Below are 57487 nucleotides of genomic sequence, written 5' to 3'. Positions count from 1 at the left end.
GTCATCGTGCTGATCACGCGCCAGCCGGGTGCCAACGTCATCGCCACGGTCGACGGCGTGCGCGCGCTGCTGCCGCAACTGCAGGCGCAGCTGCCGGGTGACATCAAGCTGCAGGTGGCGTCCGACAGCACCAATTCCATCCGCTCGTCCCTGCACGAGATCGAGTTCACCCTGATCCTGTCCATCGTGCTCGTCGTGCTGGTGGTCAGCGCCTTTTTGCGCAGCGTGCGCGCCACCATCATCCCGGCTGTCGCTACCATCGTCTCGCTCTTGGGCACCTTCGGCGTGATGTACATGCTGGGCTTCAGCCTGAACAACCTGTCGCTGATGGCGCTGACGGTGGCCACGGGCTTTGTCGTCGACGACGCCATCGTGGTGCTGGAAAACACGCAGCGCCACATCGAGGCGGGCATGGACCGCTTCAAGGCGGCCCTGCTGGGCGCGCGCGAAGTGGGCTTTACCGTGCTGTCGATCAGCCTGTCCTTGGTCGCCGTCTTCATCCCGCTGCTGTTCATGGGCGGGCAGGTGGGGCGGCTGTTCCGCGAATTCGCCGTGACCCTGTCGGCAGCCGTGATGATTTCGCTGGTCATCTCGCTGACCACCACGCCAATGATGTGCGCCTGGCTGCTGAAAAGCGGCGAGCAGCACAAGCCGCCCGGCCTTGTCGCGCGCTGGTTCGAACGCGGTTTCGAGCGCATGCTGAAAGTCTACGAGCACTGCCTGGACTGGGCCTTGTCCAGCGCCGCGCTGGTGATGACCATCCTCGTGTTCGTCGTCGGCCTGAACGTGTACCTGTTCGCGGCCGCGCCCAAGGGCTTCTTCCCGCAGCAGGATACGGGCCAGATCAATGGCGGCATGCGCGCCGACCAGAGCATCTCGTTCCAGGCCATGCAAAGCAAATTGCGCCAGCTGGTCGACATCATCAAGGACGATCCGGCCGTCGCCACCGTCGTCGGGTTTACGGGCGGTGGACGGGCAGGGGGCGGCTTCATGTTCATCGACTTGAAACCGGCGTCGCAGCGCACGGACAAGGGCCAGGCCGTGATCGCCCGCTTGCGTCCGCAGCTGGCCAAGGTGACGGGTATTTCGCTGTTCCTCAATCCCGTGCAGGATTTGCGCATGGGCGGGCGTTCCAGCAATTCGACCTACCAGTACACCCTGATCAGCGACAACCAGGCGGACTTGAAGAAATGGGCGGCGAAGCTGGCCGACCAGATGAAGCTGCAGCCGGCCCTGATCGACGTGGATACGGACCAGGCGGAAAACGGCGTGGAAACCTTTGTCAGCATCGACAAGGACCGCGCCACGCAGCTGGGCGTGCAAGTCAAGGATATCGACAATGCGCTGTACAACAGCTTCGGCCAGCGCCAGGTGGCGACCATCTACGATGAGCTGAACCAGTACCACGTGATCATGGAAGTGGCGCCGCGCTATGCGCAAAGCCCGGAAGCGCTGCGCTCAGTGTACGTGCCGGCGTCGAATGCGGCGGCCGTCGCCGCCAGCGGCACGACGGTCACCACCAGTACCACCACCAGCGCGGCGCCGTCGAACACGACGGCCGCTCGCGACCCGTCCAGCGGCTCGGCCCTGTCCACGACCCTGGCGCATATGGTGCCGCTGTCCTCGTTCAGCAGCTTTGCGGAAAGCTCGACGGCGACCTCCATCAACCACCAGGGCGGCGAACTGGCCACCACCGTGTCGTTCAACCTGGCCGACGGCTATCCGCTCAGCGACGGGCAGGCCGCCGTAGCCCAGGCGGAGTCGGAAATCGGCATGCCCGTGAACGTGCGCGGCAGCTTCCAGGGTTCGGCCAAGAGCGCGCAGGACAGCAACAAGGAGCAGCCGCTGTTGATCCTGGCGGCCATCGTGGTGATCTACATCGTGCTGGGCATCCTGTACGAAAGCCTGATCCACCCCGTCACCGTGCTGTCGACCTTGCCGTCGGCAGGGGTGGGTGCCGTGCTGGCCTTGCTGCTGTTCCGCATGGAGTTTTCCATCATCGCGCTGATCGGCGTGTTCCTGTTGATCGGTATCGTCAAGAAAAATGCTATATTGATCATCGACTTCGCGCTGGAGGCCGAGCGTTCGCGCGGCTTGAGTGCGGTGGAGGCGGTGCGCGAGGCATGTTTGCTGCGTTTCCGCCCCATTCTGATGACCACCCTCGCGGCGGCGCTCGGCGCCTTGCCGCTGGCGATCGGTTTCGGCGAGGGGTCGGAGCTACGCCAGCCCTTGGGGGTCGCCATCATCGGCGGCCTGATTGCCAGCCAGTTACTCACATTGCTGACCACCCCGGTGGTCTACATCCTGCTCGACAAGCTGCGCACGCGCAGCGCCGACGAGCAGCAATTGAGCCGCATTCCTGGGCCAGATAACCCGAGCACACAATCATGAAGCAAGTAAAACCTATTCCATCCGCCGTCCCCGCACGCCATTTGCCGGCACTGGCCGCCGCTACCGCTTTCCTGTTGCTGGCCGGCTGCGCCGTCAGCCCCGCCTATGAAACGCCGACGGCCGCCGCGCCGCAAACGTTCAAGGAGGCGGCCGGCTGGCAGCCTGCCGTGCCGGCCGACACCCTGGAACGGGGTCCCTGGTGGACCCTGTTCGGCGACGCGCAGCTGAACCAGCTGGCCGACAGCATTGAAATCTCGAACCAGAACGTGGCGGCCGCCATCGCTTCCTACGAGCAGGCGCGCGCGCTGGTGCGCGAACAGCGCGCCTCGCTGTTCCCCACCGTGAACCTGACGGGCAGCGGCGCCCGCTCTGGTGGCGGGGGCGAGCAGCAGACGAACAACAACTTCAAGGCGGCCATCGGCGCGTCGTGGGAGCCGGATATCTGGGGCCGCTTGCGTGCGGGCGTGACGGGCGCGGACGCGAGCGCGGCCGCCAGCGCGGCCGACCTGGCCGCGGCGCGCCTGTCGGCGCAGGGCGAACTGGCCACCAATTATTTTTCGCTGCGCCAGAGCGATGCGCAGATCGCGCTGCTCAATGCCACCATCGACGGCTACAAGCGCGTGCTCGAGATCACCAGCAACCGCTTCAACTCGGGCATCGCCGCCAAGTCCGACCTGCTGCAGGCGCAGACGCAGCTGGCCAATGCGCAGATCGATTTGTCGAGCCAGACGCGTGCGCGCGCCCAGCTCGAACACGCGATCGCCATCCTGCTGGGCAAGGCCCCATCGGACTTCAGCCTGGCCGTGGCGCCGTGGACCCTGACCGTGCCCGAGGTGCCGCTGGGCGTGCCATCGACCCTGCTGCAGCGCCGTCCCGACATCGCGGCCGCCGAGCGCCGGGTGGCCGTGGCCAACGAGCAGATCGGCATCGCCCGCTCGGCCTACTATCCGAGCCTGAACCTGACGGGTTCCTACGGTTCCGGCGCCAGCCGTGTGGGCGACCTGTTCAATGCATCGTCGAGCCTGTGGTCCTTGGGCGTGTCGGCCGCGCAGACCCTGTTCAACGCGGGCGCCACGACGGCCAGCGTGGACGCGGCGAAGGCGGGGCATGAGGCGGCCGTAGCGCGCTACCGCCAGACGGTATTGAGTGCCTTTGGCGCCGTGGAAGACCAGTTGTCGGCCACGCGCGCGCTGGCCGAACAGCTGGCCTTGCGCCAGCAGGCGTCGTCCGCCGCCGACCAGGTCGAGCAGCAGATGCTGAACCGCTACAACGCGGGCCAGGTAGGCTATACGGACGTGGTGACGGCGCAAGTGACGGCCCTGTCGGCGCGCCGCTCACTGGTGCAGGCGCAGGCGGACCGCCAGACCACGGCCGTGGCCCTGATCCAGTCGCTGGGCGGCGGTTGGCACGTGCCATAGGTGCAGTAGAGGAAAGGGCAGGCTGGCGCAGGGTAGAAAAACCTGCGCCAAATTCGCGTTTTCATGCGCGCCTTGAGTGCTAGAATGCAAGATTATCAATTGCCGGCCATGGCAAGGTTTGCCGAGGCTGGTTTCTAGCAGACGATGATAACCCGCAAACGCAGCAAAATCAGTCTGGCCAGCCTGCCTGCCGAAGCGCCCACCATCGGTTTTCCCGTGGTGGCCATTGGCGCTTCCGCTGGCGGACTCGACCCTATTGTCGCTTTCCTGACCCATGTGCCGCCGGAAAGCGGCATCGCCTATGTGGTGATCCAGCACCTTGATCCCACGCAAAAAGCCCTGTTGCCGGAACTGTTGCAGCGGGCCACCAGCATGCCTGTCACGGAAATCACGCACCATGCGGCATTGCGGCCCAACCATATCTATGTGATTCCGTCGAATGCCGACCTGGGCCTGTCGAAGGGACGGTTCCTGCTCAGCGAACCGCTGCAGCTACGCGGACACCGCTTGCCCATCAATGCTTTCTTCGAAAGCCTGGCGGCCGAGCTGGGCGAACTGGCCGTGGGCGTGATTCTGTCCGGCATGGGCAGCGACGGGACGCGCGGCTTGCAGGCCATCAAGCAGGCGGGCGGCCTGACCCTGGCGCAGCATCCCGATACGGCCAGGTTCGACATGATGCCGCAAAGCGCCATCGCCGCCGACGCGGTGGACCTTGTCGATTTTCCCGACAAGATGCCCGAAAAGATCGTCAGTTACCTGTTTCGCAGCAGCTTTCTGGAGTTGCCGGGCAAGGCGCCGAGTGGACGCAATTCCTTGCAGGAAATTGTCGCCTTGCTGTCCGAACATACGGGCAACAGCTTCTCGGACTACAAGATCAATACGATCCTGCGCCGCATCGAGCGCCGCATGAGCTTGTACCAGATGATATCGATGGAAGAGTACATTCCCTATCTGCGCAACAATCCTGCGGAAATCGACCTGTTGTTCAAGGAGTTGCTGATCGGCGTGACGAATTTTTTCCGCGACCCCAAGGTGTGGGAATACCTGAAGATGGTGGTCTTGCCGCAAATGCTGGCGGCTAACCCTGACGGGCGCGCGTTCAAGGCCTGGATTCCTGCCTGTTCCACGGGAGAGGAAGCGTATTCGCTGGCCATGGTGTTCCAAGAGGTGGTAGCCGGCAGCAACCCGCCGTCGAAGTACAGCCTGCAGATTTTTGCCACCGACCTGTCGGCCGACGCCATCGATCGCGCGCGCCAGGGCCGGTTTCCGACAACGATCAGCAGCGATGTGTCGACCGAGCGCCTGGAACGGTTTTTCTTGCAGGACAAGAACGATTACCTGGTCAGGAAAGAGGTCCGCAACATGATCATCTTTGCCCAGCAAAACATTATTTCGGACCCGCCGTTCACCAAGCTCGATATCCTGTGTTGCCGTAACCTCTTGATTTACCTCAATGCCAAGTTGCAGCAGCGTTTAATTCCCCTGTTTCATTACGCCTTGAACCGCGATGGCGTTTTGCTGTTGGGCAGCGCCGACACGCCCGGTCATTTTTCCGAGCTGTTCGCGCCGCTGACGACATCGACCCGGCTGTACCGCCGTCTCGACAACATGGCGCGCCAGCGCTTGCTGACGTACTTTCCCACGAAAGTGTCGTCGGCCACTCCTCCTCCCCCCAGCGACACGAGAGAAGTCAGCATGCCCGGAAAAATTCAATCCCATGTCGAGCAATTATTGCTCCAAAAATATTCGCCTGCGGCCGTGCTGCTGAACCAGGATGGGGACATCCTGTATATCAACGGGCGCACGGGTTCCTTCCTGGAACCGGCGGCAGGCAAGGCCAACTGGAATATCCACGCGATGGCGCGCGATGGCTTGCGTTACGAGCTGGCGGGCCTGATCAAGCAGGCGCTGCAAAGCGACAGCCTGGTACGCCTGAATGGCCTGGTGCTCAAGGATCATGCAGGACAGGGGCATGGCGTGGATTTGACAGCGGAAGCCTTGCTTCAGCCCGAAGAGCTGCGCGGCATGGTCTTCGTCACGTTTGCCAGCGTACCGCTGGCGGCTATCCCGCGCCGGGGCCGCTCGCCGAGCCCCAAGGTGCTGGAACTGGAGCAGCAGCTGATCCAGGCACGCAATGAAATCCAGGCCGTGCGCGACGAAATGCAGACCTCGCGCGAAGAATTGAAATCGGCCAACGAGGAATTGCAGTCGACCAATGAAGAGTTGCAATCTGCGAACGAAGAGCTGACCACTTCGAAGGAAGAGATGCAGTCGCTTAATGAAGAGTTGTACACGGTCAATGCCGAGTTGCAATCGAAGGTCGACGATTTGTCGCTGGTCAACAGTGACATGAAAAACCTGCTCAATAGTACCGATATCGCCACCATCTTCCTCGACAGCGAGCTGCGCATCCGCCGCTTCACGGCGCCGGCCACGCAAATCTACAAGCTGATCCAGACGGACTTGCGCCGCCCGCTCAGCGACATCGTCAACGACCTGGCCTACCCGAACCTGGAGGCGGACGCACTGGAAGTCATCCGCAGCCTGGTGTTTTGCGAACGGCAGGTGCAGACCAAGAACGGGCGCTGGTACAACGTGCGCATCATGCCGTACCGCACGGTGGAAAATGTTATCGATGGCGTAGTGGTGACCTTTATTAACATTACCGAGTCAAAGGTATTGGAAGCCCAGTTACGCCAGATTCAGTCCGGCGCCGCGGCGGACGGGAAAGCAGGAGAGAGCGCGTCATGAGCGAACCATTCGACGACGGTAGCGGGCCGGCCAGGCTGAGAGAGCAGGCCGAGCAATTGGCGGCGCAGCAGCGCCAGTCCGTGGTGGCGCCGCAGTCGAATGAAGAGGTGATACGCCAGCTGCATGAGTTGCAGGTCAGCCAGATCGAGCTGGAAATGCAGAGCGCGGCCCTGGCCGAGCTGGAACAGCTGAAGAATGAATATGAAAGCAGCCGCGACCGTTATGCGCAGCTGTATGAACAGGCGCCCGTCAGCTACTTTTCGCTGGCGCCCGAGGGTGTCGTCACGCGTGTCAACGTGGCGGCCTGCGGCTTGCTGCAGCGCGACAAGAACCAGCTGCTTGGGCGGCGTTTCGAGCAATTCGTCGCGCCCCAGGCGCAAGGCAGCTTCCGCCGCTTCCTCGACGCCGTCTTTACGAGCGGCGCGCGCCAAGTACTTGAGGCGCAACTGTTCGAAGGCGAGGCGGGCGGCATGGGCGGCATGGTGCGCATCGAAGCCAATTTCGACGCGGACAGCGCCACGGCGCGCATGCTGGTGACGGACCTGGGCGACGAGCACGCGCGCGAATCGGCCTTGCGGCGCGCCTTCGTCATCCTCGACAGCATCCGCGAAGGCGTGCTGGTGACGGACAGCGACAACCGCATCATTTCCGTCAACCCCGCCTTCACCACCATCACCGGCTACCAGGCCGAGGAAGCCATCGGGCGCGATCCATCCTTCCTCGGCGGCGGCACGCATTTGCCGCATTTCTATGAAGCCATGTGGCGCAGCCTGCACCGGGATGGCAGCTGGTATGGCGAACTGGTGAACCGGCGCAAGAATGGCGAGCGCTTCGTGGAATCGCTGTCGATCACGCCCATGCGCATGGCGGACGGCACCATCAGTCATTTTGTCGGCGTGTTTTCCGATATCACCGAGCGCAAGCTGGCCGAGGCGGACTTGCGCGAACTGCACCGCGAGCTGGACCAGCGGGTCATCGACCGCACGGCCGAATTGCTGCACGCCAACCAGCATCTGCAGCTGGAAGTGCAGCAGCGTGAGCGGGCCCAGGAAGCCTTGCGCGATGCCGAGCGTTTCTTTCATGCCACCATCGATTCGCTGACGGACCGGGTGCTGGTGCTGGACCAGGCGGGCAGCGTCGCGCATGCCAACCAGGCGTGCCTGGATTTTGTCGGGCAGATGCAAAAACCGCTGCATTACCTGGAGTTTTGCGAGACGGACCCGCGCTGGCAGCGCAGCGCCGGACGCGAGCTGGCCGCCGGCATCCGCTCCGTCATTGCCGGCCGTGCCGACACGTTTGCGCTCGAATATGAATTTATCACGCGCTCAGGCCCCCGCTGGTCGCAGGCCAGGGTCAGCCGTTTCCTCGGCGAAGGGCCGCTGCGCGTGGTGGTGGCGCACACGGACATTACCGAACGCAAGTTGATGGATGGCGCCCTGCGCCAGTCGCACGCGCAGCTGCGCCAGCTGGCGCTGCACCTGGAAACGGCCAAGGAAGACGAGCGCAAGCGCATTTCGCGCGATATCCACGATGAACTGGGGCAAAACCTGCTGGCGCTGCGCATCGATATTTCCATGCTCAGCGCGCGCACCGAAGGTTCCCATCCGCGCCTGCACCGCCGGGTCGGCGCCGTGCTCAGCAATGTCGATACCACCATCAAGAGCGTGCGCGGCATCATCAACGAGCTGCGTCCGATGGCGCTGGACCTGGGCTTGCAGGCCGCCATCGAATGGCAGGTGGGCGACTTCCGCAAGCGCAGCGGTGTTGCTTGCCGCCTGCTGATCCGCGACGAGGCGCTGTTTGCCGCCATCGGCAGCCAGGCCGAGATCGTGCTGTTCCGCATCGTGCAGGAAGCGCTGAGCAACGTCATGCGCCATGCCGAGGCCAGCCAGGTCGAGATCGAACTCAGTTCGGATGCCTGCGCCGTGTACGTAGCCATCAGCGACAACGGCATCGGCATCACGCCGCAGCAGCAACGCAAGAAACAGTGTTTTGGCCTGATCGGCATCGCCGAACGGGTGACGGCGCTGGGCGGCCACTTCGAGGTGGGCTTGCCGGCATCGGGCGCCGGCTGCCGCTTGGCCTTGCAGATTCCCCTGCAGGGAGTGGGGCGGCCGGCCGCCTGATACAGAAATTGTAATCGGTTAATTTTTGCCGACTCAGCTCGCCTGGACAGGCTATACTTTCGCCTGCTTTTATGGAGGGGCATATCTTGTTCAAAACAATCGTTTTACCAGTCGCCTTGTTGGGCGCGTTCGCCGGCGCACACGCCGACGAAGGGCAATGGCAACCACACCAACTGCCACAGCTGAAAGCCGAACTGAAACGGGTCGGTATCGAAATTCCTGCAGAAAAACTGGCTGACCTGAGCAAACACCCGATGAGCGCCATCGTGTCGCTCGGTGGCTGCTCGGCCGCTTTCGTCTCCGACGCCGGCCTGGTGGTGACGAACCACCACTGCGCGTATGGCGCCGTGCAGCGCAATTCCACACCGGAACACAATTACATCACCAACGGCTTCCTGGCCAAGACGCGCGCCGCAGAGCTGCCGGGCGGTCCGAACAGCCTCGTGTATGTGACGGACAAGGTGGAGAACGTCAGCGACCGCGTGCTGAAAGGCTTGACGGCCGACATGAGCGGCCGCGCGCGCCACGAAGCCGTGGAAAAGCGCGTCAAGGACTTGATCGCCGAATGCGAAACGGACAAGATGTACCGCTGCTCCGTGCCCGCCTTCCACCGCGGCCTCGAGTACTACCGCATCCGCCAGATGATGATACGCGACGTGCGCCTGGTGTACGCGCCATCGGACAAGATCGGCAACTTTGGCGGCGATATCGACAACTACGAATGGCCGCGCCACACGGGCGACTACTCGTTCCTGCGCGCCTACGTGGGCAAGGATGGCCGTCCGGCCGACCCGTCGCCCGACAACGTGCCGTACAAATCGAAGGATTTCCTGGTGGTCTCGGCCGAGGGCTTGAAGGCCGGTGACGGCATCTTGCTGGCGGGTTATCCAGGCCGCACCAGCCGCTACAAGCTGCCGGCGGAAATCCGTTTTGCGCGCGATACGGCTTTCCCGCTGAAAGTATCGGAACTGCAAGCGGACCTGGCCGTGATGGCCGATGCCACCAATGGTGACGCGGCCGCTGCCGTGCGCTATGCGAGCGTGGTGAAAAGCATCAACAACGTGCTGAAGAAAACCCAGGGCTTGCTCGACGGTTTCGCGCGCAAGGACATCGCCGCCATCAAGGACGTGCAGGATGCCGAGTTCCGCGCCTGGTACGCGAAACAGCCGAACGTCTCGCCGACCCTGCTGGCCGAACTGGACGCGGCGATCGCCAGCGACATGGCCTTGAGCGAAGAAGAGTTCGCCTGGAGCGTGGCCACCAACAGCGATTTGCTGAAAAGCGCGCGCACCATCTACCGTTTGTCGCTGGAGCGCCAGAAAGCGGATGCCGAGCGCGAATCGGGCTTCCAGCAGCGCGACCTGGCCTTCATCAAGGCCCGTCTGGCCCGCTTGGAGCAGTCGTACGTCAACAAGGTCGACCAGGCGCGTTTTGAAGCTGGCCTGAAGCGTTACGCGCAACTGGCGGCGAAGAGCCATCCGCAAGGCCTGGACGCGCTGCTGCCGGCCCCAGGCGCCGTGGCGGCCATGTACCAGCAGACGCAACTGGCTGACACGGCCAAGCGCCTGGCCTGGCTGGAAAAGGACCAGGCCGCCGTTGCCCAGTCCGACGATGCCTTCATGCAACTGGCTATCAAGCTGCATCCGGTGGACGTGGCGCTGGAAGAGCGCCGCAAGGAAATCGACGGCAACCTGGAACGCGTGATTCCGCAATACATGCAAGCCGTGATCGCGTGGAAGAAGTCGCAAGGCAAACCTGTCTATCCTGACGCCAACTCGACCTTGCGCGTGACGTACGGCACCGTCTCGCCATACTCGCCGCGCGACGGCCTGACCAAGGGACCGTTCACGACCGTGGAAGGTATCGTCGAGAAAGTCACTGGCAAGGCCCCGTTCGAAGCGCCGCAAGGACTGATCGACGCCGTCAAGCAAAAGCGCTACGGGCAGTTCCGCGACCCGGTACTGGGCACGGTTCCCGTCAACTTCCTCACCAGCGCCGACACCACGGGCGGCAATTCCGGCTCGGCCGTGATGAACAAGCGCGGCGAGCTGATCGGCCTGAACTTCGATTCGACGTATGAATCGATCACCAAGGACTGGTACTTCGACACGGCCATCACGCGCGCCATCCACCTCGACATCCGCTACATGCTGTGGGTGATGAAGGAAGTGGACCACGCGGATAACCTGTTGCAGGAAATGAGCATCAAGTATCCGAAAGCCGCCAAGAAATAATCTTTCTTGGTTGAAATGAAAGCCGCATCCGCCGCAGGGCTGATGCGGCTTTTTTGCGTATGGGCAACTAGTTTGAGTTCCATCAATATGCCAGCGTTCACCATGGTTAGCATGGGTTAGGGGAACTATCCGACGGAGGAAAAATGGATGATGGCGAGCTGGCAGCCGATCTGGCGCGCCTTTTCGGAGCGAGCTGGCGAGTCCAGGACAGCCGCTTGCTGCGCATGGATTTTCCGCGCAACGATGGTCCGCCCGATACCGCGCTGCTGGTCAACAGCTTGCGGGCACACGAGGAAATGTCACGCGACTTCTGGTTCGAGGCCGAACTGCTGTCCGACAATCTCCACGTCCCCTTGACAGCGATGATGGGCCGGATGGTCACGATTTCGATGGTGCGCGATGACGGCAGCTTGCGCTATTTTAATGGTTATGTCGGCGAATTTCGCTTGTTGCGCAGCGATGGCGGTTTCGCGTTCTACCAGATGGTGCTGCAACCCTGGCTGGCGTTGTCCAGGCTGCGCATGGACAACGTCTCGTTCCACGAACGCACGGTCATCGACATCAGCGAAACGACCTTCGATCACTATTTGCAGCGCGACTGGCAAAACCGGCTGCATGAGGAAAAAGCGATACTAAGTTGCGCCAACCAGCATAATGAAACCGATTACAACCATCTGCACCGGCGCTGGGAAGACCAGGGTATCCACTATTGGTATGAACATCGCGCCGACGGTCATACGCTCTGTTTGGGCGACAATACCTGGCTGAGCGACAGCATCGACCCAGGCGACCACGATGCCAGCGAAGCCGACGAAATGATGTTTCGCGGCGACGCGGGCTCGCTGGAGCGCGACGGCATACGCGATTGGCAGGCAATACGGAAGATCGCTTCAGGCTCGCTCACGTTGGCCAGCTTCAACTACAAGCAGCCGTATGCCAGCCGCGCCAGCGGCCATGCGCTGCACCAGCAGGGCGACGTGTTTGCCCATGAACTGTATCAGGACACCGGCTATGGCTATACCGACATGGGCGACGGCGAAGCGCTGGCGCAACGCCGCCTGGAGGAGAATAACTGCCGGGTGCAATACTTCGACGCTGGCGGCAATCACCGCTGCGTCCAGGCCGGACGCAGTTTCACGTTGGGCGGACACTTCAGCGGCAAGCAATCCATGCCGGCCAGAGGTGAACCGGCGTGCCCGGACATCGGCTCGCGCGAATACCTGATCCTGTCGGTCGATCATATCGCCAGTAACAATTACCAGGCAGGCACGGGCGCGAAGTCGCATTATGAAAACCGTTTTAGCTGCATCCGCAAGAGCGTCCGCTGGTATCCGGGGCGACAGTTCAACAGCACGCCTTGCACGTTGCCCGGCGTGCAGACGGCGATTGTCACCGGGCCGGCAGGCGAAACCATCCATACCGACGGTCTGGGCCGGGTGAAGGTGCAATTTCACTGGGACCGGCTGGGCAAGTTCGACGCGGGCAGTTCGCCATGGATCAGGGTCATGACGCCATGGGCGGGCCAGGCATTCGGTCAGATCGCGTTGCCGCGCATTGGCCAGGAAGTGCTGATCCAGTTTCTCGACGGCAATATCGACCGTCCCGTCATTGTCGGCGCGGTGTACAACGGCAAGCATGCGCCGCCGTGGAATTTGCCGGGGCAACGCATGCTTGGGGGCTGGCGCAGCGCCGAGCTGATGCCTGGCGGCGGCTACGGCGTGCGCGGCAACCAGTTGGTGCTCGACGACACGCACCAGCGCATCCAGGTGCAACTGAAAAGCGATCATCAGCACAGCCAATTGTCGCTCGGCTGCATCAGCCGCATCGAAGACGCCAACGGGCGCAAGGATGCGCGTGGCGAGGGCTGGGAACTGGCGTCAGACGCCTGGGGCGTGGCGCGCGCCGGCCGCGGCATGTTGCTGACCACCGAAGCGCGCCCCGGTGCCGGCTCTCATATCAAGAGCATGGATGAAACCTTGCGCCGGTTGGCTGAGGCTGCTGAGCGGCACAAGGCGCTTGCCGCCTTGGCGCAGCATTACGGTGCGCAAGAAAGCGCCGCCCAGCAGGGCGCCGCCGCCGATGTGCTGAACGCTCAGCATGCCGGGATCAAGGGTGGTGGCGGCAATGGCGAAAACGCGTTTCCCGAATTATCTAAGCCGCATCTGGTGCTGGCCAGTCCGGCCGGTATCGAAACGACGACCGCGCAATCGACGCACATCGCCAGCGCCGAGCACACCGCGCTGACGACCGGGTGCGACCTGTCGCTGGCGGCCGGCGGCGGCCTGTTCGCCAGCATCGGCGCGGCGTTCCGCCTGTTCGTCCACAAGGCTGGCATGAAACTGATCGCCGCAGCTGGCCCGGTGCAGATCGCGGCGCAAACCGATGCGGTCGATATCGTCGCCAACAAGGTTCTGGAATTGATCAGCCAGACCGACTGGGTGGATATTCGCGGCCGCAAAGGCGTGCGCCTGCATGGTGCCAATTGCATGCTTGAAATTAGCGACAAGGTGCAGTTTTTTACCGCGTCGCCGACGCTGTTCCATGGAAACCTGGAAACGCTGGCACCCAAGAACCGGCCGCAACCGGAGCTGGAACCGCCCATCGCGCCGGTAGCGGGGCAATTGCAGCATACGATCCAGGCCCATGCGGATGGTGGTCAATACGCGCACGTGCCGTACACGCTGTACAAGGGAGACGCCGAAGTCGAACGCGGCTTGACCGACGAATTCGGCCGCATCCTGATCGCGCATCAGGACGGCACGCCGCGCTACCGTGTCGTCCTTGGCAATGGTGAAGAGTTTTCATTGCAGGCCAGCGCACGCTTCGCCCCGAACGCGGCGGTGGATGGTGAACAGAAGCTGTCGAACCGCGGTTTGCGCGCGTTCGACGACACCGCCGATGGCCGCTGGGTTCAATGATGCACGACACTGACTGGAGAGCGCCATGCCGGAATCGAGCGGCCGCATCGAAACGACCCATATCGACGAAGTCGGCCGCAGCGCGACCAGTTCGCTCCAGTGGCTGCTGGAAAACCGCAACCTGAAGGACAAGGCCACTCATCCGATTACGCACAACAACAAGTTGGCGCTGTTCATTTGCGGACAGGAAGCGTTTGCCGACATCGCCGCGGAGATCGCCAAGGCTAAACATTCGGTCGACCTGTGCTGCTGGGGCTTCGACCCGGGCATGGAACTGGTGCGCGGCAACGGCGCGACCTGGCCGCGTGGCGAAACTTTTGGCGACTTGCTGATCGCCGCCGCACGGCGTCACGTCAGGGTGCGCCTGCTGATCTGGCATGACCGGATCGGTTCGCCGATGGTGCACAATATGCCGGGCCATTCGCACGGCACCTCGCCATGGAAAACCGATGGACAGCGCGCCGACGACATCAGCGCCAAAGCCAGCCTGGCGATGTTGCAGGACGCGGTCGCCAGGAAAGCGATGTTCAGCGGCGGTTTCAGGGGCGATAGAGTCCGCCCCGAGGATATTCCGATGCTGGCGCGTGAAGAATATTGCTACAACTGGTATGTGGCGGCGTTTAAGGGCATGCTGAGTGGTATCACGATTCGTTTGCGCCACGGCGACAGCGGCGCAATCAGCAAGAGTATCTCGACCGAAATCAACCAGCCGCGCGGCTTGACGATGGGGGAAATCGAGAAGCCCGGCATGCAATACCTGGGCACGCACCACCAGAAGCCGGTCCTGATCGATTTCGACCACGAAGAGGGGGGCAAGGCCGTCGGTTACGTGATGGGCCTGAACTCTGTGACCGATTATTGGGACACGACGGCCCATCTGCTCGACGATACGCGCCGCGAACAGGGCGGCGTCAACGAGCGGCGCGAGTGTTTGCAGGGAATGGCCGCGGACGGCGGGTTCGCCACCTTGAAGCCCTATCAGGATTACGCCTGCCGCATCGACGGCGGCAAGGCGCTCATCGCGCTCTATAACAATTTCGTGAAGGCATGGGATCGCGCTATCGACGACCGCACGCGTTCGGCTTCCACCGAATGTGTTAGCCAGGAGTTGCCATGTGGCAGCCCACCGGCGCGGCTGTTGCGCGAGGCCGGGCCGGACGACTCTACCGTGCAGATCGTCCTGACGCAGCCCGAGGAGCAGGACAAAACCATCAAGGAAACCTACTTTCGCGCCGTGACCCAGGCCAGCCTGGCGGCCGGCTACCTGTATGTGGAAAACCAGTATTTCCAGTATGAAGATTGGGCCGCGCACTTGCTTGCCGAGCGCAAGAAGGTGGTTGCCGCCTGGAAGGCCGGCAGCGTGAAAGCGGGCAAGACCATGCGTGATATGCCCGTCATGCACGTATTCATCGTCATCCCGGTGCCGGAGCGGGCGCAGATGGTGCCGCGCACCCACGACACGCTGGCGGCGCTGGGGCAGCACGATGGCATGACAGGGCAAAATACCATGATCGACGACTACAACAAGCGACCGAAAACCCGGCGTGTCAGGGCAGGGTTCGGCATTTCCACCGAGGCGGAAGTCAAGTTGCCCGACGTGGTGCGGCATTCCAACGGCATCAACAAACCCGGCGTGATGACGCTTGAAAGCGAATTCGGGCTGAAGGTGTCGGTGGCCATGCTCAATGTCAGCGCGTTCGATAACGACCGCTGGCGCTACCGTGAAATCTACATCCATTCCAAACTGATGCTGGTCGACGACGTGTTCATGACCTTGGGCAGCGCCAACCTGAATCAGCGCAGCATGGCCGTCGACAGCGAAATCAATATCGCCACCGTCGATCATCGCGTGGCTCGGGACTTGCGCAAGCGGGTGTGGCGCATGCTTAGCGGCGGACTGGTCGATGGCGGGGGTGGGACGAAGGGGGAGATTGTGGATGCCTTTGAAAAGTGGGGAAACTTAATGAAAGCCAATCGAACGAAAAAGCTGGCAAAACAAGGCGGAGCAAAATTAAAAAAAATGATTGGTTTTTTGTTGCCATTAGAAGATAGCCGAAGTTCTACTATACGTCTGGGGTGAGCATGAAACAGTATCAAAATATATTCATTCGTCTGCCATGTTCCGTATTGGTAGTTCTCCTGTATATCCCTTTATTCGCCTGCAAAATGCCAAACGACAAAGAAGAAGTCTTGCCACGCAACCAAAGCCTGCCCCTCTTCAATCCGCATGTCCCTGATTTCATTTGTGAAATCGAATCGAACAAGGTGCCGCCCATCGATGCGCAAGCCGAGGACTGGTTTCTCGAAGCACGCGCCTTGGAAGATCCTGAAATTTTTGTGGAAGACCGCGATTATAAAAAAATCATCGATCTGACGCGTCAGGCGGCGCAGCGTTTGCACTGGAAGGCGATGCTCAATCTGGCCAGCCTGTATGTGGAAGGACGCGATCCTTTAAATGGTGAGGAAGAAGCGGTGCAACTGGTGGAAAAGGCGATGCGGCTGGGCATACCGGCGGCCTACGACCGGATGGGAACGTATTATGCGAACAGTACGGGTGTGACAGGCGATACCACCCGGGCTTATGCCTTCTGGCAAAAGGCGGCTGTCATGGGAAATCCTCAGGCGATGGCATTTTTAGGAGAAAAATTAAGAGCGGGAACAGACGGTGCTATTCCTGGATATTGGGCCAATATTCCTGTAGCGATAAAAATGATGGCGTGTGCGCTTTCTCAAGGATATGGGCCTGCTGCGTTTAACCTGCACTATTTGTATGCAATACCAAGAGCTGCAAATGGCGATGAGATTGGCGATCGAACTCCTGCAACCAAACAGCGTGCTCTAAATGTATTGCATGAGGGAGTCAAGTTTGGCTGCGCAGAATGTGCGAGCGCATTGGCAATTGAATTCGGTTCTCCTTTTGATCTTGCCGATATGCTGGCGCCATACGTGGACAAAGCTCGCGGCGAACGTTATGCCGTACTTAATCGTGAACTGGGATTCAATCCCAATGCGCGCTTTCCTAATCTGGACAAGGTATTGCCACTGCCCCCCGCCGACCTGCCACCCTGGAATGGCGACAGGGATACCTTGCTGCATGAAGCCAAGGGTGTGCGCCCACCGCCAGTCATCCCGAAGCCAAGCGCCGCCTCGCTGTTGCAAAAACCATATTTCCTGGCCGCCGGCTATGCCCTGCGTCCCACCGGCTTGCACAGCGACGCGCCGACCGCGCCATTTTCCGCATATTGGCAACCTGTCGCTGGGCAGGGTTTGACGGAACCGGCCTGGCTGTTCGGTGAAGGCGAAGAGTTCCGCCATTTCAGCGTGCTCGATACCGATGGCAAGAGCCGTTACGGCCCCGTGATATGGGAACAGTGTCTGACGATACGGCACAACCATGGGGCAGTGGAACCGCGCGCGGTGCACGGCTTGCTGCGCGAGGTGGCGCGGCCCGAGCCATGGTTGAGCTGCGCTTGCGACCAGGCCTGTCCGGTCAGCGGCGTCTGGCAACCGTGGGTGGCGGCCGACCATCCGCTGCAGGCGATCGTCAACCAGTACTGGCGCCAGGCGTGGCTGACCCAAGGCGCGCCGTTCCCGCGACCGCGCCGCGACTGGCTGCTCGATTTGCCAGACGACGATGTGACGTGGCATTTGATGGATGCGTCCCTTGCAGATCTCGGCTAAGGCTGAACGTTAGCGATATCTCTCATAGGCGACCCTGTCCCAGCCTAAGAAATAGTTTCTATCTGCATATCCGACCTGGCCCCGGCTCCCTAGGCGGGTGCGGTCTTTTTTTTCGCCGCGCTGACGATGAAGGGCCGCTCTGAGTCACCGGTTTGTGCTCCCGGCATCGTCCGCACTGTTCACGCACCACCGCCTGCCGCCTTGGCTGTGCCACGTATAATTCCTCGCACTATCCACCGCTATTCTTTTTCGACAGGCCCGCCATGTCCCTGACTCCCGATTCGCTGCCAGATTGGCAAACGTTTGAAACGGCCTATGACGTTGAAGCAACCTGGCTCAGGCTGGCCACTGCATCGTTGGCACTGCTCGGTGCGTCCCCATTCAAGGACCAGGCATTTTCAGCCTTTGCCTTCAACGCCGTATCGTTCCCGTCCCTTTCGCTGAGTTTTGACACCGCCCCCGATAACCGGGAGCGTGGTGATTACCCGCCGGACTGGTCGAACGAGTGCATGGAAGTCGATGTGCCGGAAATCGGCCAACTATGGGAAGAGGGGCATGCAACGATAGAAGGCGCGCTGCTCGATCTGATCGACGCTGCCGATGACGCCTTGCTCGAGTCCATCGAGGAAGGCTATCTGCACAGCTTGAGAAAAACCATGGTGCGGCTTGAGACGCGCCATGCTTTCGAGCAGATCAGGACCTGCGCGCGATTCTGGACCGTGGTCACGCAAATCGATGCCGATACGGATGAAGAGGAACGGCTGCTCGACCAGGTGCGGCTGGTGGCATTGGCCAGCCATGCATGAGGGGCTGACTGCTATATCAGGGCTTTCCAGGCCCTGACTTCTTCGTTCGTGAGCATCGGCCCCCAGCCGCCGCGCGGCGCCGCATCGTGCTGCGCATAGTGCGCCAGCTGCGGTACCGCCACATCATGCCGGACACAGATGTCAAGCACGGCTTCCAGCTGGCGCCGGCTTGCCGGAAGGTCGTCGCCATGCCAGGTACAGGCGCTCGTTTCCAGCACATGCTGAACAAGCTGCTCCAGCGCGCCGAGCAGGTGCCCGGGTATCGCCGTGCGGATGTCGTCCGGCCAGGGATCGCCCATGCCCGTCACGGCCAGGGAAGCAAAGCCGCGCTCCCAGGCCGCAAAATCTCCGGGCGCGACCTGCGTTATTTTCCATATGTGGCCGGCGAACGCGGACAGCGCCGGATGGTGAATGTCGAAGCGCAGGCAAAAGCGCTGCAGGCACGTCACGGCAATGCATTGCCTGGCGATCACGGAGAGAGTGTCTATCGATATATTGTGCATAAATTGACGGCGTTTCAAAAATAATGGCTGGTCTCGGCTGAGTGCCTGCTTTGTCAGCTCCCTGGTGCATGCTGCTTCAGCTTGAATCATTTCTCAAGGACAAGCCAGGACCAGCTCACCCCCGCCTGGCGATTCTGCGGCTGGACGGATGGCGCCTGCGTGCTCAGCATGACCTTGAGCCCATGCCGCATTGCCAGGTCTGCCGTTTCACTGGCGGATACGTCAAAGATGCGGCGGCCTTTCGGGGGCGGACCATGCCTCAGGGAAATGACGAGTACTGCGCCGGGCTTGAGCAATGTGCTGATATTGCCCATCGCCTCCATCCTTTCTTCCGCCGCCAGATGCATCCAGACGGCAGCGACGACAATCAAGTCATACCTGGTGTGGCGCGCGCCTATCGTGGACAGGGCGGGCAGGCTATCGTTGATCCATTCGAGGTTGGCCAGGGCATGCGCCTGCATGCCCGCCGCGCGGAAGGCGGCAACGGGCTCAAGCGCGATCACCGTGTGTCCCAGGCTTGCCAGCCACGCCGCGTCGCCGCCGGTTCCCGCGCCGATGTCGAGCACGGCGCCTGGCCGCGTCGGCAAGAGATGGGCAACGGGGCGGTATTTATCCAGGAAGGCAACGCTTTCATATCGGGCGATGAGCCCTCCTGCATTTTCCGCATAGCCCTCGGTGCCGGGGACAGTGGATGAGTCCATGGGATCCTGCATGATCAGCGGGCGCATCTGGCGATGGTCATCATGGCTGTTCTCCCGCTTGCTGACGCGCCTGCCGCAAGGCCTCTACCGGCAACTGGAAAAAGCGCGGCACCATGGCTGGCGACAGGTCGTCGCCACCGTCCGCCATGGCCAGCCGGCCACTGAGCAGCAGCATCACGTAGCCGTGGCCCAGCGACCAGCCGGCGCTGGCGGCGGCCTTGTCCCAGCGCGGATCGAGACCCGCTTCGCGCACGGCGGCGCCGGCCGTTTGCAGCACGTACTGGAAGCACGCTTGCGCCGCTTCCAGCAGGGCGGGGAACTGGCGCACGTCCTGGTGCTCGAACATCAGCCGGTAGTGGGCCGGCGAAGCCAGGGCGAATTCGATGTATTGCTTGCCCAGCAGCTGAAAACGCTGCTCGGAGGGCAGGCTGCCCTGCGGCGGCAGTTCCGCCTCCCATTTGGCGATCAGGCTGGCGAAACCGGCCGCCGCCACCTCGGCCAGCAAGGCTTCCTTGCTGGGGAAGTGGCGGTACACGGCGGCGATCGATACGCCCACCGTGCGGGCCAGTTCGCGCAGCGAGAGGGTGGCGTCGTGCTGCTGCGCCAGTTGCGCGATGGTGGCGGCGACCAGGGTGTCGCGCAGGTTGCCGTGATGATAGGTAGTCGTTATCGTCATTCTATGTTATCGCTGTTCACATTGTCGTGTATGATGGCCATGTTATCACTGAACACATGGAGAGCACATGCAAGAGATGAGCAACGTGGTACGCGCCGTGGCCATGCCGCCCGGCGCCAGCATCGCCCCTTTGTACCAGGGCAGCAACCTGGCCGACGCGTATGCCGTCGGCCTGCCCAGCGCTGGCGTGCGGCAGATGGATATGCAGGCCCTGGCGCGCGTGGTGCTGTGCAGCCAGCCGCGCTGGGCGCAGTGGCTGCTGGCGCTGCGCGACATTATTGTCACGCCCTTCGGCATCAAGACGGCGAAACAGCTGGCGGCCAAGCCTGATGGACGCATCGGCATCTTTCGCATCTACGCTGTCAGCGATGACGAAATCATCGTGGGCGAGGACGACAGCCACCTGGACTTCCGTTTGTCCGTGCTGCGCAACCGGGATGCGGGGCTGCATGGCAGCATCACCTTTTCCACCGTCGTGCATTGCCATAACTGGATAGGGCGCAGCTACATCCTGCTGATCCGGCCATTTCACAAGCTGGTTGTGCGGCGTACGCTGGCGCGCGCCGTCAAGGGAGGCTTTGCCTGAGCCGGTTGAACAAGGCAGGGGCGGGGCTGACGCTGCGGGCAATCTTGCTTATTCATGGCCGGTATTGCATACTGCACCACCAGCCTCATCACGATTCCCATGAACGATACGCTTCTCCTGCTGGGTTTTGCCACCACGCCGCTTGAACTGATTTCCTTTGTCCTGGCACTGACAACCGTTGCGCTGAACATCCGCCAGAATCACTGGGCGTGGCTGTTCGCCATCATTTCCTCGGCCGCCTACGGTTTCGTGTTTTTCGAGTCGCGCCTGTATGGCGACATGGCTTTGCAACTGCTGTTCATCAGCGTCTCGTTCTGGGGCTGGTACCAGTGGCTGCATCCGGCCAGCGGCGGCAAGACCCTGCCCGTCACGCGCCTGAATGGCCGCGGCTGGCTGGCCTGCGCCGCGGGCTGGCTGGTCGGCTTCCTGTTGATCGCCTGGCTGCTGACGACGACGGATACGGACGTGCCCCATGCGGATGGTTTCCTCACGGCAGGCAGCCTGGTGGGCCAATTCCTGCTGTCGCGCAAAAAGCTGGAAAACTGGATCGCCTGGATCATCGTCGACGTGCTGTACGTGTGGCTGTACCTGCACAAGGGCCTGACCCTGACGGCCGTGCTGTATGCGTTCTTCGTCGTGATGGCCATCATTGGCTTGCTGGCGTGGAGGAAGTCGGCGCCGGCCGCTCCGAGCGCGATGGTCCTCAAGTGATGGATCGTTGCGTGCGCGTGGCCATCCTGGGCGCGGAATCGTCAGGCAAGTCGACCTTGGCGGCCGCCCTGGCCGAGCGCTACGGCACCGTCTGGGTGCCTGAGTATTTACGTGAATTTGTCGAGGCGCAGGGCAGGGTGCCCGTCTCGGCCGACCAGTTTGGCATTGCGCGCACGCAAGTCGAACGCGAGGCGGCAGCCGCCGCGCAAGCGCGCAACTTCCTGTTTTGCGACACGACGCCGTTGATGACGGTCGTCTACAGCCGCCATTATTTCCATGGGGCCGATGCACAGCTGGCGACGCTGGCCGATGCCACGCAGTACGATTTGACCTTGGTGACGGCGCCCGACAGCCCGTGGGTGGCCGATGGCTTGCAGCGTGAGTCGGAAGCCGTGCGCCAGCTGATCTACCGCTACCTGCTCGACGAGCTCGACGCGCGCGGCATTGTGTACCACGTGCTGCACGACAGCCTGGAGGCGCGCCTGGAACAGGCGGCGCCTTTGCTGCAGCAGGCGCTAGCTGCAGCGCCTGCCATTTCCCTCAATTAAAAGTCGAACTGCGCCGACACCTTGAACGTGCGGCTGGCGCCCGGATACAGATAGCCGTCCGATTCCGGCGTCACGTCGCGCCAGTAGAACTTGTCTGCCACGTTGTTGACGCTGGCGCGCAGCACGGTGCGCGTGCCGGCGATGCGCGTGGCCCAGGCGGCGCCCAGGTTGAACACGTTGTACGACGGCACGAAGGTCGTGTTGTTGTACTCAAACGCTTTCTTGCTAGCAAACTCCCAGCTGCCATTGACGCTCAAGCCCGCCACCTGTTGTACGGCGTAGTCCGCATGCACGGCTGCCTTGAAGGCCGGCACGTTGGGCACGCGCTTGCCATCGAGGGCGGCGTTGCCCGTGCCCGACTGCTGGCTGTTCAGGGCCGTCACGGAGGCGCCCAGGCTCAGCTTGGACGATGTCTTGCCCTGGGCCGACAATTCCAGGCCACGGTGCTGTGCCTGGCCTTCGCGCACGAAGTAGCCTGCGGCATTCTGGAATTCCAGGCCCTTGCGGATCTGGAACAGGCTGGCCGCGACCATGAAGTCCGGCGTCACATCCATCTTCGCGCCAAGCTCGATCTGCTTGGAGCGGCTGGGCGTGAGTTCTTCGTTGGCATTCATCGCCTTGCGGTCGGCCGTGCCGCCATGTTCCATGCCTTGCGAATAGGCCGCATACACGGAGACATTGTCGAGCGGGGTGTAGACGAGCGAGACGTTCGGCAGCAGGAAATCGTGCTTGGCGCGGATTTCCTTGTCGGCCTTCAGTACATACTGGTAGCCGTCGACGTCGATATGGCGCAAGCCGCCATGCAGCTTCCAGTTCGGTGCCAGGCTGACGATATCCTGCACGAAGACGGAGTTTTCCGTGTCCTTGCGCACCAGGCGTACGGGGCCTTGCACACCGGTCGACATGGCGACGATCTGCGGGTGGTAGATGTTGCTTACGCCAGCCCAGTCATACACGTACAGGCCCGCGCGGTCCTTGCGGCGGAAGGTCGAGACGCCGGCCGTGAATTCATGGCGCAGGGAGCCGGTGGCGAACTTGCCCTGGATCATGGCTTGCGCGCTCAGCGGCTTTTTCGTCTCGCCCAGGCTGCGGTAGTCATACACGTCGTAGTCGCCATTGCCGCAGAAGCCAGGGTACAGCTCCTGTCCGCTGCAGCCGTACGGGAAGGCCGTGTAGTCGTCGCGCTTGAACGAGTGCTGGTTGGCCGACAGGGTGGCGCGCCAGTCGTCATTGAACGCGTACTGGAAGCGCAGGCCGATATTGCTCGTGACGGTTTCCACAGGGCGCGTCCACGGCTGCAGGTTGAGCATGGCGTCGGCGCTGATGCCGGTCGGCAAGGTCGTGTTATTCAGCAGCTGGAAGCCGGGCGCCGTCGCCTGCGCCTTGTCCTGGTAGTCGGCATCGAGTTGCAGCAGGGCTTGCGGCGAAATCTGCCAGTCGAAGGCGCCGGAAATGAATTTGCGGTTGCCGTCCGCGCCCTTGATGTAGGAGCGCAGGCGCTCGGCCGCCACGTTGACCCGGTAGCCGAAGCGCGTGTCTTCCAGGCGGCCGCCCAGGTCGATGGCGCCGTACAGGGTGCCGCGCTCGCGCGTTTCCACGGTGACGGTGCGCAGCGGTGCGGCGGTGGGGCGCTTGACGATGAAGTCGATCACGCCGCCCGGCGCGGCCACGCCAGCCTGCAAGCCTGCCAGGCCCTTCAGTACTTCGATGCGTTCTTTGTTTTCCAGCGGAATTTGCGTGTCGCCAGGAATGGCCACGCCATCCTTGCGGTAGCTGGAATTGTTGTCGAGCTTGAAGCCGCGGATGGAAAACTGTTCTGCATAGCCGACAGCGTTGTAGGCGTCGTTGATGCTGGCGTCGAGCTTGACGGCATCGCTGAGATTGCGGATCTGCAAGTCCTGCATGTCTTTCTGCGAAATGACGGTGACGGAAGCCGGCGTCTGCAGCAGCGGCGCGTCGGAAAAACCACCGACGGAGGCGCGCTTGACGGCGGGCGCCTTGCTGGCCGTGACGACGACTTCGGCCATGCTCTGGGCCTGCGGGTCGGCGGCTTCGGCGGCGTCATTCGCGGCAAAGGCCGGTGCGGCAAACGCGTGCAGGATCGCCAGGGTCAAAACAGAAACGGATAAATTCGGTGTGGACATAGATTGCTCGTGGTTCAAGCCGTCTCTGTAAGGAGCACGGCAGGCTGCTTGTTCGGCTGGCGCCAACGCAGGAGCTATCAAAGGAGGGAGGTACTTTGCGCTTTCCTTCGCTGGCATTATCCAGATCAGGTACGAAGGGTATCTCTCACCCGGATGACTGCTCCAGGACCCCTAGCGAAACGACAGCTTAGCATGAAGCACGGCCAGCTGTCCCACCCTGCTGACCGTTTTACAACAGTGTGGTGCGATCTACAGGCTCAGTTCCAGCACCTTGCGGCTGATGGCGGGCGTGATTTCACGCTGTTCGCCCAGCGCCGTCATGCCGTGCGCTTCCAGGGCGGACACGACGGCGTCCACGCTGGCGTGGTTCAGGCCATAGTCGGCCAGGCGCGTCTTGACGCCCATGTGGCGGAAGAAGAATTCCGTGCGCGCGATGGCCGCCTCGATGCGGCCATCTTCGTCGCCGCCGTCCAGGCCCCAGACGCGGGCCGCGTACTGCAGCAGCTTGGCGCGCTTGGCTTGCTTGCGCACGCGCAGCATGCTGGGCAGGATGATGGCCAAGGTTTGCGCATGATCGAGCTCGTACAAGGCCGTCAATTCGTGGCCGATGGCGTGCGTGGACCAGTCCTGCGGCACGCCCACGCCGATCAGGCCGTTCAAGGCCAGGGTGGCGCTCCACATCACGTTGGCGCGCACGTCGTAGTCATCCGGATGCGACAGCGCCTTCGGGCCTTCCTCGATCAGGGTCAGCAGGATGCCTTCGGCAAAGCGGTCCTGCACGGAGGCGTTCACAGGGTAGGTCAGGTATTGCTCCATCACATGCGCGAACGCGTCGACGACGCCATTGCCTACCTGGCGCAGCGGCAAGGTGAACGTTTTCGACGGGTCCAGCACGGAGAATTTCGGATACACCTTGCGGCTCATGAACGAGCGCTTTTCCTGCGTGGCCTTGCGCGTGATCACGGCCGAGCCATTCATTTCGGACCCCGTGGCCGGCAAAGTCAATACGGTGCCGAAGGGCAGGGCGGCCTCGACGATCTTGCCGCCCTTGGCCAGGATGTCCCACGCCTCACCCTCATGCAGGGCAGCCGCGGCGATGAACTTGGTGCCATCGACCACAGAGCCGCCGCCGACGGCCAGCAGGAAATCGATGCGCTCGCTTTTCACGAGGGCCACGGCCTGCATCAGGGTTTCATAGCTGGGATTGGGTTCGATGCCGGCAAACTCCATCATCGTATGCCCGGCCAGCGCCGCCTTGACTTCATCATAGACGCCGTTCTGCTTGATGCTGCCGCCGCCATACGTCATGAGCACTCTGGCCTGGGGCGGGATCAGTGCCGTGATGGCGGCGATCTGGCCCTGGCCGAAGAGGATTTGCGTCGGATTGTAAAAGTCGAAATTGAACATGGGGCTCCTGCCGCTGAGGTTTAGGCTGTTGCTGAGCCATGATTATGGCCGAACGGGTGGAAACGTGTCGTGGACGCTTGAGCTTTTCGCCCGCGCGGTGGAGAATGCAGCCGATGTCACCACCACGCGAAAAGGAATGCGCATGACCACCGTCCCACTGGAAGAATCCGGCCTGCCGGCCACCGCGCTCGACATGCACCGCGCCATCGGCGCCACCATCGCCGCGCTGCAGGCGCTGGACTTGAATAGCCAGCGTTTCGAGGCGTGCACGGACCCGGAACTGCGCCGCGTGCTCGCGCATGCGGGCGACACGAGCCGCAAGGAAGCGGCCATGCTGCTCGAATGGATGCGCCGCCGCGATGCGCGCCTGGACACGGCCATGAAGGAAGCGCTGTTCAAGGCGGGGCCGATTGTTGCCCAGTATCACTATGACGAGAAAATATTGTAACTATTGGTTTGTTGTTGTGGCGTACCATGCGCCACTTTCGCATCGCTTCGCGTAGACTGTGCCCCTAATTAAATTTAACGCCGGACAGCAGCGGCTGTCCGGTGTATTACAGGGGGCTTTTAGAAATGAAATCATTACCATACCGAGAAGGCAGCTGGTTTGCCGTGCCCCTGCCGGGCGGCGGTTATGCCGTCGGCGTGGTGGCGCGCAGGGCGCCTGCCGGGCGCATCATGCTGGCGTATATGTTCGGGCCGAAGCGCGACAGCTTGCCCACGCTGGGCGAGCTGGAAGGCTTGCGGCCGGAACAGGCCGTGCGCCGCCTGCGCACGGGCGACATGGCCCTGCTCAACGAGCGCTGGCCCCTGCTGGGCGACAGTCCCCACTGGAACCGTGACGACTGGCCCATGCCGGCCTTTATCCGCCGCAACGAATCCTTGCAGCGCGCCTGGCGCGCCAGCTATGCGGATGCCGATCCTGCCAAGCTGAACCGCGAGGAATCGATTCCCTTCGATACGCCGGGCATGGAAAGCGATTCCCTGTACGGCTATGGGGCGACGGAATTGTTGATGAGTAAATTGCTGGCGCAGGAGCAGGCGTCGGCTTGATTGCTGCTGGGTGGCGGTGATGTTGGCGCAGCGTAGGTCGGATTACGCGGTTCCCGCTAATCCGACCTACCTCGCCCGCACCGCTGGCGCGATTATTTTTACGCCGCTGGCAAGCTGATTTGAAACGCCAGGCCGCCGCCTTCGCGGTTGCGCACCTGTAATTCAGCGCCGTGGCGCAGCAGCACGCGGTCGACGATGGCCAGGCCCAGGCCGGCGCCGTTGGCCTGCCCGCGCGCCGTGTCGAGGCGGGTGAACGGTTTCATCAGCTGCTCGATCTTTTCCGCCGGCACGCCCGTGCCGTGATCCTGCACCTCGATGATCACCTTTTTCGCGCCGTGGCTGGTGCGCACGTGGCAGGCGATGTCGATTTCCGTCATCTCGCTGCCAGGCGTCTTGCCATAGCGGCGCGCATTCTCGATCAGGTTGTTCAGCACGCGGCGCAAGTCGGTGGGGTTGCCCATCGCATGTGCGCCATCGGCGATGGTGGCGTTGATCTTCACGTCCGGCAGGCGCATCGCTTCGCGCGTCATGTCGTTGAGCAAGCCGCTGAGGTCGACGTCCGTAAAACTCGACGCTTCCGTCGGCTTGGCATAGTCGAGGAACTGGCCGATGATGGCGTCCATTTGCCCGATATCGGACTGGATGCCTTCGCGTGCCTCGTCCGACAGATTGGCCATTTCCACTTCCAGCTGCATGCGCGCCAGCGGCGTGCGCAAGTCATGCGAAATGCCGGCCAGAATCACGGCGCGGTCCGATTCCACCTGTTTCAAATCATCGACCATCTGGTTGAAGCTGCGGTTCGCCTCGATGATTTCGATCGGCCCCTTTTCTGGCAGCGGCGCCGGCTGCTTGCCCTTGGCGATGTCGCGCGCGGCCGCCGTCAGACGCGACAGCGGCAGGTTGATCAGGCTGGAAATGATGGCCGCGCCCAGCAGGGACAGCAGGGATACCAGGCTGGCCCAGCCCAGCCACTGGAAGCCCGTCAGGCCGCGCAGGCGCTCGCGGTCCAGCATCAGCCAGTATTCGTCGTCGTCGATCTTGAAGCTGACCCAGAAGCCGGCCACGCCATTGACACGCGCGGAAAAGCGCGTGTCCTTGCCCAGCTTGGCCTTCACCAGCGCCTCGATGTCGGGCATCAGGTAATTGTCGGGCGGCGGCTCGATGCGGTCGTCCTCTTCCAGCGAGAAGATGCGGATGCCTTCATTGCTGACGAGGTCGAACAGCAGCTCGCGCCGCAGCTCGGGAGCCGAGTGCGTCAATGCCGCATGCGTGATGGTGACGACGGAAATGATCTGGGCGGAAATCTGCTGCGCCTGCGGCTCGCGCTGGATGACGGAAATCATGCCGATCCAGGTGATCATGCTGACGGTGGTCAAGGTGCCGAGCAGCAAAAAGGTGCGCCAGAACAGGCCGCTTTTCAGCCGCGCCAGGCTGATATCGGGAACAAGCTTCATCATGCCTCGCCTGCGATCAGCGCGGCTGTCCGTCCGGGATGAAGACGTAGCCGAGACCCCACACGGTCTGGATGAACAGCGGGCTCGACGGGTCGGGTTCGATCAGTTTGCGCAAGCGCGAAATCTGCACGTCTAGGCTGCGGTCGAACACTTCATATTCGCGGCCGCGCGCCAGTTCCATCAGTTTTTCGCGCGACAGCGGTTGGCGCGCATGGCGGGCAAACACTTTCAGCACGGAAAATTCACCGGTCGTCAGCGGCACCGTTTCGCCATTCTTTTTCAGGGTACGCGTGCCCAGGTCCAGCACGAAGTCGCCGAACTCGAAGGTTTGCGGCGTTTCCGACGGCGCGCCCGGGATTTCATCGGGACCCTTGCGGCGCAGCACGGCGCCAATGCGGGCCACCAGTTCGCGCGGATTGAATGGTTTCGGCAGGTAGTCGTCGGCACCCATTTCCAGGCCCACGATGCGGTCCACGTCCTCGCCCTTGGCCGTCAGCATGATGATCGGCGTCTGGTCGCCCGCGCCGCGCAGGCGGCGGCAGATCGACAGGCCATCTTCACCGGGCAGCATCAGGTCGAGCACCAGCAAGTCGTAGCGTTCGCGCAGCCACAGCTTGTTCATGGCCGTCGCGCTCTCTGCCGTGAAGACATTGAAGCCCTGTTCGGTCAGGTAGCGCCGCAGCAGGTCGCGCAGGCGCACATCGTCATCGACCACCATGATTTTTGCCTGGTGGCCGTGGATCGATTGCGTTGTTGTATTGCTGCCGGTAGTGGAGGTTGTGGTCATTTAAGGTGTCGTGTTATCTTATATTAGTTGCTATAGTAACGCCTCGCGCGGCGTCGGCAAGGGGCTGTGGCGACCCATTACAAAGTGTTACAAACTTTACCCAATTACTCTTACTGCACCGTGTAAAGCATCATACACTGGGGCCACAGTGGAAATCAGCTTTAGTTTATACGGCATCGCGGAAGAGGAACTCAATGAATATCTTTACTAAAAAAATTCACGCCGCTCCCAGCGCAGCTATTGCCGCACGTACATCTGTGCTGTCCGCATTTGCCGTGTGTTCCGTGTTTGCCGCCAGCCTGGCGTCGGCACAAAACCAGCCGCCACCGCGCCGTGACGACCAGCAGCAAATGCAGGCCCAGCGGTATGAACAGGTACAGCGCAGCAACAGTAATGATACGCGACTGCGCGAGCAGCGTGACGCACGCAGTTTCGACACGCGCGCCGAAGAGCAGCGCCGCGCCAACGAAGGCGCCGACGCTTCGCGCCGCACGGGCCGCATGACGCCAGACGAACGCCGCGACCTGCGCCGCCAGATCAACGAAGTGGGCCAGGACATCTACTCGAATCCGCCGCGCCGCTAGGCACCATGCACCCCATCCGACAGGGCCATCTCGCAAGACATGGCCCTGTCTGCATTTGGCCGCCAACATTATTGCTGAGCCAGGCACACGGCGCCGCCCCGTGATATTGTTCTAACGCAATGAGGTAATTCTCTGACATTGTTGCTGGGGGAGGCAAGTGGTGAGCGACGACGACACACCGGTTCCGGATGCGGCCCCCGCAGGCGGCTTGCCGCTCGGCCTGCTCCAGCGCGACGAGGGAGTGTTCCTGGACCTGTCGCTGGCGCCGGCGCAGCTGCGCGCCGCCGTCGACCAGCTGTTCCAGTCGGGCCAGTTGCTGGCCGGCCTCGATTACGGTTTGTTCCTGCTGACCCTGTTTCACGCCCCTGTCCCCCGTGCCGCGCCCAAGGGCGATGCCTTGCTGCGCATTGCCGTGCGCGTGGCGCCGTTCCCGCCTCCGCGCCGCGCGCTGTACCAACAGGTCAAGATCCGTGGCGACAGCGCCGAGTTTTACTTTGAAACCTTGCTTGCGGACGCGGATGGCCAGGTGGCGGCGCGCCGCGAGTTTGACGAGCTGGTGGCCGATCTGTGGTGCAAGGGCGTGCACTACGGTATCGATAGCGTGGCCGTGCGCGCCATGCTCGCCAGCGGCAAGGCCGAGCGCATCACGGTGGCGCGGGTACTGCCGCCGCAGCCGGGCCGGGACGCCCAGCTGGTTGAAGTGTCGCAAGGCATCCACCGTGACGATGCGCCGCGCGAACGCTCCGATGGCCGCCTGGATTTGCTCAGCTTCAAGAACCGCTTTCCGCAGGTGAAAAAACATGCGCGCCTGCTGCGTCTGCTGCCCGGTACGGCCGGCTTGCCTGGCTACGACCTGGCCGGCAAGGCGCTGCCGCCGCCCGCGCCGCAGGAACTGGACCTGGCCACAGTGGCGGGGCCAGGCACGGCGGTCGAGCATTTCAGCGATGGCAATTTCCTCGTTGCCACCCAGGATGGCTATGTGAATGTCGATGAGCACGGCAAGATGGCGATCGAAAACAAGATCGTCAGCCGCGAAGGCGTCAGCAGCCGCACCACGGGCAATCTGAAGCTGCGCGCCGCCTACGAGGAGTACGGCGAAGTGCAGGAGCAGCGCCAGCTCGACGGCAGCGACATCACCATCCATGGCGACGTGTATGGCCATTTGCACTCGCATGGCGGGTTAATATGGTTGCACCGTAACCTGGTGGGTGGCACGGCCTTCAATGCGGATGGCGACGTGCGCGTCGAGGGCGTCGCTTCCGGTTCCGTGCTGCAGGCGCTGAGCGGCGAAGTACACGTGAAGCGCGCGGAAAGCTGCGTCATCGCCGGCACGCGCGTGGTGATCGACAGCGCCAGCAATTGCGAGATCATCGCCGACGAGGTCGTCATCGAGCTGGCCGAAGGCTGCGCCGTGGCGGCGCGCACCATCCGCATCGGCAGCGCAGGTCCCCGCAAGCAGGTGGAGATGCTGCTCTTTCCCCTCGTACCTGATTTGAGCGCCCTGGAACAAAAGATTGCGGAAAGCCAGGCGAAGGCGGCGCACTACCTGCAGGTGCAGCACAAGCGCCAGCAGGAAATCGATGCCATCGCGCAATTGCCCGAGGTGCGCAATTACCTGACCCTGGCGGGCCAGCTGCGGCGCGGCGAATTGCAGTTGCAGCCAGCGCAACAGCTGCAGTACGACAAACTGGCCGCGCGCATCGCTCCCGTCCTGAAAGAGGTGGCGCGGCTGCGCGTGGAGGTAAAACAGTCGGAAATCCTGCACGCGCAGATGCTGGCGCTGGTGGAACAAATGCGCCAGGAGCGGCAAGCGACGGCGGGCCAGTCGCGCTGCAGCCTGGGCCTGATCGATGGCGAGACGACGGTGCGCGCCCTAGTCGTGCCGCCAGGGCCGGCCAAGGTCTACGACCGGCCGCCGAAGGAGATCAAGGCCTTGCTGCGCAGCGCCACGCCGGCCACGCAGCCCGTATTCGCGGACAGCACGGGCAGCCTGGACTGGACTTACCAGCCACCACCGTAGCGTTTAATCCGTCACCTTGCCGCGTGATTGCTTGAGCACGCTGTGCGTGCTCTTGCTGTCGAGGCGGCGCCGTTGCGAACTGCGCGTGGGCTTGGTGGCGCGGCGCACGGCGGGCAGGAAGGTCACGCTGTCGATGATTTCCTGCAAGCGCCGCAACGCTTCTTCCTTGTTCTGCTCCTGGCTGCGCGATTGCTGCGCCTTGAGTACCAGCACGCCATCCTTGCTGATGCGGCTGTCGCGCAGGGCCAGCAGCCGTTCCTTGTACGCTTCCGGCAGCGACGAGGCGGCGATCGGAAAGCGCAAATGGATGGCGCTGGACACCTTGTTGACGTTCTGGCCGCCCGGGCCCTGGGCGCGGATGGCGGAAAATTCAACTTCAGCGGGGTTGACGAGGTGTTGCATGGCCTGCCTGTGGGGGAATGATGTGGGTATTGTAAGGGAAGATGGCTGCGCCGGCGCAATGCCGGGCGGCCAGCCGATGATGTCTTCCGGGAAAGTTGATGTTTCTCAACGCCGCTTGCGGCGATGCTGGTTAGCATGGGGCCAACGTTGCGCCACTGCGCATCCTGGCAGCGCTTACCGGATGAAAGGAACACCATGCAGCCCACGATCACGCCTGGCGCCGCAACCGCGCAATCCCTGACGCAGTACCTGAGCTTTCGGCTGGGCGGCCTGGAATACGGCCTCGATTACCGCCGCGTGCGGGAATTGCGTCCGCTGAAGGAACTCGACCGTTTTTCCTCGGAAGGGGAAGTGCTGCACAGCGTGGCCGTCTCGCGCGGCGTGATCATCCCCATCGTCGACATGCGCGCCGCGTTCGGCAGCGCCCACGGTGCGCCCGATCCGGCCACCGACGTGATCATCCTGCAGCTAAGCAATGGCGTGATGGGCATGGTGGTCGATGGCGTCACCGATATCGTCAGCCTGGCACCCGGCGACATCGCCGCCGTGCCTGGCCTAGGCGAGGCGGAAGCCGATTACCTGCTGGGCCTGGGCACGGTGGCGGGGCGCCGATTGATCCTCGTCGACATCGACCGCCTGATGGCGATCCGCAGCCCCAGCCCCATGCAGGCGGCATAAAAAAAGACGACCCTGGGGTCGTCTTTGTGTTTGGTGTTAGCCAAGTTTCTCTAACTGATCCTGCAAGTCCAGCCATTCCGCTTCCAGCTGCGCCAGGTCCTTGGTGAAGAAGGTCTGGTCGGCCAGCAGTTGCTTCAATTTCGCCTTGTTGGCCGCGTCATAGATGGTCGGCTCGCCCAGCTTGGCATCGGTTTCCGCCTTTTGCGCATTGCGCTTGGCGATCTGCTCTTCCTGGCGCTTGATCTTGTTTTCGATCGGCTTGCGCAAAGCGGCGGCTTTCTGGCGCTCTTCCGCTTCCTTGCGCTTGTCGCGCACGGGCGCGGCAGGGGCTGCTGCGGCAACGACGGGCGAGACCACGGGGAAGTCGGTCTTGTTGGCCTTGCCGGCGGCCGGCAGCACGTCCGTGCCTTTGCCCAGCTTGGTCTTGAACAGCCAGTCCTTGTAGTCATCGAGGTCGCCGTCGAACGGCTGCAGCTTGCCGTCGGCAACGATGATGAATTCGTCCGTGGTGGCGCGCAGCAAGTGGCGATCATGGGATACGACGACCAGCGTGCCTTCGAACTGGGCCAGCGCTTCCGTCAGCGCTTCGCGCGTTTCCAGATCCAGGTGATTGGTCGGTTCATCGAGCAGTAGCAGGTTAGGACGCTGCCAGACGATCAGGGCCAGCGCCAGACGGGCTTTTTCGCCGCCCGAGAACGGCGCGATCGAGGCGGTCACCATGTTGCCGGGGAAGTTGAAGCCGCCGAGGAAGTTGCGCAGTTCCTGCTCGCGCACGGTCGGGGCGATCTTCGCCAGATGCCACAGCGGCGATTCGTCATGGCGCAGCATTTCCACCTGGTGCTGGGCGAAGTAGCCGATGTTGAGGCCCTTGCCCATGGTGGCGTCGCCCGTCAACGGCATCAGTTCGCCGGCGATGGTCTTGATCAGGGTCGATTTGCCGGCGCCGTTCTGGCCCAGCAAGCCGATACGCTGGCCGATCTGCAGCGAAAACTTGATGCCGTTGACGATGGTTTTATGCGTGATCTCGCCCGTCGCTTCGTTTTCGATCTTGTAGCCCGCATCGACGTCTTCCATCACCAGCAGCGGGTTCGGCGCGCTCAGCGGCTCGCGGAATTCGAACGAGAATTCGGCGGCGGCGCGCAGCGGCGCCAGCTCTTCCATCTTCGCCAGCGCCTTCATGCGGCTTTGCGCCTGGCGGGCTTTCGACGCTTGCGCCTTGAAGCGGTTCACGAACGATTCCAGGTGGGCGCGCTTGCGCTGCTGCTTTTCCAGCGCGCCGGCGGCCAGGATCATCTGTGCCGCGCGTTGACGCTCGAAGCTCGAATAGTTGCCCGAATAGCGTTTCAGCTTGCGTTCATCGATATGCACAACGACGTTGACCACTTCGTCGAGGAAGTCGCGGTCATGGGAAATGATCAGCAAGGTGCCGGCGTAGCGCTTGAGCCAGTCTTCCAGCCAGATGATGGCGTCCAGATCCAAGTGATTGGTCGGTTCATCGAGCAGCAGCAGGTCGGACGGGCACATCAGCGCTTGCGCCAGGTTCAAGCGCATGCGCCAGCCGCCCGAGAAACTGGCCACCGGTTGCTGCATCTGGTCCAGGGTAAAGCCCAGGCCCAGCAGCAATTGCTCGCCGCGCGACTGCACGGTATACGCGTCGGCATCGGCCAGCGCGCTGTAGATTTCGCCGATGGCGATGCCGTTTTCCGACGTGGCCGGTTCCGATTCCAGGCGCGTCAGTTCCGCTTCCAGTTTGCGCAGGGTGATGTCGCCATCGATCGCATAGTCGAGCGCGGCACGGTCCAGCGGCGGCGTTTCCTGCGCCACGTAAGCCACGCGCCATTTGGCCGGGAAATCGATCTCGCCCTGGTCAGGGTGCAATTCGCCACGCATCATGGCGAACAGGCTCGATTTGCCCGCGCCATTGGCGCCGATCAGGCCGATCTTGTCGCCCGGATTGAGGGTGACGTCGACTTGTTCGAGCAACGGTTTGATGCCGCGCATCAGGCTTACTTGTAGGAAACGTATCATTTTTTTCTTTGTAAAGGCTGGGGTTTAACCCTCGCCGTAAAATTCAGGTAGGTCGGATTAGCGTAGCGTAATCCGACAAGTGGCGCCGTGCCCGTCGGATTACGCCCTTCGGGCTAATCCGACCTACCAAGTCGATCAACCCAGCTTCAGCTGCTCGGCCGTCAGCAGGAATACCATGTCGTCGCCGGCGCTCGTCGTCAGCCAGGTCAGGCCCAGCTCGCCGAAGGCCGCTTCCGCGTATGCGCGTTCATTGCCGATTTCAATCATCAGGATGCCGTCGTCCGTCAGGCGCTCGGCCGCGCCGGCGATGATCTTGCGCACCAGGTCCATGCCGTCGCTGCCGCCGTCGAGGGCGATTTGCGGTTCGGCCAGGTATTCCTGGGGCAGGGCGCCCATCGACGCGGAATTCACGTACGGCGGGTTGCTGATGATCAAATCATATTTCTTGGCCGGCACGTTCGTGTACAGGTCCGATTCGATCAGGTTCACGCGGTCCTGCAACTTGTACGTGTCGACGTTGCGCTTGGCCACGGCCAGCGCGTCGGCGGAAATGTCCACGGCATCGACCGTGGCGTTCGGGAAGGCGTCGGCCATCATGATCGACAGGCAGCCCGAACCGGTGCACAGTTCCAGGATGTTTTCCACGGCTTCCGGTTCCGCCACCCATGGCGAGAAGTATTCAGGGATCAGCTCGGCGATGAAGGAACGGGGCACGATCACGCGCTCGTCCACGTAGAAGTTATACGTACCCAGCCAGCCTTCCTTGGTGATGTAGGCGGCTGGCACGCGGTCAATGCTGCGACGGTCGATGACGCTCATCACGCTGGCCACTTCCGATGGCAGCAGCTTGGCGTCGAGAAACGGTTCGAGCTTGTCGAGCGGCAACTTCAAGGTGTGCAGGATCAAATAGGCCGCCTCGTCGAACGCTTCGGCGCTGCCGTGGCCGAAAAACAGCTTGGCGGTATTGAAACGGGTAACGGCGTAGCGCAGCAGGTCGCGTGGCGTGGAAAACGGGTTCGGGGTCATGGCATTCTCGAAAAGACGGTGTTCTGGCCCGCCGTGACGGGCCTCGGTATTCTGGTTCAGACGGGCAGCAAATGCTCCAGCGTGCGCCGGTAAATATTCTTCAGGGGATCGATGTGGCGCAGTTCGATGTGCTCGTCGATCTTGTGAATACTGGCATTGGGCGGCCCGAATTCTATCACTTGGGGGCAGATTTGCGCGATAAACCGGCCATCCGAGGTGCCGCCCGTGGTCGACAGTTCCGTCGTGAGGCCCGTTTCTTCCAGGATCGCGGACGACAGCGCATCGCTCAAAGTGCCGCGCGGCGTGAGGAAGGGCAGGCCGCTCAGGGTCCATTGCAAATCGTACTGCAAATCATGCTTGTCGAGGATGGCGTGGACCCGTTCCTGCAGGTTTTCCGCAGTGCTGGCCGTGGAAAAGCGGAAGTTAAAGTCGATCACCATGTCGCCGGGAATCACGTTATTGGCGCCCGTGCCCGCGTTGATGTTGGACATTTGCCACGACGTCGGCAGGTAATACTCGTTGCCGGCGTCCCATTTCTCTTCGACCAGGTCGGCCAGCGCCTGCGCCGCTTCGTGGATCGGGTTTTTCGCCAGGTGCGGGTAGGCGATATGGCCTTGCACGCCCTTGATCGTCAAACGGCCCGACAGCGAACCGCGGCGGCCGTTCTTGATCATGTCGCCCAGCTGCGCGCTCGACGTCGGCTCGCCCACCAGGCAATAGTCGATCTGCTCGCCCCGTTCCTTCAATTTGTTGCACACGATGACGGTGCCATCCGTGGCCGGGCCTTCCTCGTCGCTGGTGATCAGAAACGCGATGGAGCCAGTATGCTCGGGCGTGGCGGCGATGAATTCCTCACAAGCGACCACCATGGCGGCGATCGATGTCTTCATGTCGGCCGCGCCACGGCCGTACAGCTTGCCGTCGCGGTGGGTGGGAATGAAGGGCAGCGAGCGCCATTGCTCGACGGGGCCGGTCGGCACCACGTCCGTATGGCCGGCAAAGACGAACACGGGAGAAGTCGTGCCACGGCGTGCCCACAGGTTGGTGACGTCGTTCGACTGTATCGTCTCGCAGACAAAGCCCAGCGGCGTGAGGATGTCGATCAGGTGCTGCTGGCAGCCCTTGTCGTCGGGCGTGACCGAGGACAGGGCGATCAGTTTTTCGGTCAGGGCGAGGGTTTTGGAGGTGGTCATGGGTAAGGTCGTGCCGGCAACTTCGTTCCGGTGGTCAACTAGAGGGTTACAGCGAGAAAATGGTCTTGTACTGCGCATCCGAAAACGCCACGCTGAACTGGCCATCCTTGTCCAGCACGGGGCGCTTGATGATGGACGGGTTTTCCAGCATCAGCTCCAGAGCGCTGGCCGCATCGACGGTGGACGCCTTGCGCTCGTCGGACAGGGCGCGCCAGGTCGTGCCTTTCTTGTTGACCAGCACATCCCATGGCAATTGCTGCAGCCACGCTGCGACTGTCGCGCGTTCCAGGCCCTGCTTCTTGAAGTCGTGGAAGGTGAAATCGAGTTGCTGCGCGGCCAGCCAGGTGCGGGCCTTTTTGACGGTATCGCAGTTGGGGATACCGTAGAGTGTAATGGTCGTCATGGGTAGGGCTAAGGGGAATGAATGCGGTTCGCTTGATCGCGGCGCTTGCGCCAGGGAAAAATGCGATGGTCGCCGCCATTATACAGTTGATGCGCAGTCAATGCGGCAGTGCAACACGGCCCGGTGATTTTCCCTACACAGGCCGTGGCGCCGCCTTGCCCGATTCGGCCGGACCGAAATGCAGGCCCAGCCGCAAGGCGAGGGCGCGCAGGGCGCCGCTTTCCTGCAGGTGCAGGGCCAGCGCGATGTGGCCATCGGGGCGCACGAGGTAGGCCGCGTCGCGGCCCAGGCCCGCCAGCTTGGCGGCCACGTTATAGGTGTAGCAATGCACGGGCAGTTTCAGCACGCGTGCTTCGTCCAGCAATTCGGGCGCCGCTTCGCCATAGATGTGCAATTGCCAATCCATGCTGCGCAGGGCGATAAAGTTGTCTTGCGTGCCGTCGGAAAACCATGGCAGGCGGTCACCGCCGCGCAGGTATTCCGCGTGGCCTGCGGACAGGGCGCTGTCTTCATAGCTGATCTGGATCTGCGACACTGTTTTGAACAGCAAACGGCGCGCCCGCCCGAAGCCCGAGAGGAAGGGCAGCGCATGCGGCACCAGCCAGCGGCGCAGGAATTGTCCGGCCATGCCTTGCGCGACGATGGCCTGGAAGGCGCGGTCGGTGGTGGCGACGAGCTTGCGGGCAAACACGATGCGCTCGCTTTCATAGGTGTCGAGCAGGGCGTCGTTGCTTTGTCCGCGCAGCTTTTGCGCCAGCTTCCACGCCAGGTTGACGGCGTCGCCCAGGCCCGTGTTCATGCCTTGGCCGCCCACGGGGCTGTGCAAATGGGCCGCGTCGCCGAGGATGAAGCAGCGCCGCTCGCGAAACTGCGCCGCCACCCGGTGATGGACTTTATACGTGGAAAACCAGTTCACGTGCTCGACCTCGATGCCCAGCAAGGTTTGCACCTGTTCCCGCACGTCATCGAAGACGGGCGCCGGCGCGCCATCGGGGCGGTCGGGCAGGATGCCGATCAGGCGCTGCATGCCGCTGGTGCGCACGGGCAGCATCAGCGCAAACGAGTTCGCGCCCAGGTGGGCGTGCAAATCCGTGTTCTTGCCGGCCACTTGCGCGTCGGCCACGTAATACAGGTGGTCATAGGTGCCGCCGGAGAACTCGAAACCGGCGATCTCGCGCACTTTGCTGCGGGCGCCGTCGCAGCCGCAAATGTAGTTAAACGTGCAATATTGGCGTTCGCCGTCCTTGAGCACGATGGCTTGCACTTCGCTATCGTCCTGCGTCCACAGGTCCAGCGCGACGTTCCATTCCACGTGCACGCCGGCCGCCGCCAGCTTGCTGATCAGAAAGCGTTCATGCTCGTCCTGAGGCAAGCTCAGTACGAAAGGATAGGGGCTCAAGCCTTCGCCGATCTCGCCCAGCGCCAGTTTCACCAACTCCTCGCCGCCTTCGTGGATGTGCATGGCATTGATCTTGATGCCCAGGCTGACCAGTTCATCGGCAAAGCCCAGCTGCTGGTAAAACTCCAAGGTGCGCGCATGCACGGCCATGGCCCGCGACGCCTGGCCCGGACCGCTGTTCTTGTCGATGATGCGGCAATCGACGCCATGGCGCGCCAGGCGCAAGGCCAGCATGAGACCGGTAGGACCGGCGCCGACGATCAGGACGGGAGGTGTATTCATGCCATCCAGTATAGGACAGGATGGGCGATGGCTGCGCGACGATTGAAGTTGCCAGTAGGAAATGAAAATGTCCCGCCGAAGCGGGACATTCAAGTGTTACCGATACTTCGCAGTGCGGTAATTAAATGCCGCGCAGCAGTTCGTTGATGCCCGTTTTCGCGCGGGTTTTTGCATCCACGCGCTTGACGATCACGGCGCAGTACAGCGAGTACTTGCCATCTTCCGAAGGCAGGTTGCCCGAGACCACGACGGAACCGGCTGGCACGCGGCCGTAGGTGACTTCGCCCGTGGCGCGGTCGTAGATCTTGGTCGACTGGCCGATGTAGACGCCCATCGAGATGACCGAGTTTTCTTCGACGATCACGCCTTCGACGATTTCCGAACGGGCGCCGATGAAGCAGTTGTCTTCGATGATGGTCGGGTTCGCTTGCATAGGTTCCAGCACGCCGCCGATGCCGACGCCGCCGGACAGGTGGACGTTCTTACCGATCTGTGCGCAGGAGCCGACGGTGGCCCAGGTGTCGACCATGGCGCCTTCATCGACGTAGGCGCCGATGTTGACGTAGGACGGCATCAGCACGACGTTCTTGGCGATGAAGCTGCCGCGGCGGGCGACGGCTGGCGGCACGACGCGGAAACCGCCTTTGACGAAGTCTTCCTTGGTGTAGTTGGCGAACTTGGTCGGAACCTTGTCGTAGAACTGCATCGTGCCATCGGACGGCAGGACGACGTTGTCTTCCAGGCGGAACGACAGCAGCACGGCTTTCTTGACCCACTGGTTGACCACCCAGTCGCCCGTGGTTTTTTCGGCCACGCGGATGCTGCCGTTGTCCAGGCCATTGATGACGTGGGAGACGGCGTCGCGCAGTTCGGCCGTGCCGTTGCCTGGATTGATCTCGGCGCGGTTTTCCCAGGCCTGGTCGATGATGGTTTGCAGTTGTTGGCTCATGATGATGTCTTGTTTATGTAGGGTTAATGCGTGGTTGATGCGGATGCGGGAAGCTGCTGGCAGAATTTTACTATGCGCAGGGCGGCTTCCAGCCCTTCGGCCGTTTCGGCCACGAGGGCCATGCGGATGCGGTTGCGGCCCGGATTGATGCCGTGCGCGTCGCGCGCCAGGTAACTGCCAGGCAATACCGTCACATTATATTCGGCGTACAGGCGTTGCGCGAATTGCGTGTCGGACAGTCCCGTGCGGCTGACGTCGGCCCACAGGTAGAAGCCGGCGTCCGGCAATTGCACGTCCATCACCGATTGCAGCAGCGGCGTGATGGCGTCGAACTTGGCGCGGTACTTGGCGCGATTTTCCTCGACATGGGTTTCGTCGTTCCAGGCCGCGACGGAGGCCGCCTGCACGGCGGGGCTCATGGCGCCGCCGTGGTAGGTTCGGTAGAGCAGGAATTTTTTCAGTACTTCCGCGTCGCCGGCGACAAAGCCCGAGCGCATGCCCGGCACGTTCGAGCGCTTCGACAGGCTGGAAAACACGACCAGGCGCGCATATGGGCGCTCGATGGTGGACAGGCCCAGCATGTGCGCCGCCTGCAGCGCGCCCAGCGGTGGCGTGTCGCCATGGTAGATCTCGGAATAGCACTCGTCGGCGGCGATGACGAAGTCATAGCGCTCGGACAGGGCGAACAGGTGTTCCCAGTCCGTCAGGGTGAGCACTGCGCCCGTCGGGTTGCCGGGCGAGCACAGGAACAGCAGCTTGACCTTTTCCCATACGGACGCGGGCACGCTGTCGTAGTCGCAGCCGAAATTGCGCGCCGGATCGGAATTGACGAAATACGGTTCGGCACCGGCCAGGTAGGCCGCGCCTTCATAGATCTGGTAAAACGGGTTCGGGCTGATCACGAGCGAACCGGCCGATGGATCGATCACCGTTTGCGCCAGCGCAAACAGCGCTTCGCGCGAACCGTTCACGGGCAGGATCTGCGTGGCAGGATTGAGTTTGGGGATGCCATAGCGGCGCTCGAGCCAGCCGGCGATGGCGGTGCGCAAGGCTTCCGAACCGATGGTGGTCGGATAGCTGGCCAGGCCATGGATATTGTCGGTCAATGCCTGCTCGATGAAGGCTGGCGTCGGGTGCTTGGGTTCGCCCATGCCCAGGCTGATGGGCGCGTAATCGGGATTGACCGTTACGCCGGCAAACAGCTGGCGCAGCTTTTCAAAAGGATATGGTTGCAGTTTGGCAAGAAGTGGATTCACGGAGCGGACCAGGGCAAGAGTGGGGTGATAGTGTTGCGTATGGATTGCCAGGCATGGCGCAATGACGCCGGTCAAGCAATCAGCTTAGCCTTTTATTATAGCCGTCCTCGCGCACGGCCTGTGCAAGTGGGCTGTTGTTGGCCGGCACGGCATGCCGTTCCCGGGCTTGGCAAGGTAAAATACGCTATGTCTACCTTACTTCCCACCTTACTTGCTATTGAAACGTCGTCCGAACTCGCCTCCTGCGCCTTGCTGCGCGGCGATGTCGTTCTGTCCCGCGCCTCGTCGGGCGTGCGTACCCATTCCCAGTCCATCCTGCCGATGGTGCAGGAATTGCTGGCCGAAGCGGGCGTGACCCTGGCGGACGTCGACGCCATCGCCTACGGCTCCGGCCCCGGCTCGTTTACGGGCGTGCGCACGGCTTGCGGCATCGCTCAAGGCCTGGCTTACGGCGCCAATCTGCCCGTCGTGCCTGTCGTCACGCTCGACGCCATGGCGCTCGCGTGCCACCAGCAGCATGGTGTGCAGCGCATCGTGACCGTGCTCGACGCCCGCATGGGCGAAGTGTACTGGGCGCAATATGAGTATCAAAACGGCTTGCAGGCCGTGTTGCCGCCGGCCCTGAGCGCGCCAGCCGGCGTGGCGCCGCAAGGCGACGTCACCGGCTGCGGCAACGGTTTTGCGGCCTATGCCGACGCATTGGCCGCGCTGCCATGCGCCGCCAGCGCGGACGCGGCCATCATGCCGCACGCCGTGCAAGTGGCGCAGCTGGCGCGCATCGCGTTTGCGGCAGGTCATTTTGTGACGGCGGCCGAGGCGCAGCCTCTGTACTTGCGCAACAAGATCGCTTACACAAGTGCCGAGCGTCTCGACATGCAGGCCGCCAAGGCCGCTGCGGAGTCGGCGCAATGATGGAAGCGGGCAAGGACAGCGCGGCAGGCTGGGACTTGCTGCGCCTTGACTATCAGCCGATGCAGGAAGCGGACCTGGTCGAAGTGCTGGCGCTGGAACAGCGCGTGTATCCGCATCCCTGGACGCACGGCAACTTTGTCGACTCCCTCAAGAGCGGCTACCCTGCCTGGGTGCTGCGCGACGTGGATGGCACCTTGCTTGGCTACTTCTTGCTGATGCTGGTCGTCGATGAAGCGCACTTGCTGAACGTGGCCGTCGAGGGCGCCATCCAGGGCCAGGGGCTGGGCCGTTTCCTGCTGAACCAGTCCTGCGCCTGCGCGCGCCAGCTGGGCATGGAATCGATGCTGCTGGAAGTGCGCCCGTCGAACGTGCGCGCGCTCGATATTTACCAGCGCTATGGATTTGAACAGATCGGGCGGCGCAAGGGATATTATCCTGCCGCCAATTCGCAACGTGAGGACGCCATCGTGATGCGTTATACCTTATGAGCCGCAGCGCCGTTTTCCTCGATGAAATGGGCGTCGGCCCCCTGTGGCGCTTGCGCCAGGGCGCAGCAGCCGAGGCCGTTGACGCCGTCGCCGAGGCCGCTGTGGAGATGGAAGCCGCCGTGGCGGCACCCGTGCTTGAGGCCGTGATTGAGGTCGTTACAGAGGTGGTTGCCGAAGTCGTCGAGATGACTGCCGAGGCGAAGGTCGAGGTGCAGGCCGAAGCACCCGTCGCCGTTGCCGCTGCACCAGTTCCCGCCGCCGAGCCGGACGACACGGCCTGGTTCGACGATGCACCGCCACCGCCGCCCGCCAGACAGCTGAGCGATGCAGACATTGCCGCCCTCGACTGGGATGGCTTGACGGCGGCCGTGGCCAAGTGTGCGCGCTGCGACCTGTGCAAGACGCGCAAGGGCGTCGTCATGGGCCGTGGCGACCGCCAGGGTGCTTGGCTGATGCTGGCCAGCAGCCCCTCGCGCCTGGAAGAACGGGAAGGGCGCGCCTTGCCGGGCGAACAGGGCAAGCTGCTCGACAATATGCTCAAGGCTATCGATATCGATGCGGGCAGCGATGTGTACATCACGCACTTGCTGAAATGCCGTCCGCTCGACGAGGCGGGCCAGGAACGCCTGCCCACTGAATCGGAGTCCGCCGCCTGCCGCCCATATTTCGACCGCGAACTGGCCCTGCTGCAGCCGCGCACCATCGTCACTCTCGGATCGATGGCCGCCGCCGGCATCAATCCCGGCGAAAAGCCCGTGCGCGGCAAGGTGCGCCAGCTGGGCAATGCGTCTGTCGTGGCCACCTTCCATCCGGAAATGTTGTTGCAGGACGAAACGGGCAAGGCCAAGGCGCGTGCCTGGGCCGACCTGTGCCTGGCGAAAAGCACGCACGGTGGTTGAGTCGGCCGTCTACAGCTTTCAGGCCCGCTTCGAGCGCCGCTGGGGACATTTGACGCACCCCCGCGTGCGTGCGCTGGCCTGGCTGCTCGACTCGCCCGACTTGCTGGACCCGGCCAGCCCCCATTGGGACGGGCGCATCGCCAGCCTCGCGCCCGTCACGCCCGCCGTGGCGACGTGGCTGGCGGCGCTGCAGGATGACCCGTCGCCGCTCGATGCGGCGCTGGGGCCGAAATTCTATTCCCGCCTGGGCCTGTACGCTGAAAAGCTGCTGGCCTTTTATTTTGAACAGCATGGATTGCTGGCTGCGCATGGCTTGCAAGTGCAGGTCAACCGCAACGACACGGTGGGCGAGTTCGATTTCCTGCTGCGTGACGGGAATGAGCTGTTGCACTGGGAATTCGCCACCAAGTTCTACCTGCTCGAAGGCGCGCCCGATCCCGGTGTGTTCAACCACTTGATCGGCCCCAACCTGGCCGATACTTTGGGCTTGAAGATGCGCAAGATTCTCGACAAGCAATTGGCCTTGTCCCGCCATCCTGCCGCGCAAAGCCTGCTGGCGCAGCCAGTGCGCGCGGCGCAGGCGCTGGTCAAGGGATGGCTGTTCTATGCGGCAGGCGCCACGCCCGCCATGGACGGTATTTCCCCAGAGCACGGACACGGCTTCTGGTGCACGCCAATGCAATTGCCGCAGCAGCGCTATGTCGTGTTGCCGCGATTGCAATGGCTGGCGCCGTTCAAGGGGCGCGACGTGGAAGTGCTCGATGTCGACGTCTTGCAGGCGCGCTTGTTTGATCTGGCGCAACCGGTGCTGGTGGCCACGGTGGACAATGTCGAAGGCTGGGAAGTGGAACGCACGCGCGGTTTTGTCGTGCCCCATGACTGGACGGAGCAGGCTGCCGCGCGGCGGATAACCGGCGCGCTACCCGCGTAAGCATGAACCACAGCCGTAACGCCGGAATCATGTAGGTCGGATTAGCGCATAGCGCGTAATCCGACACCACCCTAATTAATGCTTCTGTTCGCCGATCAAGGAAAGATTGTCATGCTCAGCCTGGTTCAGCTTGTGCTTGCGCATGATCATGTACATGGTGCCGGCGACGAACAGGCCGAACAGGGTGATGATGATGTTGAGCGGCAGGTGCAAGCGGATCATGATCGAATACACGGCCAGCATGGTCAGAATCGACAGGTTTTCATTGAAGTTCTGCACGGCGATGGAATGGCCTGCGCTCATCAGCACGTGGCCGCGATGTTGCAGCAGTGCATTCATTGGCACGACGAAGAAGCCGGACAGGGCGCCGATCAGTATCAGCAGCGGGTAGGCGATCCACACGGAGTGCACTTGCGTCATCATCATGACGATCACGCCCATGGCGATGCCGAGAGGAATGACGGTCAGCGATTTGCGCAGTGGAATGAAACGGGCAGACAGCACGGCGCCGGCGGCCACGCCGATGGCGACCACGCCTACCAGGCTGGTTGCCTTGTCGAATGGCATGTTCAGCGACTGCTTGGCCCATTCCAGCACGATCAGCTGCAAGGTGGCGCCAGCGCCCCAGAACAGGGTCGTCACGGCCAGGGTGATCTGGCCCAGCTTGTCTTTCCACAGGATGGAATAGCAATTGGCAAAATCGGTAATCAGTTTGATAGGATTGCGTTCCTGGTGCGCATACACGCAGCCCGTGTCGGGAATCTTCAGGTTGGCCAGGGTCGCCAGCGCATAAATGCCCACTACCACGCACAAGGCCGCTTCTGTCTTGCTGGTAATGCCCGTATTGATCAGGGGAATGTCGATGGACAGCAGCATGTCGGACACGTGGCCGCTGACGAGCGCGCCGCCCATGACGGTGCCGAGGATGATGGAGGTGACGGTCAAGCCTTCGATCCAGCCATTCGCCGCCACGAGTTTTTCCGGCGGCAGCAGTTCCGTCAGGATGCCGTACTTGGCAGGTGAATACACGGCAGCGCCAAAACCGACGACAGCGTAGGCCAGCAGCGGATGCACGTGGAAGAAGACGAGGGCGCAGCCGAAGATCTTGACCATGTTGGCGATGAACATGACCTTGCCTTTTGGCAGTGCATCCGCGAAGGCGCCGACAAAAGCGGCCAACAGCACGTAAAACAGCACGAACGACAGTTTGAGCAGCGGCGTGATCCACGCCGGGGATTTCATGGACACCAATAAATCGACGGCGACAAAAAAGAGGGCGTTATCTGCCAGCGAGGAAAAGAACTGCGCCGCCATGATGGTATAAAAACCACGATTCATTCTGGATTGCCTGAAATCATATCTGGCTTGCTTTATACCACGAAAAAACGGCAAACCCCAAGTTTGGAAGGGGCTGCTTTGCATCCTCTTGCCTAAGCGAAGCTTAATTTTTCTGCCGTAGAAAAATACACATACATGTGAGCATTTTGTACATGGTGTCCTGCGCGCCTATTCTGCCTCCGCTAGCGGCGCGCGCCTGCGGCCCATCCGGTAAAATACGGCTTTCCCACTTGCCGTGTGTCACGCTTATGCCCAGGCCCCTCATCGCCACCATCCATCTCGATGCCATGCAACACAATCTGGCGCGCGCCCGTGCCGGCGCCCGCGGCGCCAAAGTGTGGGCCGTCGTCAAGGCAAATGCCTATGGCCACGGCCTGGAGCGGGCCATGCGGGGCTTTGCCGACGCCGATGGCCTGGCGCTGGTCGAGGTCGATTACGCCGTGCGCTTGCGCGAACTGGGCTGGACCAAGCCCATCTTGCTGCTCGAAGGGTTTTTCGACGCCAGCGATTTGCCTGCCATGGCGCAGCACAAGCTGAACGGCAGCGTGCATTGCGAGGAACAGATCGACATGCTGGCCGCGGCGTGCTTGCCGCACGCCATCGACGTGCACCTGAAAATGAATACGGGCATGAACCGCCTGGGTTTTACGCCGGGCGCCGTGGCGGGTGCGTATGCGCGCCTGCGCGCCATCCCGCACGTCGGCACGATCACCCTGATGACGCATTTCGCCAATGCCGATGAGGCGGCGCCCACGCGCTTGCCCCTGGAGCAGCAGATGCTGCGTTTCGAAGCGGGCGCGGCCAGCATAGGCGTACCCTTGCCGCGCAGCCTGTGCAATTCGGCCGGCGTGCTGCTGCACCATCTCGACAGTGACTGGGTGCGCCCCGGCATCATGCTGTATGGCGGCACGCCCAGCGGCGCTGCCGGCGGCACGTCCGCGCAGGCGTTCGGCTTGCTGCCCACCATGACCTTGCGCAGCAAGATTATCGGCATCCAGGATATCGCCGCCGGCGAAGTGGTGGGCTACGGCAGCCGCTATGAGGCGGCCGGCAATATCAAGGTCGGCGTGGTGGCCTGCGGCTATGCGGACGGCTATCCGCGCCACGCGCCCGAAGGCACGCCCGTGCTCGTCGATGGCGTGCGCACTGGCCTCATCGGCCGGGTGTCGATGGACATGCTGATGGTCGATCTGACGCAGGTGCCGGAAGTAAAAGTCGGCAGCGCCGTCACCTTGTGGGGCCAGGGCATGCCGATCGACGAGGTGGCCCTGGCCGCCGGCACCATCGGCTACGAGCTGATGTGCGCATTGGCGCCGCGCGTTCCTGTGATCGAGGCGTGACAGTGACGTCGGCCCGCCGTTTGTATATACTGTGAATTTACTGTATATATAGACAGCAGTTTCACCTTACCCGGGCAAAGTACACCATGGCAAAAGTCAAGACCACCTATACCTGCAGCGATTGCGGCGCCATCAGCAACAAATGGATGGGGCAATGTACCTCGTGCAACCAGTGGAATACCATGGTGGAAACCCTGCCCGAGACGGGCGGCAACAACCGCTATTCGAATCCGCAGCACATGTCGCTGGCGCAGACGGCGCCCGTGCTGTCGCTTGACGATATCGATGCCATCGACGTGCCCCGCTTCGGCACGGGCATCGAGGAATTCGACCGCGTGCTGGGCGGCGGCATGGTGGCCGGCGGCGTCGTGCTGATCGGCGGCGACCCCGGCATCGGCAAGTCGACCCTGCTGCTGCAGGCGCTGGCGAACATGTCGCACCACAAGCGCGTGCTGTACGTCAGCGGCGAGGAATCGGGTGCGCAGATCGCCCTGCGCGCCAAGCGCCTCGTCATCGATGCCAAGGAACTCAAATTGCAGGCCGAGATCCAGCTGGAAAAGATCCTGTCCACCTTGCACGACCTGAAGCCGGAAGTGGTGGTCATCGACTCGATCCAGACCGTGTATTCCGACGCCCTCAGCTCGGCTCCTGGTTCCGTGGCGCAAGTGCGCGAATGCGCGGCGCAATTGACGCGGGCGGCCAAGCAGACGGGCGTAACCATCATTCTGGTCGGCCACGTGACGAAAGAGGGCGCGCTGGCCGGTCCCCGCGTGCTCGAGCACATTGTCGACACGGTGCTGTATTTCGAGGGCGACGCCCATTCCAGCTTTCGCCTCGTGCGCGCCATCAAGAACCGTTTCGGCGCCGTCAACGAACTGGGCGTGTTCGCCATGACGGAAAAGGGCTTGAAAGGCGTGTCGAATCCGTCCGCCCTGTTCCTGTCGCAGCACGACAACCAGGTGCCCGGTTCCTGCGTGATGGTGACGCAGGAAGGCACGCGTCCCTTGCTGGTGGAAATCCAGGCCCTCGTCGACACGAGCCACTTGCCCAATGCGCGCCGCTTGTCTGTCGGCCTGGAGCAGAACCGCCTGGCCATGCTGCTGGCCGTGGCGCACCGCCACGCGGGCATCGCCGCGTTCGACCAGGACGTGTTCATCAACGCCGTCGGCGGCGTGAAGATCACGGAACCGGCGGCCGACCTGGCTGTCTTGCTGGCAATTAACTCGTCGATGCGCAACAAACCCCTGCCACGGGGATTGGTCGTGTTTGGCGAGGTGGGGCTGGCTGGTGAAATCCGCCCCGCGCCACGGGGCCAGGAGCGCTTGCGCGAAGCGGCCAAGCTGGGCTTTACCTTGGCCGTGGTGCCCAAGTCCAACTTGCCGAAACAGCTCATCGAGGGCCTCAAGGTCATCGGCGTCGAGCGCATCGACGAAGCGTTCAATAAACTCCGCGACTTGGAGTAAAAGTTGGTATGGCTTAAATGCCAAGCTTGAGACAAGTCAAACATAATTTCCGTTTGGAACTATAATATTTGTCCGATGAGTTCGCATGGCGAATTCGTATCGACAATGCATAGAGAGAAGCGGAATATAGTGTCAGTAGAGCAAAGGCAGGGCGCACGCAAGATTTTGCGTGCCAAGGCAATGTTGGTCATCGATGGCGCGGGTCCCGTGGCGGCGCGCACCCTCGACGTGGGGCCCGGTGGCATGGCGGCCGTCATCGCTGAACCGGTGCCGACAGGCAAGCAGGGCAAGGTGCTGTTCGAGCTGTTTTACGATGGCGCGGCGCACATCATCGAGGCGCGCGTGTCCGTCTCGCACTGCATTTTCAGCAGCGCCGGTTTCAAGGTGGGACTCACTTTCCTGCAGCTGGACATGGCCGTCAGCAGCGCCATCTCGAAGTTCATGCGCTGAGGCGCGCACGAGATAAGCGGCAAGTGAAATGCGCTAGAATGGTGCATATGGGTTTGCAGTCAGGAAAAACTTGTTCTGTTCACTGTTTTGATATTCCGGTAATACTGCATAATTATCAACCAGAAGAGGGATGCCGCCGCGCCACGCGCGCCTGCCGTCCGTTTCTAGCGCAGCACGCGGTCAAGACCTGAACCGCGTGTCATGACCTTACACCCGACGGGAACGCCTACCATGTTTAATTCGACCATCAACAGCAGGGCTTACACCAACAACACGCAGCAGACGACGCAGGGTAATATCTCGGCCGATGTGTATGCGAAGGTGGAGCGCCAGATGCAGTCGCAGAACACGGGCGTCGTCAAGCTCAACGCCAGCCTGGCGCGCGACCAGGCCAAGTTCTCGGGCCTGGGCCAGCTGCAATCGGCGCTGGCGAAATTCCAGACCGTGGCCAAGAACATGGCCGGCAGCGGCCTGGCCACGTCGGCCACGTCGAGCGCCAAGGATGTGCTGAGCGCCACCACCACGGACAAGGCCGCCAGCGGCAGCCATGAGCTGAACGTCAAGCAGCTGGCGCAGGGGCAGACCCTGCTCAGCGGCGCGCAGAAATCGTCGAGCGCGGCGATCGGCACGGGCGCGCCCGCGCTGGTCAAGATCGAAGTGGGCACGGCCGATGGCAAGCAATTTACGCCCGGCAACGGCAAGGTCATTTCGCTGACGATAGACAGCAGCAACAATAGCCTCGATGGCATCGCCGCCGCCCTGAAACAGCAGGGCGTCGACGCCAGCGTCGTCAAAGGCCCCGATGGCTACTCGCTGGCCATCAATGGCAAGAGCGGCGCCGACAGCAGCATGCGCATCAGCGTGTCCGGCGACGCGGCCGTCAGCAATTTGCTCAGCTATGCGCCCGGCGCCGGCAAGGGCCTGCAGCAGACGGCCGCCGCGCAGGATGCGCTGCTGACCGTCGATGGCAAGGACATCAAGAGCGCCACGAATACCTTGACGACGGCTGTCGAGGGCGCCACCATCGAATTGAAGAAAAAGGGTGTGACCGACCTCGCCATCGCCAAGGACAGCAGCCAGATCGCGACCAACGTGGCCAGCTTCGTCACGGCCTACAATGAACTCAACAGCAAACTGCAAAGCCTGCAGCAGGGCGACTTGAAGTCCGACACGGCCCTGGGCCAGGTGCGTTCGCAGATGGAGCAAGTGCTGCGCACGGCCAGCACGGGCGTGCCCGCTTCCATCCTGAGCAGCGCCGGCGTGACCTTGGGCAAAAGCGGCGAGCTGGTGCTCGACGATAAAAAACTCAAGGCCGCCATCGCTGCCGATCCGGATGCCGTCAGCAAGCTGTTTACGAATAACGGCAAGGGCGTGGCCGACCAGTTCTCCAGCAAGATCGGCGAGCTGACGGGCGAAACGAGCATTATCCGCAAGGAAGTGCAGACGGTGGGCAAGGACATCACCACCCTGACCAACAAGAAAGCCGTGCTGGCCAAGGCCCTGACTGCCCAGGCGCAGGCGCTGATCAAGGCCTATTCGGCCCAGGAACAGATGGGAACGAACTCGGCCTTGCCTGGTTATACCGGCAAAAATTCCTTGTTTGACTTCATGGCTTAAGAGCGCTCGCCCTGGGCAAAGAAGGCTGATGGCGAACTGCCGAAGGTCTTCTTGAACATGGCGGAAAAGGCCGACTGGCTGGCGTAGCCCAGTTCTTCGGCCACCTGCGACAGCGGCACGCCGCGCGCGATCAGGGGCGCCGCGTGCGCCAGGCGCACTTGCTGGCGCCACTGGCCAAAACTCATGCCCAATTCCCGTTCGAACAGCCGCGCCAGGGTACGCTCCGACGCGCCGACCAGCTGCGCCCAGTGTTCCAGGGTCTGGTTCAAGCCCGGTTTCTCGATCAGGCTGTCGCACAGGGTTTTCAGGCGCTTGTCGCTGGGCAAGGGGACGCGGATGGGGCGCGTGTCCGAGCGTTTCAATTCATCGAGGATCAGTTCGGCCAGCAGCGCTTCGCGCGCCGGTTCCTCGCCCGGGTCCAATTGCTCCAGCGCCATGATCAGCTGGCGCAGCAGGTTCGACACTTCCAGCACCTTGCAGTCGCGGCCCGCGAACGGCGCGCGTGCGGCATGGATGCACAGGGGGCGCAAGCGGGTTTTTTCCAGGATCGTGACGGCATGCTCCACGTTGGGCGCGATCCAGATGGCGCGCATGGGCGGCAGCACCCAGCTGCTGTTGTTGGCCGTAATGCGCAGCACGCCTTCGAGCGCCATGGTCACTTGACCCCATGGATGGCTGTGCGGCAAGAGAAATTCATCGGGTTGCAGGTCGCGCGCGACCATGGTCACGGGGATGGTCGCGCTGGGCGCTTCCCGTGGCGGACACATGCGCGTATGGTGGAGGATAGGTACACCCATCAGCTTGGCCTTAATTCGATAAATTATGTCGTTCTGTCGGAAAACAGACGATGGTATTTTGCATACACTTGAGCTTCACCAGTATAAGACAGGGTATGACATGATAACAACTAACTCGGCATCCGAACTTCCCACCTTGCGCAGCGATGCGCGCGTCATCGCCCTCGTGGGGCTGGCGCATGGCGTGTCGCACTTCTACCATCTGATCCTTGCGGCCCTGTTCGTCTGGCTGAAACCGGCCTTCGACCTGTCGTATGCGGAGCTGGGCCTGCTGATGACGGTGTTCTTCATCATCTCGGGCGTGGGGCAGGCGCTTGCCGGTTTTGTCGTCGACCGCTTCGGCGCCCGCGCCGTGCTGTTTTCCGGCATTTTCATGCTGGGCGTGTCGGCGCTGGCCCTGTCCACCGCGCACAGCTATGCGGCGCTGATGCTGGGCGCCATGCTGGCCGGCATGGGCAACAGCGTGTTCCATCCGGCCGACTACACCATCCTCAACCAGCGCGTGTCGGCGGCCCGCGTGGCCTACGGCTTTTCCGTGCATGGCATCAGCGGCAACATCGGCTGGGCCCTGGCACCGCTGTTCATGACGTACGTTGCCACCCATTATGACTGGCGAGTGGCGCTGCAGTGCGCGGCCGTGCTGCCGTTCGGCGTGCTGCTGATCCTGTTCCTGAACCGCCACGCCATCCGCCCCGAGCCTGTCAAGAAGGCCGCACCGGGCCAGGCGGCGGGCGGCGAGGGCACCTTGGACTTTCTGCGTTTGCCGGCCGTGTGGATGTGCTTTGCCTTCTTCTTCATTATCGCCATCGCCCTGGGCGGCATCCAGAGCTTTGCCAGCGTGGCCCTCGTCAAGCTGTACGGCATGAGCCTGGCGCTGGCCACCAGCGCCTACACGGCCTATATGCTGGCCTCGGCCGTGGGCATGCTGGCCGGCGGCGTGGTGGGTGCGCGCAGCAAGCAGCCGGACCGCAACGTGGCGATCGCCTTTTCCGCCGCCGCGCTGCTGGCCGTGCTGCTGTCCATGGCCGCCGTGCCTGCCTGGGGCGCGGTGGTGCTGATGGGCGCCATCGGCCTGACGTCGGGCGTGGCGGGGCCGTCGCGCGACCTGATGATACGCGCGGCGGCGCCGAAGAATGCCACCGGACGCGTGTATGGCGTCGTGTATTCGGGCCTCGACAGCGGCCTGGCCGTCGGTCCGCTGTTCTTTGGCGCGCTGATGGATGGCGACCATCCGGCCCTGCTGTTCGTGTTCATCGGCCTGTTCCAGGCGCTAGCGATTGCCACGGCCGTGGGGGTGGGCGGCAAAACACGTGCCGCGGCGTTGCAAAAGGCATAGAATCGTTGCCATCAGCCACGAAAGGAATCCCCATGACCTTTGCCACTACCGACCTGTGCGACGACTATGCGGCCATGCTCGACGACGGCACCCTGGCCGTGCTGCCGCCCGTGTACCGCGCTTTCGGCCAGCGCGTGCGTTTCAGCGGCCCCGCCACCACCTTGCAAGTGTTCGAGGACAACGCGCTCGTGCGCAGCACCCTGGAAACGCCGGGCCAGGGCCACGTGCTGGTGATCGATGGCGGCGGCAGCCTGCGCCGCGCGCTGGTGGGCGGCCAGCTGGGCGTGCTGGCCGAAAGCAACGGCTGGGCCGGCATCGTCGTCGATGGCTGCATCCGCGACAGCGAGGAAATCAATGTCTGCCAGATCGGCGTGCGCGCCCTGGCCACGCATCCGCGCAAGAGCAACAAGACGGGCGCCGGCCAGCGCGACGTGCGCGTGCAGGTCAGCGGCGTGGCCGTGCATCCGGGCGACTGGATCTACGCCGATGCGGACGGCATCCTGGTGGCGCGGCAGGAACTCGATTGACGGCGCAGCGCACCTGAAGGCGTGGCAAATTATCTACATTAAATATATTTTTGCAAAGTTCTTTGATTTTTATCATGGCTGAGATATGATTTCACTTAAGGAAACTTTAATGCCTATAAGGCAAGGAAATCAGATCATGAAAATCGCCACCATCGCAGCAGTTGTTGCCCTGTTCGCCGCGGGCACCGCCAGCGCCAGCCCCGTCAACCTGATCACGAATGGCGATTTTGAATCGGTCGCGCCCGGCTATACCTTTTCCAGTGGCTATCATGTTGTCAATGGCGGTTCCTCGGCCATCGGCGGCTGGACGGTGGGCGCTTCCTCGGTCGACCTGATCCGCAATGCCTATAACGCTATCGACGGCTACAGCATCGACATGCTGGGCACGCCTGGTCCGGGTTTCCTGTCGCAAAGTTTCAATGTCGTTGCCGGCCAGACGTACAACCTGAGCTTTGACATGGCGCGCAATTCCGGCGGCCCTGCCGGCCAGGGCGTGGCCGTCAATTTTGGTGGCGTGGCAGGTAATTTCTACTCGACGGCTGCCGCCTCGAACACCTTGTACAGCAACACCTTGAGCTTCACGGCTGCTTCCAGCGGCCTGGCGACCCTGTCGTTTGCCAGCGCCGCCCAGGCCGGCACGCCGTTCGACAAATACTCGGGCGCCGTGATCGACAACGTGGCCGTGATGGCCGCCGTACCGGAACCGGAAACCTACGCCATGCTGCTGGCGGGCCTGGGCCTGATGGGTTTCCTGCGCCGCCGCAAGGCCGCCAAGTAAGTCTGATTTTGTCCGAGATCAAACCGCCTGCTGCCATGCACAGGCGGTTTTTTTACGTCAAGGGTCTTGTGCGTAGCCGTCCACCTGCACGACAAAGCGCTCGATCCGCGGCCAGTCTGCGCGCGTCCTGACCAGCGTTTCGCCCGTGGCCATCAGCAGCACATAGCCGTAGCCGGTGCGGCGGTCGCGCCAGGAGTGGGGCGTGCTGTCCCAGACGCAGCAATAGCGCTTAAGCTTGGGCAAGCCGTACGCGCGCCGCAGATACGCTTCCGCCTGTTGCGCATGCTTGCCGTCCACTGCATAGCGGGCCTCGAACGGCTGGTCCTGGCGTTCCGTGTTTTGCCGGCAACCCTGGTAGACGAGATACGCGGGCTTCTTGCCCAGCTGGGACAGGAAGTCGCCGCAGGCCAGCCCGGCACCCTGCGCGCCGCCAGCGCCCAGCAGGAATAGCCACGGCAGTAATTTAGCGGCCTGCATCGGCATCTCCCCGCAAGGGACACGCGGCCGCTGCCGGTCCCATACGCAGCACCAGTTCGCCGCGCAACTGCGTCAATCCCGCGATGCGCGCATCGATTTCGCCCAGCTTGCGCGCCAGTGCCGCGCGCAGCAGGTCCGCCGTGGCGGGATCGCCGGCGGCCGCCAGCAGCGGCATGTCGGCCTCGATTTCGGCCAGGGTAAAGCCCAGCTGCTGTGCCGTGCGCAGGTAGCGCAGCCAGTCGGCCGCCTCGGGCGGGTAGTCGCGGTAGCCGTTCGTGCCGCGCCGCGCGTGCAGCAAGCCCCGCTTTTCATAGAAGCGCAGGGTATCGCGGCTCAAGCCCGTCGCCTGCGCCATCTCGCCGATCTGCATGGTGATTTTTCTTTCATAAAATGCTTGACCATGGAGTGTACTCCAACCCTGATCATGGGCGCTTTCCATCGACAGGAGTTCCCATGTTGTCCGTTTCCGCTTTCCGCCGCGTGGTGCGCGCCAGCGCCATTTATGATGTGCTCATGACGGCCCCGTTTGCCACGCCGTGGACGTTTTTGCTGCTGCGCGAGCACTTGAACGCCATCAACGTGAGCCTGGGCGGCCTGCCGCTGCCCGTTTTTGGACCGTTTCATCTACTCATCAGCAGCTTGTTTGGCAGCGTGGTGATGGTCTGGTCCGTGCTGCGCATGCTGGACCCGCAGCCGCGCTTCGGCCGCTATGACGCGGCAGCGCGCTACCTGTTTTCCACCTGGATGGCGTGGGCGCTGTTCACGACGGGCCAGCCGCTGCTGTGGCTGTTCCTCGTACCGGAACTGGCCTGGGGCCTCGCGCAAAGCTTGCCATTGCGCCGCAGCGAGGACGCGCCGGCAGGGCGCGCGCACGAATCGTTGTTGAGATGGCGATAACGAAATGCAATAATGGCCGTGCTTTACAGCAATAAACGACTATTAAGGGATGATTATGCAGCAGGATGCCGCTGGAAAAAACATGGCGTTGCTCGATCCGGTGGTGGCACCGCGCATCGCGGTGACGCGCCTGGTGACGGGCCTGCTGCAAGGCGTGCTGCTGTACTGGCTGTACAGCACGGCGCAAGATAAAGTCTGGCCCGCCACGGAAGCCTACCTGCTGGCGCCGCTGATGCTGATCAGCCTGCTGCTGCCCATCTTGCTGGTGTCGAGCCTGGGCCATATGTCGGTCAAGCGCATTGCCCTGTGGATGGCGGGCGCTGCCGTCGTGATGGCCGTGCTGGCCTGGCATGACGTGGCGCGCGGCGCCGAGCACGTGATCTGGGGCAACTACAAGCCGGGCGCACCGCTGCGCGTCATTTCCGCCCAGCTATTCGGTTTCTGTGTCGTCGGCTTTTATATCGCCCACGCGCTGGTGCTGGCCAGCGCCCAGGATGGCCAGCGCATCGCCCGCTATCCGACCTATTTTGAAATCGCCTGGAAGCTCGGCATCCAGCTGCTGTTTTCCCTGCTGTTCGTGCTGGGCCTGTGGCTGGTGCTGTGGCTGGGCGGACAACTGTTCCTGCTCATCAAACTGAGTTTCCTGAAAAAGCTGCTGAGCCAGGCCTGGTTCGTGATTCCCGTCATCTGCTTCGCGTTTTCGTTTGCCATCCACATCACGGACGTGCGCCCCTCCATCGTGCGCGGCATCCGCACCTTGCTGCTGGTGCTGCTGTCGTGGCTGATGCCGATCGCCGCCGTGCTCGTCTCCGGTTTCCTGCTGACCTTGCCTTTCATCGGCTTCGAGCGCCTGTGGGCCACGCGCCATGCGGCATCCGTGCTGCTGGGCATGGCCGGCGTGCTGGTAGTGCTGATCAATGCCGCCTTCCAGAATGGCGAAGTGGGCCATGGCGTGGCGCGCGGCATCCGCCTGGGCACGCGTCTGGCCTGTCTGCTGTTGCCGTGGGTGGTGGGCATCGCCATCTATGCGCTGACCTTGCGCGTGATGTCGCATGGCTGGACCTCCGACCGCCTGATCGCTGCCGCCTGCCTGCTGATCGCCACCTGCTACGCCGCCGGTTACGCCTGGGCGGCCAGCAAGTATGGCGACTGGCTGCACCTGATCGCCAACGTCAACGTGGCTACCGCCTTTGTTACGCTGCTGGTGCTGTTCGCGCTGTTCTCGCCGCTGGCCGACCCGGCGCGCATTTCCGTGGCCAGTCAGATGGCGCGCCTGAACAGCGGCAAGATAGGCGTGGACAAGTTCGATTTCGAATACCTGCGCTTCCAGGGCGCCCGCTATGGCCAGGCGGCCTTGCAGGAACTCAAGACGCGCACGGCGGGCCCGGACGCGGCCATTGTGCGGGCCCGTGCCGACGCCATGCTCAAGCGCCAGAACCGCCTCGACGAGACGGGCGCGCTCAGCGACGTGTCGATCAACCTGACCCTGCGCCCGGCCACGGCGAAGTTGCCGGAGAGTTTCCTGCGTCAGGACTGGACGCAGGTCGGCCCGGCCTGGCGCCTGCCCGCCTGTTTGAAGCGGGCAGGGCCGCAGTGCGACGCGTATCTGCTCGATTTCGATGGCGATGGCAAGCAGGACGTGCTGCTGATCAGCAACGACCCGCGCGCCTCGTCGGTGCTGCTGGCGGAAAAGGAAGACGGCAGCTGGACCGCGCGCGGACAAATCCCCACCGATGCCCTGCGCTGCAAACCCCTGCGCGAGAAGCTGCAGGCGGGCGAGTTCCAGCTGGTGCCGCCGAAAGTGCGCGAACTGGAAATCGACGGCCAGCGTGTGCCGATGACCTTATATACGCCAGAGGATGAGGTCGCCTGCCCGGATGAGGCGGAGCCGACGCCGTAAATCGTAGGAAGAGGGCTTGCAGCGCCGGACAGAACCTCTTGCTTGCGCCGAAGGCAGTAACTTCGTGCACTGAATCATTTTGACTGTGCGGTATTGGCCTATTGCGTTGAAAAACTCCAGTTGAGCACGCGATCTTCACGATTTGCCGCTGTCTAAGCAAAGAAAAGACGGAGGCTGCGATGATGGGACGTCAGGAAACCAAACGGGAGTTGTTCGTCTTGA

The 57487-nt window shown here is 62.6% G+C and carries 49 protein-coding genes and 1 riboswitch (1 of these 50 cut by a window edge); of the genes, 30 read left to right on the top strand and 19 right to left on the bottom strand.

Annotated elements, in window-relative coordinates; translation table 11 throughout:
* The 9 genes from AC54AG_RS20460 to AC54AG_RS20420 form a co-directional block, all read left to right on the top strand.
* On the top strand, positions 1-2391 hold the 3' portion of the coding sequence (locus AC54AG_RS20460; RefSeq protein WP_496631455.1) for an efflux RND transporter permease subunit. The gene continues 852 nt to the left of window position 1, outside the view; only the last 2391 of its 3243 coding nucleotides appear in the window; its start codon lies beyond the left edge, outside the window; the stop codon is at positions 2389-2391.
* A complete protein-coding gene (locus AC54AG_RS20455; RefSeq protein ID WP_331777968.1) occupies positions 2388-3809 on the top strand; it encodes an efflux transporter outer membrane subunit in 1422 nt (473 codons plus the stop codon). The genes AC54AG_RS20460 and AC54AG_RS20455 overlap by 4 nt, the downstream gene beginning before the upstream one ends.
* Before the next feature lie 144 nt (positions 3810-3953).
* Positions 3954-6560, top strand: a complete 2607-nt coding sequence (locus AC54AG_RS20450) for a chemotaxis protein CheB (protein ID WP_070302131.1) — start codon at positions 3954-3956, stop codon at positions 6558-6560.
* On the top strand, positions 6557-8686 hold the full coding sequence (locus tag AC54AG_RS20445) for a PAS domain-containing sensor histidine kinase (RefSeq protein WP_496631454.1): 2130 nt from the start codon (positions 6557-6559) through the stop codon (positions 8684-8686). The genes AC54AG_RS20450 and AC54AG_RS20445 overlap by 4 nt, the downstream gene beginning before the upstream one ends.
* Before the next feature lie 86 nt (positions 8687-8772).
* Positions 8773-10920, top strand: a complete 2148-nt coding sequence (locus AC54AG_RS20440) for a S46 family peptidase (protein ID WP_496631453.1) — start codon at positions 8773-8775, stop codon at positions 10918-10920.
* 143 nt (positions 10921-11063) lie between these two features.
* Positions 11064-13838 carry a type VI secretion system Vgr family protein gene (locus tag AC54AG_RS20435; RefSeq protein ID WP_331777965.1) on the top strand — a complete coding sequence of 925 codons (2775 nt, stop codon included), beginning with the start codon at positions 11064-11066 and terminating at the stop codon, positions 13836-13838.
* Positions 13839-13863: 25 nt separating this feature from the next.
* Entirely contained in the window at positions 13864-15918 is a 2055-nt protein-coding gene (locus AC54AG_RS20430) for a phospholipase D-like domain-containing protein (protein WP_331777964.1), read from the top strand.
* Between the two features lie 2 nt (positions 15919-15920).
* Positions 15921-17519, top strand: a complete 1599-nt coding sequence (locus AC54AG_RS20425) for a tetratricopeptide repeat protein (protein WP_331777963.1) — start codon at positions 15921-15923, stop codon at positions 17517-17519.
* A 263-nt stretch (positions 17520-17782) separates the two neighbouring features.
* Entirely contained in the window at positions 17783-18325 is a 543-nt protein-coding gene (locus AC54AG_RS20420) for a hypothetical protein (protein ID WP_331777962.1), read from the top strand.
* An 11-nt stretch (positions 18326-18336) separates the two neighbouring features.
* Here AC54AG_RS20420 and AC54AG_RS20415 read toward each other — a convergent pair whose 3' ends face one another.
* From AC54AG_RS20415 to AC54AG_RS20405, 3 genes are read right to left on the bottom strand one after another with little or no spacing between them, the layout of a single operon-like run.
* Positions 18337-18918, bottom strand: coding sequence for a hypothetical protein (locus AC54AG_RS20415; RefSeq protein WP_496631452.1), 582 nt, complete (start codon positions 18916-18918; stop codon positions 18337-18339).
* Positions 18915-19529: a class I SAM-dependent methyltransferase gene (locus AC54AG_RS20410; RefSeq protein ID WP_331777960.1), complete on the bottom strand. Its 615-nt coding sequence runs from the start codon at positions 19527-19529 to the stop codon at positions 18915-18917. Before AC54AG_RS20410 ends, AC54AG_RS20415 begins: the two co-directional genes overlap by 4 nt.
* Positions 19530-19569: 40 nt before the next feature.
* Positions 19570-20205 (bottom strand): TetR/AcrR family transcriptional regulator, encoded by a 636-nt coding sequence (locus AC54AG_RS20405; protein ID WP_331777959.1) that lies wholly within the window; start codon positions 20203-20205, stop codon positions 19570-19572.
* A 67-nt stretch (positions 20206-20272) separates the two neighbouring features.
* On the opposite strand from AC54AG_RS20405, the gene AC54AG_RS20400 reads away from it, so the two are divergent.
* From AC54AG_RS20400 to AC54AG_RS20390, 3 genes are all read left to right on the top strand, one after another.
* The gene (locus AC54AG_RS20400; protein WP_331777958.1) at positions 20273-20791 is read left to right on the top strand and encodes a DUF2867 domain-containing protein; all 519 of its coding nucleotides are present in this window, start codon (positions 20273-20275) and stop codon (positions 20789-20791) included.
* Positions 20792-20890: 99 nt separating this feature from the next.
* Entirely contained in the window at positions 20891-21502 is a 612-nt protein-coding gene (pnuC, locus tag AC54AG_RS20395; RefSeq protein WP_034750234.1) for a nicotinamide riboside transporter PnuC, read from the top strand.
* The gene (locus tag AC54AG_RS20390; protein ID WP_331778094.1) at positions 21502-22050 is read left to right on the top strand and encodes an AAA family ATPase; all 549 of its coding nucleotides are present in this window, start codon (positions 21502-21504) and stop codon (positions 22048-22050) included. The genes pnuC and AC54AG_RS20390 overlap by 1 nt, the downstream gene beginning before the upstream one ends.
* On the opposite strand, the gene AC54AG_RS20385 is transcribed toward AC54AG_RS20390, so the two are convergent.
* Both AC54AG_RS20385 and AC54AG_RS20380 read right to left on the bottom strand, forming a co-directional pair.
* The gene (locus AC54AG_RS20385) at positions 22047-24194 is read right to left on the bottom strand and encodes a TonB-dependent siderophore receptor (RefSeq protein WP_331777957.1); all 2148 of its coding nucleotides are present in this window, start codon (positions 24192-24194) and stop codon (positions 22047-22049) included. The genes AC54AG_RS20390 and AC54AG_RS20385 overlap by 4 nt on opposite strands.
* Before the next feature lie 85 nt (positions 24195-24279).
* Positions 24280-24377, bottom strand: a riboswitch (TPP riboswitch).
* Positions 24378-24443: 66 nt separating this feature from the next.
* Complete coding sequence (locus AC54AG_RS20380) at positions 24444-25601, bottom strand: iron-containing alcohol dehydrogenase (protein WP_331777956.1); 1158 nt, start codon at positions 25599-25601, stop codon at positions 24444-24446.
* A 142-nt stretch (positions 25602-25743) separates the two neighbouring features.
* Between AC54AG_RS20380 and AC54AG_RS20375 the strand changes: the two genes are divergently transcribed.
* Both AC54AG_RS20375 and AC54AG_RS20370 read left to right on the top strand, forming a co-directional pair.
* Positions 25744-26049, top strand: a complete 306-nt coding sequence (locus tag AC54AG_RS20375; protein ID WP_034750230.1) for a ferritin family protein — start codon at positions 25744-25746, stop codon at positions 26047-26049.
* Between the two features lie 125 nt (positions 26050-26174).
* Positions 26175-26654, top strand: coding sequence for an Imm26 family immunity protein (locus AC54AG_RS20370; protein ID WP_331777955.1), 480 nt, complete (start codon positions 26175-26177; stop codon positions 26652-26654).
* 98 nt (positions 26655-26752) lie between these two features.
* On the opposite strand, the gene AC54AG_RS20365 is transcribed toward AC54AG_RS20370, so the two are convergent.
* Both AC54AG_RS20365 and ompR read right to left on the bottom strand, forming a co-directional pair.
* Complete coding sequence (locus AC54AG_RS20365; RefSeq protein ID WP_034749859.1) at positions 26753-28111, bottom strand: sensor histidine kinase family protein; 1359 nt, start codon at positions 28109-28111, stop codon at positions 26753-26755.
* Between the two features lie 13 nt (positions 28112-28124).
* The gene (gene ompR, locus AC54AG_RS20360) at positions 28125-28826 is read right to left on the bottom strand and encodes an osmolarity response regulator transcription factor OmpR (protein WP_223278807.1); all 702 of its coding nucleotides are present in this window, start codon (positions 28824-28826) and stop codon (positions 28125-28127) included.
* A gap of 263 nt (positions 28827-29089) precedes the next feature.
* Between ompR and AC54AG_RS20355 the strand changes: the two genes are divergently transcribed.
* Both AC54AG_RS20355 and AC54AG_RS20350 read left to right on the top strand, forming a co-directional pair.
* Positions 29090-29479 carry a hypothetical protein gene (locus tag AC54AG_RS20355; protein WP_034749853.1) on the top strand — a complete coding sequence of 130 codons (390 nt, stop codon included), beginning with the start codon at positions 29090-29092 and terminating at the stop codon, positions 29477-29479.
* 160 nt (positions 29480-29639) lie between these two features.
* The gene (locus AC54AG_RS20350) at positions 29640-31499 is read left to right on the top strand and encodes a flagellar assembly protein A (protein ID WP_496631451.1); all 1860 of its coding nucleotides are present in this window, start codon (positions 29640-29642) and stop codon (positions 31497-31499) included.
* Between the two features lie 3 nt (positions 31500-31502).
* Here the strand turns inward: AC54AG_RS20350 and arfB are convergent, their stop codons facing one another.
* A complete protein-coding gene (gene arfB / locus AC54AG_RS20345; protein WP_034749850.1) occupies positions 31503-31901 on the bottom strand; it encodes an alternative ribosome rescue aminoacyl-tRNA hydrolase ArfB in 399 nt (132 codons plus the stop codon).
* Positions 31902-32096: 195 nt separating this feature from the next.
* Here arfB and AC54AG_RS20340 point away from each other — a divergent pair, with 195 nt between their 5' ends.
* Complete coding sequence (locus tag AC54AG_RS20340) at positions 32097-32579, top strand: chemotaxis protein CheW (RefSeq protein ID WP_496631450.1); 483 nt, start codon at positions 32097-32099, stop codon at positions 32577-32579.
* A gap of 36 nt (positions 32580-32615) precedes the next feature.
* Here AC54AG_RS20340 and AC54AG_RS20335 read toward each other — a convergent pair whose 3' ends face one another.
* The 7 genes from AC54AG_RS20335 to dapC all read right to left on the bottom strand — a co-directional run bounded on the left by AC54AG_RS20335 (position 32616) and on the right by dapC (position 41115).
* Positions 32616-34607, bottom strand: coding sequence for an ATP-binding cassette domain-containing protein (locus AC54AG_RS20335; RefSeq protein WP_034749846.1), 1992 nt, complete (start codon positions 34605-34607; stop codon positions 32616-32618).
* A gap of 135 nt (positions 34608-34742) precedes the next feature.
* Entirely contained in the window at positions 34743-35633 is an 891-nt protein-coding gene (gene prmB / locus AC54AG_RS20330; RefSeq protein ID WP_034749843.1) for a 50S ribosomal protein L3 N(5)-glutamine methyltransferase, read from the bottom strand.
* 56 nt (positions 35634-35689) lie between these two features.
* Positions 35690-36826, bottom strand: a complete 1137-nt coding sequence (gene dapE / locus AC54AG_RS20325) for a succinyl-diaminopimelate desuccinylase (RefSeq protein ID WP_034749837.1) — start codon at positions 36824-36826, stop codon at positions 35690-35692.
* Between the two features lie 46 nt (positions 36827-36872).
* Entirely contained in the window at positions 36873-37229 is a 357-nt protein-coding gene (locus AC54AG_RS20320; RefSeq protein WP_319992842.1) for an ArsC family reductase, read from the bottom strand.
* Positions 37230-37362: 133 nt separating this feature from the next.
* On the bottom strand, positions 37363-38910 hold the full coding sequence (locus AC54AG_RS20315; RefSeq protein WP_496631449.1) for an FAD-dependent oxidoreductase: 1548 nt from the start codon (positions 38908-38910) through the stop codon (positions 37363-37365).
* A 121-nt stretch (positions 38911-39031) separates the two neighbouring features.
* A complete protein-coding gene (gene dapD, locus AC54AG_RS20310; protein ID WP_035820379.1) occupies positions 39032-39859 on the bottom strand; it encodes a 2,3,4,5-tetrahydropyridine-2,6-dicarboxylate N-succinyltransferase in 828 nt (275 codons plus the stop codon).
* A gap of 23 nt (positions 39860-39882) precedes the next feature.
* Positions 39883-41115: a succinyldiaminopimelate transaminase gene (dapC, locus tag AC54AG_RS20305; protein ID WP_496631448.1), complete on the bottom strand. Its 1233-nt coding sequence runs from the start codon at positions 41113-41115 to the stop codon at positions 39883-39885.
* A gap of 186 nt (positions 41116-41301) precedes the next feature.
* Between dapC and tsaB the strand changes: the two genes are divergently transcribed.
* The 4 genes from tsaB to AC54AG_RS20285 are packed head-to-tail and all read left to right on the top strand — an operon-like array spanning position 41302 to position 44345.
* On the top strand, positions 41302-42027 hold the full coding sequence (gene tsaB / locus AC54AG_RS20300; RefSeq protein WP_456130446.1) for a tRNA (adenosine(37)-N6)-threonylcarbamoyltransferase complex dimerization subunit type 1 TsaB: 726 nt from the start codon (positions 41302-41304) through the stop codon (positions 42025-42027).
* Positions 42027-42515: a ribosomal protein S18-alanine N-acetyltransferase gene (rimI, locus tag AC54AG_RS20295; protein WP_485878979.1), complete on the top strand. Its 489-nt coding sequence runs from the start codon at positions 42027-42029 to the stop codon at positions 42513-42515. The genes tsaB and rimI overlap by 1 nt, the downstream gene beginning before the upstream one ends.
* On the top strand, positions 42512-43414 hold the full coding sequence (locus AC54AG_RS20290) for a uracil-DNA glycosylase (protein WP_496631447.1): 903 nt from the start codon (positions 42512-42514) through the stop codon (positions 43412-43414). Before rimI ends, AC54AG_RS20290 begins: the two co-directional genes overlap by 4 nt.
* A 49-nt stretch (positions 43415-43463) precedes the next feature.
* A complete protein-coding gene (locus tag AC54AG_RS20285) occupies positions 43464-44345 on the top strand; it encodes a DUF1853 family protein (protein WP_496631446.1) in 882 nt (293 codons plus the stop codon).
* Between the two features lie 75 nt (positions 44346-44420).
* Here AC54AG_RS20285 and lplT read toward each other — a convergent pair whose 3' ends face one another.
* Positions 44421-45683 carry a lysophospholipid transporter LplT gene (gene lplT / locus AC54AG_RS20280; RefSeq protein WP_034749808.1) on the bottom strand — a complete coding sequence of 421 codons (1263 nt, stop codon included), beginning with the start codon at positions 45681-45683 and terminating at the stop codon, positions 44421-44423.
* 248 nt (positions 45684-45931) lie between these two features.
* Here lplT and alr point away from each other — a divergent pair, with 248 nt between their 5' ends.
* The 4 genes from alr (at position 45932) to fliD (ending at position 50553) form a co-directional block, all read left to right on the top strand.
* Complete coding sequence (gene alr / locus AC54AG_RS20275; RefSeq protein ID WP_219327352.1) at positions 45932-47023, top strand: alanine racemase; 1092 nt, start codon at positions 45932-45934, stop codon at positions 47021-47023.
* An 86-nt stretch (positions 47024-47109) separates the two neighbouring features.
* Entirely contained in the window at positions 47110-48486 is a 1377-nt protein-coding gene (radA, locus tag AC54AG_RS20270) for a DNA repair protein RadA (protein ID WP_034749799.1), read from the top strand.
* A 75-nt stretch (positions 48487-48561) separates the two neighbouring features.
* On the top strand, positions 48562-48936 hold the full coding sequence (locus AC54AG_RS20265; RefSeq protein ID WP_496631445.1) for a PilZ domain-containing protein: 375 nt from the start codon (positions 48562-48564) through the stop codon (positions 48934-48936).
* A gap of 231 nt (positions 48937-49167) precedes the next feature.
* Positions 49168-50553, top strand: coding sequence for a flagellar filament capping protein FliD (fliD, locus tag AC54AG_RS20260; RefSeq protein WP_496631444.1), 1386 nt, complete (start codon positions 49168-49170; stop codon positions 50551-50553).
* On the opposite strand, the gene AC54AG_RS20255 is transcribed toward fliD, so the two are convergent.
* Positions 50550-51350 carry an AraC family transcriptional regulator gene (locus AC54AG_RS20255; RefSeq protein WP_034749790.1) on the bottom strand — a complete coding sequence of 267 codons (801 nt, stop codon included), beginning with the start codon at positions 51348-51350 and terminating at the stop codon, positions 50550-50552. The genes fliD and AC54AG_RS20255 overlap by 4 nt on opposite strands.
* Before the next feature lie 100 nt (positions 51351-51450).
* Between AC54AG_RS20255 and AC54AG_RS20250 the strand changes: the two genes are divergently transcribed.
* The 3 genes from AC54AG_RS20250 to AC54AG_RS20240 all read left to right on the top strand — a co-directional run bounded on the left by AC54AG_RS20250 (position 51451) and on the right by AC54AG_RS20240 (position 53991).
* A complete protein-coding gene (locus tag AC54AG_RS20250) occupies positions 51451-52686 on the top strand; it encodes an MFS transporter (RefSeq protein WP_496631443.1) in 1236 nt (411 codons plus the stop codon).
* Between the two features lie 32 nt (positions 52687-52718).
* Entirely contained in the window at positions 52719-53213 is a 495-nt protein-coding gene (gene rraA / locus AC54AG_RS20245) for a ribonuclease E activity regulator RraA (protein WP_034749787.1), read from the top strand.
* Positions 53214-53349: 136 nt separating this feature from the next.
* Positions 53350-53991: a choice-of-anchor C family protein gene (locus tag AC54AG_RS20240; protein ID WP_496631442.1), complete on the top strand. Its 642-nt coding sequence runs from the start codon at positions 53350-53352 to the stop codon at positions 53989-53991.
* Positions 53992-54048: 57 nt separating this feature from the next.
* On the opposite strand, the gene AC54AG_RS20235 is transcribed toward AC54AG_RS20240, so the two are convergent.
* Both AC54AG_RS20235 and AC54AG_RS20230 read right to left on the bottom strand, forming a co-directional pair.
* On the bottom strand, positions 54049-54468 hold the full coding sequence (locus AC54AG_RS20235) for a DUF4952 domain-containing protein (RefSeq protein WP_496631441.1): 420 nt from the start codon (positions 54466-54468) through the stop codon (positions 54049-54051).
* On the bottom strand, positions 54455-54838 hold the full coding sequence (locus tag AC54AG_RS20230) for a MerR family transcriptional regulator (protein ID WP_496631440.1): 384 nt from the start codon (positions 54836-54838) through the stop codon (positions 54455-54457). Before AC54AG_RS20230 ends, AC54AG_RS20235 begins: the two co-directional genes overlap by 14 nt.
* A gap of 83 nt (positions 54839-54921) precedes the next feature.
* On the opposite strand from AC54AG_RS20230, the gene AC54AG_RS20225 reads away from it, so the two are divergent.
* A complete protein-coding gene (locus tag AC54AG_RS20225; protein WP_496631439.1) occupies positions 54922-55365 on the top strand; it encodes a hypothetical protein in 444 nt (147 codons plus the stop codon).
* Positions 55366-55447: 82 nt separating this feature from the next.
* Positions 55448-57265, top strand: a complete 1818-nt coding sequence (locus tag AC54AG_RS20220) for a DUF4153 domain-containing protein (protein ID WP_496631438.1) — start codon at positions 55448-55450, stop codon at positions 57263-57265.
* The last annotated feature ends 222 nt before the right edge of the window (positions 57266-57487 follow it).

It is taken from the genome of Janthinobacterium sp. BCJ23, assembly GCF_059617945.1.
The sequence above is the reverse complement of the archived record's forward strand: the minus strand, read 5'-3'. Positions and strand labels throughout refer to the sequence as shown.

Excerpts from the sequence above, each read along its gene's own strand:
- rimI (WP_485878979.1), top strand. The coding sequence starts at position 42,027 with ATGGAAGCGGGCAAGGACAGCGCGGCAGGCTGGGACTTGCTGCGCCTT.
- AC54AG_RS20250 (WP_496631443.1), top strand. The coding sequence starts at position 51,451 with ATGATAACAACTAACTCGGCATCCGAACTTCCCACCTTGCGCAGCGAT.
- AC54AG_RS20385 (WP_331777957.1), bottom strand. The coding sequence starts at position 24,194 with ATGTCCACACCGAATTTATCCGTTTCTGTTTTGACCCTGGCGATCCTG.
- AC54AG_RS20255 (WP_034749790.1), bottom strand. The coding sequence starts at position 51,350 with ATGGGTGTACCTATCCTCCACCATACGCGCATGTGTCCGCCACGGGAA.
- arfB (WP_034749850.1), bottom strand. The coding sequence starts at position 31,901 with ATGCAACACCTCGTCAACCCCGCTGAAGTTGAATTTTCCGCCATCCGC.
- AC54AG_RS20220 (WP_496631438.1), top strand. The coding sequence starts at position 55,448 with ATGGCGTTGCTCGATCCGGTGGTGGCACCGCGCATCGCGGTGACGCGC.
- AC54AG_RS20320 (WP_319992842.1), bottom strand. The coding sequence starts at position 37,229 with ATGACGACCATTACACTCTACGGTATCCCCAACTGCGATACCGTCAAA.
- AC54AG_RS20420 (WP_331777962.1), top strand. The coding sequence starts at position 17,783 with ATGTCCCTGACTCCCGATTCGCTGCCAGATTGGCAAACGTTTGAAACG.
- dapD (WP_035820379.1), bottom strand. The coding sequence starts at position 39,859 with ATGAGCCAACAACTGCAAACCATCATCGACCAGGCCTGGGAAAACCGC.
- AC54AG_RS20445 (WP_496631454.1), top strand. The coding sequence starts at position 6,557 with ATGAGCGAACCATTCGACGACGGTAGCGGGCCGGCCAGGCTGAGAGAG.
- tsaB (WP_456130446.1), top strand. The coding sequence starts at position 41,302 with ATGTCTACCTTACTTCCCACCTTACTTGCTATTGAAACGTCGTCCGAA.
- AC54AG_RS20290 (WP_496631447.1), top strand. The coding sequence starts at position 42,512 with ATGAGCCGCAGCGCCGTTTTCCTCGATGAAATGGGCGTCGGCCCCCTG.
- dapE (WP_034749837.1), bottom strand. The coding sequence starts at position 36,826 with ATGACCACCTCCAAAACCCTCGCCCTGACCGAAAAACTGATCGCCCTG.
- AC54AG_RS20430 (WP_331777964.1), top strand. The coding sequence starts at position 13,864 with ATGCCGGAATCGAGCGGCCGCATCGAAACGACCCATATCGACGAAGTC.
- AC54AG_RS20235 (WP_496631441.1), bottom strand. The coding sequence starts at position 54,468 with ATGCAGGCCGCTAAATTACTGCCGTGGCTATTCCTGCTGGGCGCTGGC.
- fliD (WP_496631444.1), top strand. The coding sequence starts at position 49,168 with ATGTTTAATTCGACCATCAACAGCAGGGCTTACACCAACAACACGCAG.
- AC54AG_RS20425 (WP_331777963.1), top strand. The coding sequence starts at position 15,921 with ATGAAACAGTATCAAAATATATTCATTCGTCTGCCATGTTCCGTATTG.
- pnuC (WP_034750234.1), top strand. The coding sequence starts at position 20,891 with ATGAACGATACGCTTCTCCTGCTGGGTTTTGCCACCACGCCGCTTGAA.
- AC54AG_RS20410 (WP_331777960.1), bottom strand. The coding sequence starts at position 19,529 with ATGGACTCATCCACTGTCCCCGGCACCGAGGGCTATGCGGAAAATGCA.
- AC54AG_RS20390 (WP_331778094.1), top strand. The coding sequence starts at position 21,502 with ATGGATCGTTGCGTGCGCGTGGCCATCCTGGGCGCGGAATCGTCAGGC.
- AC54AG_RS20435 (WP_331777965.1), top strand. The coding sequence starts at position 11,064 with ATGGATGATGGCGAGCTGGCAGCCGATCTGGCGCGCCTTTTCGGAGCG.
- AC54AG_RS20230 (WP_496631440.1), bottom strand. The coding sequence starts at position 54,838 with ATGCAGATCGGCGAGATGGCGCAGGCGACGGGCTTGAGCCGCGATACC.
- AC54AG_RS20400 (WP_331777958.1), top strand. The coding sequence starts at position 20,273 with ATGCAAGAGATGAGCAACGTGGTACGCGCCGTGGCCATGCCGCCCGGC.
- rraA (WP_034749787.1), top strand. The coding sequence starts at position 52,719 with ATGACCTTTGCCACTACCGACCTGTGCGACGACTATGCGGCCATGCTC.
- AC54AG_RS20450 (WP_070302131.1), top strand. The coding sequence starts at position 3,954 with ATGATAACCCGCAAACGCAGCAAAATCAGTCTGGCCAGCCTGCCTGCC.
- AC54AG_RS20375 (WP_034750230.1), top strand. The coding sequence starts at position 25,744 with ATGACCACCGTCCCACTGGAAGAATCCGGCCTGCCGGCCACCGCGCTC.
- ompR (WP_223278807.1), bottom strand. The coding sequence starts at position 28,826 with ATGGTGGTCGATGACGATGTGCGCCTGCGCGACCTGCTGCGGCGCTAC.
- AC54AG_RS20380 (WP_331777956.1), bottom strand. The coding sequence starts at position 25,601 with ATGTTCAATTTCGACTTTTACAATCCGACGCAAATCCTCTTCGGCCAG.
- AC54AG_RS20365 (WP_034749859.1), bottom strand. The coding sequence starts at position 28,111 with ATGATGAAGCTTGTTCCCGATATCAGCCTGGCGCGGCTGAAAAGCGGC.
- AC54AG_RS20405 (WP_331777959.1), bottom strand. The coding sequence starts at position 20,205 with ATGACGATAACGACTACCTATCATCACGGCAACCTGCGCGACACCCTG.
- alr (WP_219327352.1), top strand. The coding sequence starts at position 45,932 with ATGCCCAGGCCCCTCATCGCCACCATCCATCTCGATGCCATGCAACAC.
- AC54AG_RS20455 (WP_331777968.1), top strand. The coding sequence starts at position 2,388 with ATGAAGCAAGTAAAACCTATTCCATCCGCCGTCCCCGCACGCCATTTG.
- AC54AG_RS20355 (WP_034749853.1), top strand. The coding sequence starts at position 29,090 with ATGAATATCTTTACTAAAAAAATTCACGCCGCTCCCAGCGCAGCTATT.
- AC54AG_RS20315 (WP_496631449.1), bottom strand. The coding sequence starts at position 38,910 with ATGAATACACCTCCCGTCCTGATCGTCGGCGCCGGTCCTACCGGTCTC.
- prmB (WP_034749843.1), bottom strand. The coding sequence starts at position 35,633 with ATGACCCCGAACCCGTTTTCCACGCCACGCGACCTGCTGCGCTACGCC.
- AC54AG_RS20240 (WP_496631442.1), top strand. The coding sequence starts at position 53,350 with ATGAAAATCGCCACCATCGCAGCAGTTGTTGCCCTGTTCGCCGCGGGC.
- AC54AG_RS20265 (WP_496631445.1), top strand. The coding sequence starts at position 48,562 with ATGAGTTCGCATGGCGAATTCGTATCGACAATGCATAGAGAGAAGCGG.
- radA (WP_034749799.1), top strand. The coding sequence starts at position 47,110 with ATGGCAAAAGTCAAGACCACCTATACCTGCAGCGATTGCGGCGCCATC.
- AC54AG_RS20370 (WP_331777955.1), top strand. The coding sequence starts at position 26,175 with ATGAAATCATTACCATACCGAGAAGGCAGCTGGTTTGCCGTGCCCCTG.
- AC54AG_RS20340 (WP_496631450.1), top strand. The coding sequence starts at position 32,097 with ATGCAGCCCACGATCACGCCTGGCGCCGCAACCGCGCAATCCCTGACG.
- lplT (WP_034749808.1), bottom strand. The coding sequence starts at position 45,683 with ATGAATCGTGGTTTTTATACCATCATGGCGGCGCAGTTCTTTTCCTCG.
- AC54AG_RS20225 (WP_496631439.1), top strand. The coding sequence starts at position 54,922 with ATGTTGTCCGTTTCCGCTTTCCGCCGCGTGGTGCGCGCCAGCGCCATT.
- AC54AG_RS20335 (WP_034749846.1), bottom strand. The coding sequence starts at position 34,607 with ATGATACGTTTCCTACAAGTAAGCCTGATGCGCGGCATCAAACCGTTG.
- AC54AG_RS20415 (WP_496631452.1), bottom strand. The coding sequence starts at position 18,918 with ATGATTCAAGCTGAAGCAGCATGCACCAGGGAGCTGACAAAGCAGGCA.